Annotated in this window: 55 protein-coding genes and 1 pseudogene (1 of these 56 running past the window's edge); 24 read left to right on the top strand and 32 right to left on the bottom strand. The window is 67.4% G+C overall.

The window, feature by feature from the left end; translation table 11 throughout:
* Both DDE13_RS04910 and DDE13_RS04915 read right to left on the bottom strand, forming a co-directional pair.
* The coding region (locus DDE13_RS04910) for a thiamine pyrophosphate-binding protein (protein ID WP_268951227.1) at positions 1–470 on the bottom strand (470 nt) is incomplete at its 3' end.
* Between the two features lie 137 nt (positions 471–607).
* On the bottom strand, positions 608–1,843 hold the full coding sequence (locus tag DDE13_RS04915; protein WP_111402029.1) for a Zn-dependent hydrolase: 1,236 nt from the start codon (positions 1,841–1,843) through the stop codon (positions 608–610).
* A gap of 152 nt (positions 1,844–1,995) precedes the next feature.
* On the opposite strand from DDE13_RS04915, the gene DDE13_RS04920 reads away from it, so the two are divergent.
* From DDE13_RS04920 to DDE13_RS04940, 5 genes are all read left to right on the top strand, one after another.
* Positions 1,996–3,552, top strand: a complete 1,557-nt coding sequence (locus DDE13_RS04920) for an ABC transporter substrate-binding protein (RefSeq protein ID WP_111402031.1) — start codon at positions 1,996–1,998, stop codon at positions 3,550–3,552.
* Positions 3,553–3,641: 89 nt separating this feature from the next.
* Positions 3,642–4,010 carry a hypothetical protein gene (locus DDE13_RS04925; RefSeq protein ID WP_111402033.1) on the top strand — a complete coding sequence of 123 codons (369 nt, stop codon included), beginning with the start codon at positions 3,642–3,644 and terminating at the stop codon, positions 4,008–4,010.
* 52 nt (positions 4,011–4,062) lie between these two features.
* Positions 4,063–5,007: an ABC transporter permease gene (locus DDE13_RS04930; protein ID WP_111402035.1), complete on the top strand. Its 945-nt coding sequence runs from the start codon at positions 4,063–4,065 to the stop codon at positions 5,005–5,007.
* Complete coding sequence (locus DDE13_RS04935; protein ID WP_111402037.1) at positions 5,007–6,929, top strand: dipeptide/oligopeptide/nickel ABC transporter permease/ATP-binding protein; 1,923 nt, start codon at positions 5,007–5,009, stop codon at positions 6,927–6,929. Before DDE13_RS04930 ends, DDE13_RS04935 begins: the two co-directional genes overlap by 1 nt.
* On the top strand, positions 6,922–7,896 hold the full coding sequence (locus DDE13_RS04940; RefSeq protein WP_111402039.1) for an ABC transporter ATP-binding protein: 975 nt from the start codon (positions 6,922–6,924) through the stop codon (positions 7,894–7,896). The genes DDE13_RS04935 and DDE13_RS04940 overlap by 8 nt, the downstream gene beginning before the upstream one ends.
* 106 nt (positions 7,897–8,002) lie before the next feature.
* Here DDE13_RS04940 and DDE13_RS04945 read toward each other — a convergent pair whose 3' ends face one another.
* Entirely contained in the window at positions 8,003–8,749 is a 747-nt protein-coding gene (locus tag DDE13_RS04945) for a sulfite exporter TauE/SafE family protein (RefSeq protein WP_111402041.1), read from the bottom strand.
* Positions 8,746–9,444 (bottom strand): GntR family transcriptional regulator, encoded by a 699-nt coding sequence (locus DDE13_RS04950; RefSeq protein ID WP_111402043.1) that lies wholly within the window; start codon positions 9,442–9,444, stop codon positions 8,746–8,748. Before DDE13_RS04950 ends, DDE13_RS04945 begins: the two co-directional genes overlap by 4 nt.
* A gap of 103 nt (positions 9,445–9,547) precedes the next feature.
* Here DDE13_RS04950 and DDE13_RS04955 point away from each other — a divergent pair, with 103 nt between their 5' ends.
* The 4 genes from DDE13_RS04955 to DDE13_RS04970 all read left to right on the top strand — a co-directional run bounded on the left by DDE13_RS04955 (position 9,548) and on the right by DDE13_RS04970 (position 14,092).
* Positions 9,548–10,417 (top strand): fumarylacetoacetate hydrolase family protein, encoded by an 870-nt coding sequence (locus DDE13_RS04955; protein ID WP_111402045.1) that lies wholly within the window; start codon positions 9,548–9,550, stop codon positions 10,415–10,417.
* A gap of 42 nt (positions 10,418–10,459) precedes the next feature.
* On the top strand, positions 10,460–11,530 hold the full coding sequence (locus DDE13_RS04960; protein WP_111402047.1) for a hypothetical protein: 1,071 nt from the start codon (positions 10,460–10,462) through the stop codon (positions 11,528–11,530).
* Between the two features lie 85 nt (positions 11,531–11,615).
* A complete protein-coding gene (locus DDE13_RS04965) occupies positions 11,616–13,553 on the top strand; it encodes a tripartite tricarboxylate transporter permease (protein ID WP_111402049.1) in 1,938 nt (645 codons plus the stop codon).
* Positions 13,554–13,564: 11 nt separating this feature from the next.
* Complete coding sequence (locus DDE13_RS04970) at positions 13,565–14,092, top strand: OsmC family protein (protein ID WP_111402051.1); 528 nt, start codon at positions 13,565–13,567, stop codon at positions 14,090–14,092.
* Positions 14,093–14,375: 283 nt separating this feature from the next.
* Here the strand turns inward: DDE13_RS04970 and minE are convergent, their stop codons facing one another.
* The 12 genes from minE to DDE13_RS05030 form a co-directional block, all read right to left on the bottom strand.
* On the bottom strand, positions 14,376–14,651 hold the full coding sequence (minE, locus tag DDE13_RS04975) for a cell division topological specificity factor MinE (RefSeq protein WP_111402053.1): 276 nt from the start codon (positions 14,649–14,651) through the stop codon (positions 14,376–14,378).
* A gap of 2 nt (positions 14,652–14,653) precedes the next feature.
* The gene (gene minD, locus DDE13_RS04980; protein ID WP_111402055.1) at positions 14,654–15,469 is read right to left on the bottom strand and encodes a septum site-determining protein MinD; all 816 of its coding nucleotides are present in this window, start codon (positions 15,467–15,469) and stop codon (positions 14,654–14,656) included.
* 20 nt (positions 15,470–15,489) lie between these two features.
* Entirely contained in the window at positions 15,490–16,266 is a 777-nt protein-coding gene (gene minC / locus DDE13_RS04985; RefSeq protein WP_162630860.1) for a septum site-determining protein MinC, read from the bottom strand.
* Between the two features lie 255 nt (positions 16,267–16,521).
* Positions 16,522–18,150 (bottom strand): FGGY-family carbohydrate kinase, encoded by a 1,629-nt coding sequence (locus DDE13_RS04990; protein WP_111402059.1) that lies wholly within the window; start codon positions 18,148–18,150, stop codon positions 16,522–16,524.
* Positions 18,138–18,866 carry an SDR family oxidoreductase gene (locus DDE13_RS04995; protein ID WP_111402061.1) on the bottom strand — a complete coding sequence of 243 codons (729 nt, stop codon included), beginning with the start codon at positions 18,864–18,866 and terminating at the stop codon, positions 18,138–18,140. Before DDE13_RS04995 ends, DDE13_RS04990 begins: the two co-directional genes overlap by 13 nt.
* 19 nt (positions 18,867–18,885) lie before the next feature.
* Positions 18,886–19,662, bottom strand: coding sequence for an SDR family NAD(P)-dependent oxidoreductase (locus tag DDE13_RS05000; protein WP_111402063.1), 777 nt, complete (start codon positions 19,660–19,662; stop codon positions 18,886–18,888).
* The gene (locus DDE13_RS05005) at positions 19,659–20,219 is read right to left on the bottom strand and encodes an SIS domain-containing protein (RefSeq protein ID WP_111402065.1); all 561 of its coding nucleotides are present in this window, start codon (positions 20,217–20,219) and stop codon (positions 19,659–19,661) included. The genes DDE13_RS05000 and DDE13_RS05005 overlap by 4 nt, the downstream gene beginning before the upstream one ends.
* A 2-nt stretch (positions 20,220–20,221) precedes the next feature.
* On the bottom strand, positions 20,222–21,265 hold the full coding sequence (locus tag DDE13_RS05010) for an NAD(P)-dependent alcohol dehydrogenase (protein WP_111402175.1): 1,044 nt from the start codon (positions 21,263–21,265) through the stop codon (positions 20,222–20,224).
* 105 nt (positions 21,266–21,370) lie between these two features.
* The gene (locus tag DDE13_RS05015; protein ID WP_111402067.1) at positions 21,371–22,357 is read right to left on the bottom strand and encodes a sugar-binding transcriptional regulator; all 987 of its coding nucleotides are present in this window, start codon (positions 22,355–22,357) and stop codon (positions 21,371–21,373) included.
* Between the two features lie 71 nt (positions 22,358–22,428).
* A complete protein-coding gene (locus tag DDE13_RS05020) occupies positions 22,429–23,250 on the bottom strand; it encodes a carbohydrate ABC transporter permease (protein WP_111402069.1) in 822 nt (273 codons plus the stop codon).
* Between the two features lie 4 nt (positions 23,251–23,254).
* Positions 23,255–24,121: a carbohydrate ABC transporter permease gene (locus DDE13_RS05025; protein WP_111402071.1), complete on the bottom strand. Its 867-nt coding sequence runs from the start codon at positions 24,119–24,121 to the stop codon at positions 23,255–23,257.
* Positions 24,122–24,192: 71 nt separating this feature from the next.
* The gene (locus DDE13_RS05030; protein WP_111402073.1) at positions 24,193–25,533 is read right to left on the bottom strand and encodes an ABC transporter substrate-binding protein; all 1,341 of its coding nucleotides are present in this window, start codon (positions 25,531–25,533) and stop codon (positions 24,193–24,195) included.
* Between the two features lie 151 nt (positions 25,534–25,684).
* Here DDE13_RS05030 and DDE13_RS05035 point away from each other — a divergent pair, with 151 nt between their 5' ends.
* Together DDE13_RS05035 and DDE13_RS05040 are read left to right on the top strand one after the other, a co-directional pair.
* Positions 25,685–26,710 (top strand): ABC transporter ATP-binding protein, encoded by a 1,026-nt coding sequence (locus DDE13_RS05035; RefSeq protein WP_111402075.1) that lies wholly within the window; start codon positions 25,685–25,687, stop codon positions 26,708–26,710.
* 10 nt (positions 26,711–26,720) lie between these two features.
* Positions 26,721–27,404: an HAD family hydrolase gene (locus DDE13_RS05040; RefSeq protein WP_162630861.1), complete on the top strand. Its 684-nt coding sequence runs from the start codon at positions 26,721–26,723 to the stop codon at positions 27,402–27,404.
* Positions 27,405–27,420: 16 nt separating this feature from the next.
* Here DDE13_RS05040 and DDE13_RS05045 read toward each other — a convergent pair whose 3' ends face one another.
* The 10 genes from DDE13_RS05045 to DDE13_RS22775 form a co-directional block, all read right to left on the bottom strand.
* Entirely contained in the window at positions 27,421–28,566 is a 1,146-nt protein-coding gene (locus DDE13_RS05045; RefSeq protein WP_111402079.1) for an iron-containing alcohol dehydrogenase, read from the bottom strand.
* Positions 28,567–28,707: 141 nt separating this feature from the next.
* On the bottom strand, positions 28,708–29,841 hold the full coding sequence (locus DDE13_RS05050) for an alpha/beta hydrolase (RefSeq protein WP_162630862.1): 1,134 nt from the start codon (positions 29,839–29,841) through the stop codon (positions 28,708–28,710).
* A gap of 91 nt (positions 29,842–29,932) precedes the next feature.
* Positions 29,933–30,205: a glucose-6-phosphate isomerase gene (locus tag DDE13_RS05055; RefSeq protein ID WP_111402083.1), complete on the bottom strand. Its 273-nt coding sequence runs from the start codon at positions 30,203–30,205 to the stop codon at positions 29,933–29,935.
* Between the two features lie 140 nt (positions 30,206–30,345).
* Complete coding sequence (locus tag DDE13_RS05060; RefSeq protein ID WP_111402085.1) at positions 30,346–31,464, bottom strand: AI-2E family transporter; 1,119 nt, start codon at positions 31,462–31,464, stop codon at positions 30,346–30,348.
* A 28-nt stretch (positions 31,465–31,492) separates the two neighbouring features.
* Complete coding sequence (locus DDE13_RS05065; protein WP_111402087.1) at positions 31,493–32,095, bottom strand: DUF3611 family protein; 603 nt, start codon at positions 32,093–32,095, stop codon at positions 31,493–31,495.
* Between the two features lie 282 nt (positions 32,096–32,377).
* Positions 32,378–35,413, bottom strand: a complete 3,036-nt coding sequence (locus tag DDE13_RS05070; protein WP_111402089.1) for an efflux RND transporter permease subunit — start codon at positions 35,411–35,413, stop codon at positions 32,378–32,380.
* A gap of 1 nt (position 35,414) precedes the next feature.
* The gene (locus tag DDE13_RS05075) at positions 35,415–36,491 is read right to left on the bottom strand and encodes an efflux RND transporter periplasmic adaptor subunit (RefSeq protein ID WP_394340284.1); all 1,077 of its coding nucleotides are present in this window, start codon (positions 36,489–36,491) and stop codon (positions 35,415–35,417) included.
* A 186-nt stretch (positions 36,492–36,677) separates the two neighbouring features.
* Positions 36,678–38,135 carry a GntP family permease gene (locus tag DDE13_RS05080; RefSeq protein ID WP_111402093.1) on the bottom strand — a complete coding sequence of 486 codons (1,458 nt, stop codon included), beginning with the start codon at positions 38,133–38,135 and terminating at the stop codon, positions 36,678–36,680.
* Between the two features lie 4 nt (positions 38,136–38,139).
* The gene (locus DDE13_RS05085) at positions 38,140–39,192 is read right to left on the bottom strand and encodes a patatin-like phospholipase family protein (RefSeq protein ID WP_111402095.1); all 1,053 of its coding nucleotides are present in this window, start codon (positions 39,190–39,192) and stop codon (positions 38,140–38,142) included.
* Complete coding sequence (locus DDE13_RS22775) at positions 39,189–39,386, bottom strand: hypothetical protein (RefSeq protein ID WP_162630863.1); 198 nt, start codon at positions 39,384–39,386, stop codon at positions 39,189–39,191. The genes DDE13_RS05085 and DDE13_RS22775 overlap by 4 nt, the downstream gene beginning before the upstream one ends.
* Positions 39,387–39,617: 231 nt before the next feature.
* Here DDE13_RS22775 and DDE13_RS05090 point away from each other — a divergent pair, with 231 nt between their 5' ends.
* From DDE13_RS05090 to DDE13_RS05125, 8 genes are all read left to right on the top strand, one after another.
* On the top strand, positions 39,618–40,133 hold the full coding sequence (locus DDE13_RS05090) for a Na+/H+ antiporter subunit E (protein ID WP_111402097.1): 516 nt from the start codon (positions 39,618–39,620) through the stop codon (positions 40,131–40,133).
* Positions 40,126–40,386, top strand: coding sequence for a monovalent cation/H+ antiporter complex subunit F (locus tag DDE13_RS05095; RefSeq protein ID WP_111402099.1), 261 nt, complete (start codon positions 40,126–40,128; stop codon positions 40,384–40,386). The genes DDE13_RS05090 and DDE13_RS05095 overlap by 8 nt, the downstream gene beginning before the upstream one ends.
* Positions 40,387–40,635, top strand: a complete 249-nt coding sequence (locus DDE13_RS05100) for a Na(+)/H(+) antiporter subunit B (RefSeq protein WP_111402101.1) — start codon at positions 40,387–40,389, stop codon at positions 40,633–40,635.
* Positions 40,632–40,943 (top strand): monovalent cation/H(+) antiporter subunit G, encoded by a 312-nt coding sequence (gene mnhG, locus DDE13_RS05105; protein ID WP_111402103.1) that lies wholly within the window; start codon positions 40,632–40,634, stop codon positions 40,941–40,943. The genes DDE13_RS05100 and mnhG overlap by 4 nt, the downstream gene beginning before the upstream one ends.
* Positions 40,943–41,629 carry a hydrogen gas-evolving membrane-bound hydrogenase subunit E gene (mbhE, locus tag DDE13_RS05110; protein ID WP_111402105.1) on the top strand — a complete coding sequence of 229 codons (687 nt, stop codon included), beginning with the start codon at positions 40,943–40,945 and terminating at the stop codon, positions 41,627–41,629. Before mnhG ends, mbhE begins: the two co-directional genes overlap by 1 nt.
* 16 nt (positions 41,630–41,645) lie before the next feature.
* A complete protein-coding gene (locus DDE13_RS05115; protein ID WP_111402107.1) occupies positions 41,646–42,017 on the top strand; it encodes a sodium:proton antiporter in 372 nt (123 codons plus the stop codon).
* Positions 42,014–45,100, top strand: a complete 3,087-nt coding sequence (locus DDE13_RS05120) for a proton-conducting transporter transmembrane domain-containing protein (protein WP_222626033.1) — start codon at positions 42,014–42,016, stop codon at positions 45,098–45,100. The genes DDE13_RS05115 and DDE13_RS05120 overlap by 4 nt, the downstream gene beginning before the upstream one ends.
* 102 nt (positions 45,101–45,202) lie before the next feature.
* On the top strand, positions 45,203–45,742 hold the full coding sequence (locus tag DDE13_RS05125) for a GNAT family N-acetyltransferase (RefSeq protein ID WP_111402109.1): 540 nt from the start codon (positions 45,203–45,205) through the stop codon (positions 45,740–45,742).
* 35 nt (positions 45,743–45,777) lie between these two features.
* Here the strand turns inward: DDE13_RS05125 and DDE13_RS05130 are convergent, their stop codons facing one another.
* The 6 genes and pseudogenes from DDE13_RS05130 to DDE13_RS05150 all read right to left on the bottom strand — a co-directional run bounded on the left by DDE13_RS05130 (position 45,778) and on the right by DDE13_RS05150 (position 52,011).
* Complete coding sequence (locus DDE13_RS05130) at positions 45,778–47,034, bottom strand: D-amino acid dehydrogenase (RefSeq protein WP_111402111.1); 1,257 nt, start codon at positions 47,032–47,034, stop codon at positions 45,778–45,780.
* A gap of 19 nt (positions 47,035–47,053) precedes the next feature.
* Positions 47,054–47,392 (bottom strand): RidA family protein, encoded by a 339-nt coding sequence (locus DDE13_RS23370; protein ID WP_235868593.1) that lies wholly within the window; start codon positions 47,390–47,392, stop codon positions 47,054–47,056.
* 291 nt (positions 47,393–47,683) lie between these two features.
* Positions 47,684–48,997: pseudogene (locus DDE13_RS23375) on the bottom strand (amidohydrolase family protein); the annotation flags it as partial.
* A complete protein-coding gene (locus DDE13_RS05140) occupies positions 48,997–50,310 on the bottom strand; it encodes a TRAP transporter large permease (protein WP_111402115.1) in 1,314 nt (437 codons plus the stop codon). The pseudogene DDE13_RS23375 and the gene DDE13_RS05140, both read right to left, overlap by 1 nt.
* Positions 50,307–50,909 carry a TRAP transporter small permease subunit gene (locus DDE13_RS05145; RefSeq protein WP_111402117.1) on the bottom strand — a complete coding sequence of 201 codons (603 nt, stop codon included), beginning with the start codon at positions 50,907–50,909 and terminating at the stop codon, positions 50,307–50,309. The genes DDE13_RS05140 and DDE13_RS05145 overlap by 4 nt, the downstream gene beginning before the upstream one ends.
* Positions 50,910–50,976: 67 nt before the next feature.
* Complete coding sequence (locus DDE13_RS05150; protein WP_111402179.1) at positions 50,977–52,011, bottom strand: TRAP transporter substrate-binding protein; 1,035 nt, start codon at positions 52,009–52,011, stop codon at positions 50,977–50,979.
* A 313-nt stretch (positions 52,012–52,324) separates the two neighbouring features.
* Between DDE13_RS05150 and DDE13_RS05155 the strand changes: the two genes are divergently transcribed.
* The 5 genes from DDE13_RS05155 to DDE13_RS05175 form a co-directional block, all read left to right on the top strand.
* Entirely contained in the window at positions 52,325–53,113 is a 789-nt protein-coding gene (locus DDE13_RS05155) for a maleate cis-trans isomerase family protein (protein ID WP_111402119.1), read from the top strand.
* Positions 53,110–53,817: a GntR family transcriptional regulator gene (locus tag DDE13_RS05160; protein WP_111402121.1), complete on the top strand. Its 708-nt coding sequence runs from the start codon at positions 53,110–53,112 to the stop codon at positions 53,815–53,817. Before DDE13_RS05155 ends, DDE13_RS05160 begins: the two co-directional genes overlap by 4 nt.
* Positions 53,818–54,051: 234 nt before the next feature.
* Complete coding sequence (locus DDE13_RS05165; protein WP_111402123.1) at positions 54,052–55,185, top strand: hypothetical protein; 1,134 nt, start codon at positions 54,052–54,054, stop codon at positions 55,183–55,185.
* Positions 55,182–55,772: a peptidylprolyl isomerase gene (locus tag DDE13_RS05170; protein ID WP_111402125.1), complete on the top strand. Its 591-nt coding sequence runs from the start codon at positions 55,182–55,184 to the stop codon at positions 55,770–55,772. Before DDE13_RS05165 ends, DDE13_RS05170 begins: the two co-directional genes overlap by 4 nt.
* A 48-nt stretch (positions 55,773–55,820) precedes the next feature.
* Positions 55,821–56,642, top strand: the beginning of a protein-coding gene (locus tag DDE13_RS05175) for an OmpA family protein (protein ID WP_111402127.1). 954 nt of this gene lie beyond the right edge of the window; only the first 822 of its 1,776 coding nucleotides appear in the window; the start codon lies at positions 55,821–55,823; the stop codon falls past the right edge of the window.

Consider the following 56,642-nt stretch of genomic DNA (forward strand, 5'->3'; position numbering starts at 1 on the left):
ACCAGCGTCGCGATCCGGCCGTTGCCCGCCCGCGCCGCGCGGATCGCCGCCGCCCCGTCCCCCGCGACGCTGCCCGCATCCGCCGCGATGCGCGTCCAGTGGCTGACCGCGCGGCTGATCCCCGCAAGGTCCCCCTTCAGCGGGCTTTCATAGGCCTGATGCCGGGTCGCGTGATCCCCCACCACGTTCACGACACCCGACCCAGCCTTGCGCGCGTTGTGCAGGTTGGCGAGCGCATTGCCCAAGCCGGGACCAAGGTGCAGCAGCGTCGCCGCCACGTCCTGCTTCATGCGGAAATACCCGTCGGCAGCACCCGAGGCACCGCCCTCGAACAGGCACAGCACACAGCGCATCGCGGGATGGGCATCGAGCGCGCCCACGAAATGCATCTCGGACGTGCCGGGATTGGCGAAAACGGTATCGACGCCATGGGCCAGCAGGGTCTTCACAAGCGTCTCGGCACCGTTCATCGCGTCATCCGGTCTGGGTCAGGTCCGCGCAGACTAGACCGGCGCGCACATCCCTGCCAGCCGCAAACAATGATCCGGCTCGTCGGTGCCAGAATTCAAGATATATCACTTGAAAACATATTATTGGCGCGCGATCCTCATGTCACTGACACAAGCTCTGCAAGCGCCGCCAGCATCACCTCCACCCCCCGCAAGACATCGGGCCAGTCGGTCCATTCGCCGGGCGCGTGGCTGATCCCGCCGCGGCTGGGCACGAACACGAGCGCCGACGGGCAGAGCGTCTGCATGGTTTGCGCATCATGGCCCGCGCCTGACGGCATAGCCATCGCCACGTGCCCGCAACGTGCCGCGGCCCGCGCCAGCACGTCGCGCAGCCCGGCATCCAGCGCCACGGGGGCGATCCAGCTGCGGTCTTCCACCGCCGCCGTCAGCCCGTTCGCGGTGGTCGCCCCCGCGATCGCCGCCTCCAGTTCCGCGCGCAGCCCGCGCATCACCTCTTCGTCGGTGTCGCGCAGCACGACCGAGAACACGGCCCGCCCCGGAACCGTGTGCACCTCGTCCGGGCTCAGCGCGACCTTGCCGATGGTGATGCGCGACTGGTCGGTGCCGTGATCCGCGATCAGGCTCGGGATGCGCGCGCCGACCTGCGCCAGTCCCGCGAAGGCATCGGCGCGCATCTCCATCGGCGTCGTGCCCGAGTGGTTGGCCTGTCCCTCAAGCGTAACCTGCAACACGCTGCAGCCCGACACGGCCGTGACCAGCCCCGCGGGTATCCCGGCGGCTTCCAGCACCGGCCCCTGTTCGATGTGCAGTTCCAGAAACGCAGCGGCATGGCCGGGGGGCAGGGCGGCGCTGTCCGCCGCCGCCGGGTCCAGCCCCTGCGCGCGCATCGCATCCGTCAGCGCGACACCGTCGGCGTCATGCGCCTGTGCCACCCAGTCCGCACCTGCCAGCCCGGCCAGCGCCTGGCTGCCCAGCATCCCGCCGAAGCGGCCTTCCTCCTCGGCGGTGGCGACGACCTCGATGGCGCGGGCGGGCGAGACCTTCGCGTCCCGCAGCGCCCGCACGCATTCCAGCGCGACCGCGACCCCCAGCGCACCGTCGAACGCGCCCCCCTGCGGCACGGTGTCAAGATGCGACCCGACCAGGATCGCGGGCCCGTCCACCGGGCCGAACCGCCCGAAGACGTTACCGACCGCGTCGCGGCGCACCGCCAGCCCGTCGCGCGCCATCTGGTCCGCGAACCAGTCCCGCACGGCCATGTCGGCCTCGGAATAGCCCACCCGGTTGAAGCCGCCGGTCTCAGGATCGCGCCCGAACCCGTTGATCCCTTTGAGAAGCTCTTGCAGGCGGTCGGGGTCGATCCGAGGCACTGGCGTCTGTCCTTTCCTGTGCGGTTGCGCGGCCCGGTTTCCCGTCGCCGCGGTGACACCCCCGATCCGGGGCGCTTTTTTCGCCCCCAAGGGTTGCGCTGCCCCCGGTGACAAGGGGTAGTCTTGGAAAAAGCATAACAGGGAGAAAACCGATGAAACACCTCGTCAGGGGCGTTTTCCTGGGGCTGGCCATCGCGGTCGCCCCCATGGCGCAGGCCCAGACCCCACCCGGCGTGCTGGTGGTCGGCCAGATCGCGGAACCCAAGTCGCTCGACCCGCACGCGGTCACGGCGGTCAACGATTTCCGCATCCTGATGAACGTCTATGACGGGCTGGTGCGCTATGCCCCCGGCACGCTGGAGGTCGAACCGGCGCTGGCTGAAAGCTGGGAGGTGTCCGAGGACGGCACCGTTTATACCTTCACCCTGCGCGACGGCGTGACCTTCCACGACGGATCGGCGCTGACGGCGGACGTGGTGAAGTTCAATTTCGAACGGATGCTGAACGACGATCACCCCTTCGCCGATACCGGGCCGTTCCCGCTCGCCTTCTTCTTCTCGGCTGTCGAAAGCGTCGAGGCGCTGGACGACCTGACCGTGCGCTTCACGCTCAACGAACCCTACGCGCCGTTCCTGTCCAACCTCGCCTATCCCACGGGCCTGATCGTCAGCCAGGCCGCGGTGGAGGAGCACGGGGCCGATTTCGGGCGCAACCCGTCGGGCACCGGTGCCTACCGCGTCGTGGACTGGACCGCGAACCAGCGCGTCGTGGCCGAGGCCAACCCGGACTACTGGGACGGCGCGCCGGACCTTCAGGCCGTGATCTTCCGCCCCATCACCGACGCCAACACCCGCATCGCGGAAATGCTGTCGGGCGGGCTGGATGTCATGGTGGAGGTGCCCCCGGACGCGCTGGCGCAGTTCCGCGACGACGCAAGCTTCGAGGTGCTCGAACAGGCCGGGCCGCACCTGTGGTTCCTGATCCTGAACACCCGCGAAGGGCCGTTTGCGGACCAGCGCGTGCGGCAGGCCGCCAACTACGCCATCGACAAGACAGCCCTTGTGGAGGACATCCTGCAAGGCACCGCCGAGGTCGCGGCAAGTCCGACCCCGCCCGCCTTCGCCTGGGCCTATAACGAGGAGTTGGAACCCTATCCGCATGATCCCGACCGCGCCCGCGCGCTGCTGGCAGAGGCCGGGTATGACGGCGAGACCGTGACCTTCTTCGTGACCGAAGGCGGGTCCGGGATGCTCGACCCCGTGGCCATGGGCACGGCGATCCAGGCGGATCTGGAAGCGGTCGGCATGGACGTGGCCATCGAGACTTATGAATGGAACACCTTCCTCGGGCAGGTGAATCCCGGTCTCGAAGGCAAGGCCGACATGGCCGAGATGGCGTGGATGACCAACGACCCCGACACGCTGCCCTTCCTCGCCCTGCGGACCGAAGCGATGCCGGACAATGGCGGGTTCAACTCGGGCTACTATTCCAACCCGGAGGTGGATGAACTGCTGAACGAAGCCCGCACGGCCACGGACCAGGACCGCCGGGCGGAGCTCTACAAGCGGATGCAGACCATCGTGCAGGAAGAAGCCCCCTGGGTCTTCGTCGCCAACTGGAAACAGAACGCCGTGGTCAGCGACCGGGTCAGCGGGTTGAACCTCGAGCCGTCCTTCTTCCTGCTCCTGCAGGACGTGGCGAAGGATTGAAGACGGCCCGGATCGGTCAGGACCGGTCCGGGATGCATGCGGTTGGCGGTGGCGGGCTTGGCGTGTCCCGCACATAAGGAAACCTGGCCATGTGGTTCGACGACCTGAAGAAAGTGCTTGGCGATCATTATTCCAGCAATCATCCCGCGGATGTCGTCGGCTACTTGCGCGGTTCGAAGCAGCCCGGCGTCTGGCGCGTGATGGAGAATGCGGGGCGCGGGCAGATGATCGTTCTCGGCAACCGCCCGCCGACCGAAAAGGAATGGACGGCCGCCGGCGTGAACCAGCGCAGCGACCAGCACGCGATAGCCGTCACGGATCTCGCGGGCTTCCGGCTTCTCTACGGCGGGTTCATGTACCGGCCCTGGGGCATCATCGTCCCGGATTACGCAGAGGCGGACCGGTACTGGCCGTCGCAGCTGCAAAGCTGGACGCGGAATTTCATGCCGCCGACATGAGCGGGCATGGCACCGCGGCGCTGGCCGATCGAACGAGGAGTGACCGGCAACAATGATGGCCTACATCGCGAGACGGCTTCTTGCCGTGATCCCGGTCCTGTTCGGGCTGACGCTGATCGTGTTCTTCATCATGGCGCTGATCCCGGGCGACCCGGCGACAGCCATCCTCGGCTCCTACGCGACGCCCGAGAATGTCGAACGGCTGAACCGGCAGCTCGGGCTCGACCGGTCGCTGCCCGAGCAATACCTGATCTGGCTCGGGAACCTCATGCAGGGGGATCTCGGGCGGTCCTATTCGCTCAACCGCCCCGTGCTGGACGAGGTGACGGAACGCTTCGGCGCGACCCTGATCCTTGCGGGCACGTCGCTGCTGCTGTGTTCCATACTCGGGCTGCTGGCGGGGGTCGTGTCGGCGGTGCGGCAATACGGGCTCACCGACAAGATCGTGACCTTCGCGGTGCTCATCGGCATCTCCACCCCGTCCTTCTGGCTGGGGCTGCTGCTGATCCTCGTGTTCGCGGTGCAGTGGCGGCTGTTCCCCGCGTCGGGCATGTATGCCATCTACGGCGGGGGCGATCTGCCGGACCTGCTGCGCCACCTTTTCCTGCCCGCGGTCACCCTGTCGGTCGTGGCCACGGGCGTCATCGCGCGGCTGACCCGGACCGCGATGCTGGAGGTGCTGCGCCAAGACTACATCCGAACCGCCCGCGCCAAGGGGCTGCACGAGTCCCGCGTGATCTGGCGCCACGCCTTCAAGGCCGCACTCGTGGGCGTGATCCCCGTCATCGGCATCCAGGCGGGTTTCGTGCTGGGCGGGGCCGTCTATATCGAGACGGTGTTCCAGTGGCCGGGCATCGGGTCGATGCTGGTCACGGCAATCTCCACCCGCGACCTGTTGCTGGTGCAGGGCGGCGTTCTGGTGGTCGCCGCGGCCTATGTCCTGTTCAACCTTCTGGCCGATGTGGCGCAGACACTGCTCGACCCGCGGCTGCGCTGATGGCTGTCGCGTCAGCCCCGCCAAAGGCCCGCCGCACCACCCCGTGGTCGCTGCTCGCGCGCAACCAACTCGCCGTCGCGGGGCTGGCGGTGGTCGTCGCGGTGTGCCTGATCGCCCTCGCGGCCCCGATCCTGCCGCTCGCCGACCCCGACGCGACCGCCCCCGCGAACCGGCTCCTGCCGCCGGGCACGCCGGGCCACCCGCTGGGCACGGACGCGCTGGGGCGGGACCTCATGTCCCGGCTCATATGGGGCGCGCGGGTGTCCATCGCCGTGGGTCTTTCGGCCACGCTGATCGCCGCGTTCTTCGGCTCGCTCATCGGGCTGGTGGCGGGCTACGCGGGCGGGCGCGTGGACAACTGGCTGATGCGCGGCATCGACATGGTCATGGCCTTTCCCTACATCCTGCTCGCCCTCGCCATCGTCGCGGTGCTGGGGCCGGGGCTGCTGAACGCGCTCTACGCCATCGCCATCGTCAATGTGCCGTTCTTCGCCCGCAACATCCGCGGGATCACGCTCGGCCTCGCGCGGCGGGAATTCGTCGATGCCGCGCGCCTGTCGGGCAAGGGCCACGCGCGGATCGTGCTGACCGAGGTGCTGCCGAATGTCCTGCCGGTCATCGTCATCACCATGTCCACCACAGTGGGCTGGATGATCCTGGAAACGGCGGGGCTGTCTTTCCTCGGGCTCGGCGCGCAGCCCCCGCAGGCCGACCTCGGCTCGATGCTGGGGGAAGGGCGGCGCGTGCTCTTCACCGACCCACACGTGTCCATCGTGCCGGGGCTTGCGATCCTCGTGCTGGTCATGGGGATCAACCTGCTGGGCGACGGCATCCGCGACGTGCTGGACCCGCGACTGAAATCCGGCGCGCTCAGCCGCCCCGTGGCGCGCACCGCGGTACTGCGCGGCGCGGCCCCCGAGGCCCCCGCCCATCCCGGCGCCGTGCTGGAACTGCAGGGGCTGGAGACGCAGTTCCACGTGGGCGGGTCGGTCTACCGCGCCGTGGGCGGGGTGGACCTACATCTGCAACCGGGGGAATGCGTGGGGCTGGTGGGCGAAAGCGGGTCGGGCAAGTCGGTCACGGCCATGTCGGTGATGGGGCTCGTGCCCACGCCGCCGGGGCGCATCGCGGGCGGGGCCGCGTGGCTGGAGGGCACCGACATGTTCGCCATGACCGACGAGGACGTGCGTCTGCGCCGGGGCCGCGACGTGGCCCATGTCTTTCAGGACCCGCTGGGCACGCTGCACCCGCTCTACACCGTGGGCGACCAGATCGTGGAGGCGATCCAGGCCCACGCCCCGCTGCCGCGCCGCGACGCGGAGGCCAAGGCGCGCGACCTGCTCGCCCTCGTGCGCATCCCGAACCCCGGCGAGCGGATGGCGGCCTATCCGCACGAACTGTCGGGGGGCATGCGCCAGCGGGTCTGCATCGCCATGGCGCTGGCGAACGATCCCAAGGTGCTGATCGCGGACGAGCCCACGACCGCGCTCGACGTGACGGTGCAGGCGCAGGTGCTCACGCTGATGGACCGGCTGCGGCGCGACCGCGACAGCGCCATCCTGTTCATCACCCACGACTTCGGCGTCGTCTCGGCGATCTGCGACCGGGTGGCGGTGATGTATGCGGGCCGGATCGTGGAAACCGGCCCGACCGAGGCGGTGCTGGCGGCCCCCGCCCATCCCTATACCGACCGGCTGATCGCCTGCGTGCCGGTGCTGGGCGACCCGGACCGGCGGCTCGACGCGATCGAAGGGCGCCCACCCGTCGTCAACGCGCTGCCGAGGGGCTGCGCCTTCGCCGATCGCTGCCCGCGCGTGCGGGACGACTGCCGCGCCGCCGACATCGCGCTGATCGACCGCGGCAACGGGCGCGCGGTGCGCTGTCTCTTCCCGGTGGACGCCCCGGAGACCGGGCATGACTGAGCCTCTCGTGACCATGGACGGCGTGGGCCGCGTCTTCGGCGGCGGCAAGACGCTCTTCGGCAAGCCGCTGCCGGCGGTGCACGCGGTGCAGGACGTGTCGCTGCAGGTGGGGCAAGGCGAGACGCTCGGCATCGTCGGCGAATCCGGCTGCGGCAAGTCCACGCTGGCACGGATGCTCGTGGGGCTCGATACGCCCACGGGCGGGACGATCCGGTTGGGGGACACGGACTTGGTGGCCGAAGGGCGGCGCGACCCCGCGCGGCTGGCGCGGCGCGCGCAATACGTGTTCCAGGATCCCATCGCGTCCCTCAACCCGCGCAAGACGATCCGCACGATCCTCGAGGCCCCGCTGCGCCACCTCGTCGGCCTGTCCGGCGACGCGCGGGAAGCGCGGCTGGAGGCGCTGATGGCGCAGGTCAACCTCGCGCCGGAGTTCCTCGACCGCTACCCGCACGAGTTTTCCGGCGGGCAGGCGCAGCGCATCGGCATCGCCCGCGCGCTGGCCCCGGACCCGGCGCTGCTGGTGCTGGACGAACCGGTCTCGGCGCTCGACGTGTCGGTGCAGGCGCAGGTGCTGAACCTGCTGTCGGACCTGAAGGCGCGGCTGGGGCTGACCTATGTCTTCATCAGCCATGACCTGTCGGTGGTGGAAACGGTCTGCGACCGCGTCGCGGTGATGTATTTCGGCCGGGTGGTGGAAGTCGGGCCCGTCGACGCGATCTTCAACCGCCCGCGCCATCCCTACACGCGGCTGCTGCTGGACAGCGTGCCGGTGCCGGGGCGCAAGCCGAACGTGCCCGAGGACGCGAACACCGAACTGCCCGATCCCTACGACCCGCCGCCCGGCTGCGCCTTCCGCGCGCGCTGCCCCTGGGCCGTCGCCCGCTGCGCGACAGACCGCCCCGCGCTGGACGCAGGCCCCCACGCCGCGGCCTGCTGGGAAGCACCGCCGCCGGAGGCGGCCTGACCGGACGCCCCCAAGACTCCCACAGGATTCCTACAAGACTCCTACGGAACGCCGATACGGGTCCGTCGGGGATTCCGCATGGATCGGACACCTCACGCCCCGCGCCTCAGCGAAACAGGAAGGACAGCGTCAGCACCACACCCAGCACCGCCACGCCGATCCGCAGCGGGCGCTCCGGCAAACGTTTGGTCAGCGCAGCGCCGATATATCCGCCGAACAGCCCGCCCACCAACACACATCCCGCGGCGGTCCAGTCGGTGAAGCCCGACAGCATCATCGGGATCACCGCTGCGGACTGGATCGCGGCGGCAAACAGGTTCTTGGCCCCGTTCACCCGGCCAAGGCCAAGCCCGCTCGACGCCGACAGCACCGCGAGCAGCATAAACCCCATGCCCGCCCCGAAGAACCCGCCATAGAAGCCGATCAGCGCCAGCAGAACGCCCGTCGCGGCACGCAGCCTGTCCCCCGGAAACGCCCACCGCATGAAATCGGTGGTGCGCGGCCCCAGCACGATCGCCACGACTGCCAGGGCCAGCAGGCCCGGCACGACCTTCACGAAGACCTCGTTGCTGGAATTGACCATCACGACCGCGCCAAGCACCGATCCGACCAGCGCGGGGATCATCTGCCGCCCCAGCGCCCGCGCATCGGCCAGCAATTCCCGCCGGTAGAGCCAGACAGCGGGCAGTTGCGCGGGCCAGAGCGCCACGCCCTGCGTGACGTTCGCCGCGATGGGCGGCAACCCGGTGGCCAGCAGCATCGGGAACACGAACAGCTTCGCCCCGCCCGCCGCCGCGTTGACGGCACCGCCCACGACACCGGCGGCGATCAGGATCGCGATATCGAGGCTCATGGCGCGGGCCGATCTTCCCCGGCATCCTCTTCAAGGATCGCCGCCGTCAGGGCGAAATGTCGCTCAACAAGATCGCAGACGCGCTCCGCATCGCGGTCGAGCGCGGCGCGCGAGATCGCCGCGTGCTCCGCCCCGAGATCCCGCGAACCGAGCCGCTGGTAGACCGACGCGCGGCGGAAGCGTGCGCAATGGTCGTGCAGCCCCGCGCGCACCCGCAACAGCCAGCGCGACCCGCAGGCGGCCACGAGTGCGGCGTGAAATTCCGTGTTCGCCCGTTCCCAACTGTCCGGCACGGCCCCCGATGCGGCCGACAGCGCCGCGTCCTCCTTGGCCATGATGTAACTCGCGGCGACGACCCGCGCTTCCCAGTCGTTACCGCCATGGGCGATGGACAGGCGCAGGGCTTCCTTCTCGATGGCGGTGCGGGCGGTGTTGAGATCCGCGAATTCCGCGGGATCGAGCGGCGCGACGCGGAAACCCCGATTGCCTTCGGTCACGACAAGCCCGTCCTGCGCCAGTTTCTGCAGCGCCTCGCGCAGGGGCGTCGGACCGATCCCGTACAATGCCTTGAGCCGCTCGATCCGCAGCCGTTCCCGCGGCGGGCGTATTCCCGCGATGATGTCGTGGCGCAGCCCGCGATAGGCGGTGTCCACCAGCGTCTCGCCCTCGGCGGGGTGCAGCGTGTGCGTATCCATCTGTTCCGGATGTCCTACCCGAGAAAATCCTGCAACTGCATTTGACAGGCGCGCTTTCATATGTTTTGTATTTTTATCGATAAAAACTCGGAGTGTCGAGACAATGAAGCTGATTACCTTCGAGACCGGACAGGAAACCGCCGCCGGATATGTCGATGGCAGCGATGCGGTGATCTGCGTCACCGGTCCGGAGGCATTGCACGCCGTGCTGGCCTTCATCGAAGGCGACGCACGCACGCGGGCCGCTTGGCAGGACGCGGGCGCGCGGCGCGTGCCACTCACGGATATCCGTCTGCTGGCCCCGATGCCCGAACCGCGCCGGGACGTTTTCTGCGTCGGCAAGAACTACTACGCTCACGCGGCCGAATTCTTCGGCAGCGGCTTCGATTCCAGCGCGAAGGAAGAGGTCCCGTCGCACCCGGTGATCTTCACCAAGGCCACGACCAGCGTCTGCGGGCCGGGCACGGTGGTGAAAGGGTCGCTCGACCACACGGGGTCTGTGGATTACGAGGGCGAACTGGGCGTCGTGATCGGCAAGCGGTGCTTCAACGTATCGAAGGACTCGGCGCTCGATCACGTGTTCGGCTATGTGACCATCAACGACGTGACATCGCGCGAATTGCAGAAGCGGCACAACCAGTGGGTCATCGGCAAGGGGATCGACACGTTCTGCCCGATAGGCCCGTGGATCGCCACCGCGGACGAGGTGGGCGACGTGACCGCACTTGAGCTTGTGACCGAGATCAACGGGGAGGAGCGCCAACGCGCGAAGGTGGCCGACCTGATCTTCGACGTGCCCACGTTGATCGAAACCATGTCGCGCACGATGACGCTCTTGCCCGGTGACATCATCGCCACGGGCACGCCGGTGGGCGTGGGGATCGGGTTCACGCCGCCAAAATACCTGCAGGCGGGCGACCGGATGCGCGTTACCATCACGGGGCTTGGCACGCTGGAAAACGAGATCGGCTGAAGCCGGCAAGACGCACCCGCAACGACATCAAGGGAGGAAGACATGCGCAAACTGCTGACGACAACCGTGACCGCGCTCATGGGGCTGGCCGCGACGGCGCAGGCCCAGGACGGGTATTTCGCGGGCAAGACGATCGACGTGATCGTGCCCTTCGGGACCGGCGGGGCCACGTTCGTGTCCGCCAAGTTTCTGGAGCCGTATTTCGAGAAACACCTGCCCGGCAATCCGCAGATCAACGTGATCGACCGGCCCGGCGGCGGATCGATCCTCGGGGCCAACTGGTTCGAAGAAAACGCGCGGGCCGACGGCACAACGGTGCTGTTCACGACGTCTTCCACCGCCAATCCGTTCGTTCTGGGGCAGGAGGGTGTCGAATACCGGCTGTCCGAGTATCGCGTCGCCTACAGCCACCCGTTCAGTTCGGTCGCCTATGTGGCGCCCTCGACCGGCGTGACCGGCGCCGACGACATCCGCGAGTCCTCCGAACCGCTGCTTTATGGCGGCATCGCCGCGGCCGCGTCGGACCTGCCGGCACTTTTGTCCTTCGAGGTTCTGGGTCTCGACGTGCGGTCGGTGCTGGGCTTCAACGGGCGCGGGCCGGTGCGGCTGGCGTTCGAGCAGGGCGAGGTGAATATCGACTACCAGTTCACCCCGGTCTGGCTGACGCAGGTCGTCCCCTCGGTGGAAGAGGGGCGCGCGGTGCCGCTCTGGACCGGTGGCGCGATGGAAAACGGCGTGCTCAGCGCGCGCGACCCCATCGCCCCCGACCTCCCCTCGGTCTACGAGGTCTACGAGCGCATGAACGGCGAAGCCCCGTCCGGCATAGAATGGGACGCTTTCCAGGGCATCGCGTCGGTGACATACGCCTACGGGCTGACCGGTTACCTGCATCCCGATGCCCCGCAGGAGGCGCTCGATGCCTATGCGGAAGCCGTCGCCGCCATCAACGCCGACCCCGAATTCCAGGCCGAAAGCCAGGAAGTCACGGGCGGGGCGCGGCTCAGCGCGGGTCCGGACACGGAAGCCGCAGTTAAGGCCGCGCTGTCTCCGTCGGACGAGGTACGTGCTTATCTCCGCAACCTCCTGAGCGAGAAATACGGCGTGAATTTCTGAGTGAGGGTTCCGCCGTTCTGGACGCGGACCGCCCCCCGGTCCGCGTCCTGTCCTTTTGTTCCGTCCCCAGTTTCCGGATCACACCATGATCGATACCGCGCTTGTCGCGCTCGACTCCCTGTTCGACCCGATGCGCCTTGCGGCGCTCTTTGCGGGCATGCTCGTAGGCGGCGTCTTCGGCATGCTGCCGGGCTTGGGCGGGGTCGCCGCCGTGTCGATCCTGCTGCCCTTCATCTATTATCTCGACGACTATTCGGGCCTGGCGATGCTGCTGGGTGCGGTGTCCATCGTCTACACCTCTGACACGATCACGTCGGTTCTGCTGGGCGCGCCCGGCTCTCCGGCCTCCGCGCCCACGGCCATCGAGGGGCACGCTCTGGCCAAGCAGGGGCAGGCGGCGCGCGCGCTGGGTGTCGGGTTTCTTGCATCCATGGTGGGGGGGCTCGTCGGGTCGCTGGTGCTGTTCTTCGCCATCCCCATCGCCGGGCCCATCGTGTTGATGCTGTCCACGCCAGAGCTGTTCATGCTGGCGCTGGTCGGCCTGTTCTTTGCTTCGTCCATGATCGGCAAGGATCTCGCCAAGGGGCTGGCCGCGGCCGCGCTTGGCGTGCTCTTGGGCGTGGTCGGCCCGGCGCAGGCGGCGGCGGATTTCCGGTTCACCTTCGGGCAGGTCTATCTGCTCGACGGGTTCTCGCTGACCATCGTGGCGCTGGGGCTGTTCGGCGTGGCCGAGGTGATCTCAATGCTCGCCGCCGGGGGCGGGATCAGCCACCAGCGCATGGAGGTCAGCCACTGGGGCGCGGGCTTCCGCGACTTCTGGGCCAACAAATGGCTCGTGCTGCGGGCATCGCTGATCGGCGTTCTGGGCGGCTTCGTCCCTGCGGTGGGGGCGTCCGCGTCCACCTGGGTCGCTTACGGGCATGCGATCCGGTCCACCAAGGACAAGTCGAAATTCGGCAAGGGCGAGATCCGCGGCGTCGCCGCCTCCGAAGGCGCGAACAACGCCACCGTGATCTCGGACCTTGTCCCGACCTTGCTGTTCAGCGTGCCGGGCGGACCGGCGGCGGCGATCTTCCTCGGCGCGCTGTTTTCCTTCGGCTACTATCCCGGGCCCCGGATGATCACGCAGAACCCGGACCTGATGTTTCTCATCGTGTGGTCCGTGGCGCTGAGTTCCATCGTGGGCGCCGCACTGTGCTTCGCGGTCACGCCGATGCTGGCGCGGCTGACGCGCATCCCGTTTGCCATAATCGCGGCGCCGCTCGTGCTCATCATGGTCATCGGGGCATACCAAGCGACGTCCACCATGGGCGATATCTTCATGCTCTTCACGCTGGGTGCGCTCGGCTGGCTGATGAAGCATGGCGGCTGGCCCCGTGCGCCTGCGCTGGTCGGCTTCGTGCTGTCCGGACCGATGGAGCAGTATTTCTGGCTGACCAACCAGATTCACGGCTGGACATGGCTGACCCGTCCCGGCGTGCTCGTGATCGCGTCGATTATCGTGATCCCGCTGCTGATGCAGGGCTGGCGGTGGCTGCGGCAGCGTCGCGTGGCGGAAATAGCAGAACCCGACGACGCCGCCGAAGTGCCCGGAGCCGACGCCAATCGCAGCATCGCGCTGGTTCTGGCGACGGTCGGTGCCGTGATGTTCGCCTATGCGCTTTGGGAGACATTCACCTTCAACCCGGCCTCGCGGCTGATGCCGTTGCTGGCCATCGTGCCAGGCCTGCCGCTCACCCTGTGGCTGGCGTGGCGCGGCGTGCGCGAATACCGCGACGATTTCGCCCGCGACGGGGGCGAGCTTGTCATTCTTGCCGTGCTGCTGGCCTACGCCGTCGCGGTCTGGGCCGTCGGCCTGACCGTGCCGACCCTCGCGCTGATCGCGTGGATGCTTCTCGTGCGCGCGCAGATGCGGGTCCGGAGTGCGGCGGTCTACGGCGCGGCGGTCTTCGCGGTCGTCTGGCTTCTGTTCGACATCATGCGCGGCGACCCGCCTGTCGGCGCCCTCATTCCCCTCAGCTGAAAGGCTTTCCCATGTCCGACATGATCGACCCCGACATCATCGAACCGAGCATCGACCCGAAGACCAGGAAAATCGGCGTGCGCCATGTGAAGGCCACGAACGCAAGCGGCACACGCACGAAGATCCAGGTGCGGGACTTCGCGCCGGTCTACACGGACGAACCGGCCTCGCTTGGCGGGTCCAACACGGCACCAAGCCCGCTGGAAACCGTGCTTGTGGCGCTGGTCGGCTGCGACGGGGTCATCATCCACGGCGTGGCGACCGCCATGGGCTTCGACTATGCCGGCGTGGATTTCGCCTGCGAAAGCCAGATCGACGTGCGCGGGCCGAAGGGTGTGCCAGGCATCCGACCGTATTTCGAAAGCGGCAAGCTGGACATCACGGTCTATACCGACGAATCCGAGGCGCGGTTCGCGCAACTTTGCCGCAACGTGGAGTTCCGCTGCCCGGTGATGAACCTTCTGGCGGCGGCGCAGGTGGACATGGACGTGACATGGACCCGCAAGCCTGCCGCAGCGTACACGGGATCGGTGGACTGACGCGCCCTGCATCGGTGTGGCCGGGGTCGCCTTTGCCCGGCCATCCGGACAGGTAACGTGCGCGCAACAGGCATCATCGTTCAGAAATTACCATAATGTGCGTTCTGACGGATGGCGCCGAGCCATGCGTATCGCGCGGAACGTCATTTACGTCAGCGTCTCCGCCCTGATTGGCGCCGGGCGTGCCATCGGTCCGCTGCTGCGCGTCCGAACGGGCACAAAAGCGCCCGGCCAGCCGGTCGGGACCCTGCCGCTCCGTTGCTGCAGGCCGGTGCGGCGCTTGTCAGCCGGGCACGGTCGCGCGTGGCGCCGACGTTCCCGGCAGTTCGATGTTGATTTCCAGCGTCGAGAAATCGTCGCCCGGTTCGATCCGGATATCGACATTGTCATCGCCGATGCGCATGTGGCGCTTGATGCTTTCCAGGATGTCGCGCTGGATGAGCGGCAGCACATCCGGACCCGCCCGGCCGGAACGTTCATGGGCGAGCAGGATCTGAAGCCGGTCGCGCGCGGCCCCGGCGGAGGTATCGGGACGCGCCTTGCGGAAGAAGCCGAACATGTTCACGCCTCCCGGCCCATGAGACGCTGGAACAGGCCCGGGCGTTCGGGCTTCTGGATACGCATCTCGATCTGCTCACCCATGAGCCGCGACACTGCATCCTCGTAAGCCTTGGCTGCCGTCGACTTGCCGTCCAGGACGACCGGCGACCCGACGTTCGACGCACGCAGCACCGCCGTGCTTTCCGGGATGATGCCCAGAAGCGGGATCGCCAGGATTTCGAGGATGTCGTCAAGCGGCAGCATCTCGCCCTTGGCCACGCGGTTGGCGTCGTACCGGGTCAGCAGCAGGTGCGGCTTGACCGGGTCCGCCCCGGTTTCGGCCCGGCGGGTCTTGCTGCTCAGCAGACCCAGCACCCGGTCGCTGTCGCGCACCGACGACACTTCGGGGTTGGTCACCACAACGGCCTCGTCCGCGAAATACATCGCCATCTGCGCGCCGCGCTCGATCCCCGCCGGGCTGTCGCACACGACATAGTCGAACTGCTCGCGCAATTCGTCGAGGATCTTCTCGACACCGTCCTGCGTCAGCGCATCCTTGTCCCGTGTCTGGGACGCGGGCAGGATCGACAGGTTGTCGAGCCGCCTGTCCTTGATCAGCGCCTGGTTCAGCTTCGCCTCGCCCTGGATGACGTTGATGAAGTCGAACACCACGCGCCGCTCGCAGCCCATGATCATGTCGAGATTGCGCAGGCCCACGTCGAAATCGATGACGCAGGTGCTCTTGCCGCGCAGGGCGAGGCCCGCGCCGATAGCGGCGGTGGACGTGGTCTTGCCCACGCCGCCCTTGCCGGAGGTCACAACGATGATCTTGCCCAAGGTCCGTCCACTCCTGATGATTACTTGAAAGGTTCCACGCAGAGCGTGTCATCCCGCAGGAAGGCCTGCGTCCGCAGTTTCAGAACCGCGGGATCGAAATTGTCGCTGGTCTGATAAAGTCCGGCGATGGCAATGAGTTCCGCTTCGAAGCTCTGGCAGAACACGCGCGCGTCAAGGTTGCCATTCACGCCCGCCAGGGCCCGGCCGCGCAAGGGGCCGTAGACATGGATGTTGCCATGGGCGACCAGTTCCGCGCCGGGGCTGACCGAGCCCACGACGATCAGGTCGCCCCGGTCCGCAAAGACCCGCTGGCCCGACCGCACGGGTTCGGTCACGATCAGCGCTTCTCCCGGGCCGTCGGCATCCGTCGCCGCGGCCGGCTCCTCTGCCGCGGCAGTTTCGCCCGCGCGGGGCCGCGCCGAGGTGTCGAACGCCGCATCGCGCCCGCCCTGAAGGGCCAGAAGCCCGGCATGGGATGCCGCGACCGATTGCTGTTCGGTGCCGTTCTGGATGCCGATGGCGAACAGGCGGCGGTTGCGCATCTCGCGCGCGAGCCGCAGGAAATCCGCCTTGTCCAGCAGGGACGGTGCCAGTTGCACGTCGATGACCAGCGGTGCCCCGACGAAGAAATGGGGCGCCTGCCGGATCATCAGGTCGAGCGCGTCGTAGAACGCCGGACCCAGCGGCCCGGCCAGCTTCACGACCACGGCGGTCAGGAAACGGCTACGTAGGTGAAACGCCGCCGGAACGGGTTCGTAGACCTCAACAGGGCCAGCCTGTGGACTGGGTGACGACACGGGTTTTCCTTGCTGCTCGCTGAGGCGGATTCGGACCGCTCTTGACCTGCGGTGTATCAAACTCGGGACGAAGCGCAACGGATCCCGGCGCGAAAGGCCGCATCTGAGCGCCCGATGGCCGAAAAGCGGCGCCAGACGCCCGAGGACGGCGCAAAATCGCCAGCCCGCCGCAAGGACCGGCTGCATCCCCTGCCGCTTGCCCCGGTAGCAGCGGCCGCACGCCCCGATCGAGTGCCGCCCGTGCCCGAAACGGGATCAGCGATCGCCCGTCCGGGCGGCTTCCCGTGCGAGGGCCTGAAACCGGGTGAACAACTCATGGCGCTGTGCATGCCATGCCGCGGTATCGCCGGTGGCGGGGTCGTGAACGCGCACGCAGCGCGACATGGCCGCCATCGCCGTAACGCAGTCGGGATATCGCCCGGCGGCCATCGCGCCCAGCATGGCAGACCCGAGCAACACCGGTTCGTCGGTCTCAGGGGCGGCGACAGGCAGGCCGGTCGTATCCGCGAGCGTCTGGCGCACCAGGTCGCTGCGCCCCGCGCCCCCGCTGATGACCATGGACCGGACCTGCGCGCCCGCACTGGCCTGCGCCTCCACGATCTGGCGCAACCCGTAGGCCAGGCCCATGAGGCTCGCGAGATACAGGTCCACGAGACTTTCGACACTGTCTTCCATCCCCAGCCCCGCCACCACGGCACGGGTGCGGGGATCGGCGAAGGGTGCGCGATTGCCAAGGAATTCCGGCACCACGTGCAGCCGGGCCGCCCGGCGCAGGATCTGCGCGGGCGTCTCGCCGCCGGCTTCGGCCAGCTGTGCCAGCCAGTCGGGCAGCGACAGGCCCTCGGCCGCCGCCGTGGCGGATGCGGCGGCGCTGGCGGGGTGGTGACGCAGCAATTGCGCGATGGCGGCCCCGGCGGCGGATTGCCCGCCTTCGTTCAGCCACATGCCCGGCACCATCGCGGAATGATAAGGTCCCCAGACACCCGGCACGAACACCGGATCCCGCGTCGTCGTCATGGTGCAGGACGACGTGCCGAAGACATAGGCCATCCGGTCCTCTGGCCGCGCGCCGGGGGCGCCCACGGTGCCGATCCCGCCTGCATGGGCATCGATCAGCCCCGCGCCGACCGGCGTGCCCGCCGGCAGGCCCATGTCCGCGGCGGCGTCCGGCGTAAGCCCCTGCCCCAGCGGCGTGCCTGCATCGACGACATCGGTGCCGATCCGCGCGAAGCCGTCGTCGGCAAGGGCACCGAGCCCGATGTCCCGGAAATACGCGGCGTCCCAGCCGCCCGCGTTGCGCACATAGGTCCATTTGCACGTCACCGTGCAGATCGACCGTGCCAGCGATCCGGTCGCGCGCCATGTCAGAAAATCGGTGAGATCGAAAAACTGCCAAGCGGCGTCGAAGGTGTCCGGGTTGTTTTCCTTCAGCCACAGAAGTTTCGGCGTCTGCATCTCGGGCGAGATTACGCCACCCACGTAGCGCAGCACGTCGTACCCGCCCGCATTGATCCGTGCCGCCTGATCCAGCGCGCGGTGGTCCATCCACACGATGATATCGCGGTCCGCATCCCCGCCGGGGCTGACCGTCAGGGGCGTGCCGCCCTGCCCCAGGACCACCAGCGAACAGGTTGCGTCGAACCCGATGCCGCCCACGGTCGCAGGGTCGATCCCCGCCGCCGCCACGCTGTCGCGGGTGGCCCCTGCCACCGCCGCCCAGATATCGGCAGAGGACTGTTCGATCCGGTTCCCCGCACCGTGATACAGGACGATGTCGCGCTTCGCGGTGCCCAACAGGTGCCCGGCATCATCGAACACGCCGGCCCGCGCACTGCCGGTGCCCACGTCGATCCCGATGAAATGCGCCCCGGTCACAGGTCGCACCCATGGGGCAGGATCGTCATGTCGCGGATCACCACACCCGCGGGCCGCGTGACCATGAACAGTACCGCCTCGGCCACCTCGGTCGGCTCCATCAGGCTTTGGCTTGCGAGTGCTTCCTCCATCTTGGCCTTGGGCCAATCGTCCAGCAGCGCGGTGATGACCGGGCCCGGCAGAACGGCGCCCATGCGCACGTTGTGCGGGATCAACTGCCGCCGGGTGGTGTGAACGAAGGCCTGCACGGCGAATTTCGACGCGGTGTAGATCGGTTCCCACACCACGGGCACGACGCCCGCCACCGACGAGGTGAAGACCACGTCGCCCGATTTGCGGTCCACCATGTGCGGCAGTACCGCGTGGACCGACCGGAAGGCGGCATTTACGTTCAGGTTCAGCACCCGGTCCCAGTGATCCGGGTCGCCGTCCAGCACGGCACCGCCCACATAGGCCCCCGCATTGGCGTGGAAGATGTCGAGCTGCCCGGTCGGTTCCAGCAGCCGCGGCAGCATGGCCGATACCGCCGCCCCGTCCATCAGGTCCAGCGTCACTGCATGGGCGCGTGTGCCCATCTCGGCCACCAGCGTCTCCAGCCGCGCCGCGTCGCGGTCGATCAGGATCACGTCAGCCCCCGCGCCGTGCAGCGCCCCCGCGCATGCCAGGCCAATGCCCGACGCGGCGCCCGTGATCGCGGCGGTCTTGCCGTCCAGTCGGTTGGTCATGGGGTCCCTCCCTTGGGCGTCAGATGCTAGAATACCCGCCCTCGATCATCACGATCTCGCCGTTCACCAGGTCCGACGCGGGCGATGCGAGATAAAGCGCCAGATCCGCGATCTCCACCGGTTGGCCGAACCGCCCCAGCGGTGTGCGGGCGATGAACGGGTCGCGCTTTTTCGGCGCAGACCAGAGCCGTTCGCCCATCTCGGTCAGCACGACCGTGGGACAGATGGCGTTGACCTGCACGTTATGGGGCGCGGCTTCGACCATCAGCGATTTCGTCAGCGCGTTCAGCCCGCCCTTGGACGTCGCATAGGCCGCGTGATCCGCCAGCGCGATCACCCCGGTCTGGGACGAGATGTTGACGATCTTGCCCATGCACCGCGCCATCATGCCGGGCAGCAGCGCCTGTGCCAGCAGGAAGGGCGCGGTCAGGTTCACCGCGAGCGTTCGGTCCCAGTCGGCGGGGTCAAAGCCCAGCACCGGCCCGGTCAGCGCGATCCCCGCGGAATTCACGAGGATGTCGATGCGCGGATGGGCGGCAAGCGCCTGCGCCGCCACCTCCGCCGTCTCGGACGCCGACGCGAGATCGCCCGTGACGGCCGTGAACCGCCGCCCGCAGGCTGTCACCCGTTCGCCAAGCGCCGCCAGCCGGTCGGCATCGCGCCCGTGGCCGATGATGTCGGCGCCCGCATCGGCGAAAACCTCAGCGATGGCGGTGCCGATGCCAGACGACGCGCCGGTAACCAGCGCGGTGCGGCCTTCAAGGCTGAAACGGCGGGTCCAGTCGCGCACAGTCATTCGAGGTTCGTATGCCGTGCGCGCATATCCTCGGGCGCAACGCCAAGCCGGTCGCGCAGGTCCAGTACCAGCAACTCGAACACGAGGAACATCAGCGCCTCGAAAAGCGACCCCATGGGCAGGATCGACGTTGAAGCAGCACCCTGATCCGCCGCCATTGTCTGCGCGGGGATGTGCAGCACAAGGTCAGCCGCGCGCGGTACGGCGCCTTCCGGCTCGGCTGTGACACAGACCACGCGCGCGCCAGCGGTGGTCGCCACCCCGCACAAGGCGGCTACAGTCGAAAAATGCCCCGGCCCCGCGCTGACCAACAGCACGTCCCCCGGCCCCAGCGGCGGCGCGGTCATGTCGCCCACCACATGCGCGTCAAGCCCGAGGTGATGAAGCCGCATCGCCAGAGCCTTCATCATCAGCCCTTCGCGCCCGACCCCGTAACAGGCGATCCGCCCGGCCCCTGCCAGCGCCTGCGACACCGGCCCAAACTGATCCAGCACCGCAGGCGCAAGACCGGGGCGCAATTCCTCCAGCAGCCGGTCCGCAAATGTCGCCGCGTCCATCGTCACGCACGCCCCATGTCGATCTGGATCTTCACGTCCGTCGGTCTCGCCTCCACCGCGCGGTCAAAGGCGGCGATGCTGTCGTCGAACGGATAGGTCTCGGAAATCAGCGGCTTCACGTCGATCTTGCCGGACGCCATCAGGGCAATCGCCCGGTCGTACATGTTGGCGTAGCGGAACACGGTTTCCATCCGGATTTCCTTGGACTGCGCGAGCACGATATCCATGGGCACGGGATCGACCGGCATGCCCACCCAGACAACGCAGCCGGCGGGGGCCACGGCCTCAAGTGCCGTCTGCACGGCGGGGGCGGCGCCGGCGCATTCGAACACCACGTCCGCACCCCAATTGCCGGTATCGGCACGGATGCGCGCCGCCGGGTCGTCGTCGCGCAGGTCGATGGGGATGACATTGTCGAACTGCCCGGCCACGTCCAGCTTGTCGGCCACCAAGTCGCTGACATAGACCCGCGCGCAGCCGCCCGCGAGCGCCGACAGCGCCGTGACGACGCCGATGGGTCCGGCCCCCGTGACCAGCGCCACGTCGCCGGGCCGGATGCGCGCGCGGGTCGCGGCCTGCAACCCGATGGCGAGCGGTTCGATCATCGCGCCCTCGGCAAAGCTCACATTGTCGGGCAGCCGGTAGGTGAACGCGGCGGGGTGCACCACCTCGGGCGTCAGGCAGCCGTGGATGGGCGGCGTGGCCCAGAACCGCACCGCAGGATCGACGTTGTAAACTCCAAGCTTCGCCGCGCGCGAGGTCATGTCGGGGATGCCCGGCTCCATGCAGACCCGGTCGCCCACCGACAGGCCCGTGACGCCCGGCCCGGTTTCCACCACCACGCCCGAAGCCTCGTGACCCAGCACCATGGGCGCTGTCACGACGAACGGGCCGATCCGGCCATGGGTGTAGTAGTGCACGTCGCTGCCGCAGATGCCTACGGTGTCCACCGCGATGCGCACCTCGCCCGGTCCGGGCACACCGGGCAAGTCGATGTCGCGCAGGGCCAGCTTCCGTGTTTCTTCGAGAACGAGCGCGCGTGCCATGGGAAGCCCTGCCTTGTCATGCCGCGCGCCGCCAGCCTCGATGTGCCGGACAGCCCGCCATTGATCCATTCGTATCGAAATGATTACAAATGTAAAATGCCGCCGTCAAGCACCACGCCCGCCCGACCCCGCGGCATCGAGAACCGCCTGCGCCGTCGCCTCGTCGGTCACCAGAGTATCGACGAAGCCCGCCCGCAGCGCCGCCAGGATCACGGGCACCTTGTGGGCGCCACCGGCCGCGAGGATCACGTTCGGGATGGCCATCAGGTCATCGAGCGTCAGGCCCACGAGCCGCCTGTTGATCTCGTGCTCCACCAGCTGCCCCTGGGCGTCGAGCACATGGCCGATGATGTCGCCCACCCCGCCCAGCCGCAAAAGGTCCGCCACCAGCACATCGCGCGGCAGCGCATCGCGCACCAGAAGCGACGAATGCAGGTCGCCCGTAGCGATGGCCGCCGCATCGCAGCCGCGCAGCTTGTCCAGACCCTCGACGATGACATCCTGTTCCATCAGGACCCTGCGGCTTTCCGGGCTGCCCGCATAGACGGGGGCGAGGAAGAAGCTGTGCTGCGCGTTGCACAGGTCCGCCAGCCGCGTGGTGATTTCATACCCGTTCAGGTCCGATCCGCGCATGATCCCGCCCATCACGGATACGATCTCCAGATCGGGCCGGTCGATGGGTTGCATGTGCCGCGTCGCAAGGTTCAGCGTGTTGCCCCATGACATGCCGAACCGGCGCACCGCCGGATCCTGAAGGACCATGCCCAGGTGACCGCCCAACCCCGCGCTGACCAGCGGCGTCACCGATGTCGGCTTTTCCGGGCTCGGCACCACCACCGCCCGGCGCAGCCCGAACCGGTCCGCCACGTCGAATTCCAGTTCTGCCGCGGCGGCATAGATGCTGTCGATGGACACCCGCAGGATGCCGCGCTGTCGCAGCTCGCTCAGTCCCTTGTTCACCTTCAGCCGGGTGAGCCCGAACCGCTTGGCAGCCTCGGCCTGGGTCAGGCCCTCGATCTCGCAGGCATAGGCGATGCGGACCAGAAGCTGTTCCTCGGCATCTATCTGTTCGGTCTTTATACGGCGTGACATGGCTTTTCCGACAATAGGTTCACACCGTCATGCCGCCTGCGGACCGGCCTGCCAACCCATCACCGGCGCGCCTATTTCACCGCCCCCATGGTCAGCCCGCGCACAAGCTGTTTCGACGCGATCAGCGCGAAGATCAGGACCGGGATCACGATCAGGGTCGAGGTGGCCATGATCTTGCCATAGGGCAGGTTGTAGCCTTCCATGAAGGACACGGCCATCGCGGGTGCGGTGCGCGCGTCGCTGCGGGTCAGCACCAGCCCGAACATCAATTCATTCCACGAGAAGATGAAGGAAAAGATCGCCGACACGGCAACGCCCGGCATCGCAAGCGGCAGGCAGATCTTCCGCATGATGGTGAACTGCGTGGCCCCTTCCATTCGGGCGGCTTCGTCCAGCTCATACGGGATTCCACGAAACTGGTCCGTCACGATCCAGATCACGATGGGCAGGTTGAAGGTCAGGTAGATCAGGATCAGCGTGATGTGCTTGTCGAGCATCCCGAAATTGCGCGCAATGAGGAAGAACGGCAGCGCCAGCACGATGGGCGACACCATGCGATTGGTGATGAACCAGAACCACAGGTCCTTCTTGCCGCGAAAATCGAACCGCGCGAGCGCGAATGCGGCAGGCACTCCCAGCACCAGCGCCAGCGCCGTCGTGCAGACCGCGATGACCAGTGAATTGATCAGCGTGCGCAGCACCCCGTCCTCGAACAGCGCCACGCGGTAATTGTCGAGCGTGGGCTGAAACGTCCACACGGGCGGCGATTGCAGCGCCACGACCTGCGTCTTCAGCGATGTCGTCACCATCCAGTAGAACGGGAAGACGCAGACGAGGATGATGACCGCAAGCAGGGCGATCTGGATCGCATAGGACCGGTTTGCCGGGGTCATCGGATCAGACCTCCTTGTAGAAGACGCGGATATAGATCTGCGCCAGCACGATCGTGATCGCCAGAAGGATGATCGCCTGCGCGGACGCCAACCCCTGGTCGAAGGCGCGGAAGCCGACCCGCTGGATCATCAGCGATATGAACTCGGTCGAGGCCCCCGGCCCGCCGCGCGTCAGCGTGAACACCATGTCGAACAGTTTCAACGTGTCGGCCGTGCGCAGGATCAGCACGGCGACCAGCCCTGGCACGAGGAACGGCAACTGGACGTGGCGCAGGATGACCCACCAGCTTTTTGTTTCCAGCCGCGCGGCTTCTTCGACCTCGTTCGGAACCATGGTCAGACCGGCCAACAGCACCAGCGCGACGAAGGGCGTCCATTGCCACACGTCCCAGAAGATGATCATGACGAACGCGTTCGTGGGATCGCCGATCCAGTTGATATCGGCACCGCCCAGAAGCTGGTTCACGACGCCGAAATTCTGGTTGAACATCACCTGCCCGAGCAGCCCCACCACCGCATAGGTCGTGGCCATCGGCAGCACGAGACTGAGCCGGCACAGTGTCTTGACCACCGTCAGCCCCGGCTGGTGCAGCACCAGCGCGATCCCGAGACCCAGTGCAAGCTGCAAGGGCAGCGATGTTCCCAGCAGGAAGAACGTGCGCCCCATCGCCTGCCAGAACGCCGTGTCGGTGAGGACGGTCTGGTAGTTCTCCAGCCCGACGAACCGCAACTGGCGCAGGCGCGTCAGGTTGAAGAAATGCAGCGACGTCCACGCCGCATAGAGAAGTGGCGCGATGCCGATCAGCGCGAGCGCGATCACCGACGGGCCGATGAAGGCGAAGATCGTTCTGCCCGAGGTTTTGTCCCGCATGGCGCTCACTTTTCAGGATCTGGACGGAGGAAGCGGGGCGGCACAGTCGCCGCCCCGCAGGATCATGTGGGTTATTGCACCAGAGGCCGGTCGCCGTCGTAGTAACCCGACGCCTCGAGGATCGCTTCCATGCGCGTGCCGATCTCGCGTGCGCCTTCCTCGACGCTGACCTCGCCCAGCATCATCCGCGTGCCCCATTCCTGCACGACTTCCGAGATCTCGGGCCATTCGGCAAAGCGCGGACGGAATTCCGGCACGCCTTCCGCCCAGCTTTCCAGAAGCGCGGGAATGAAGGTATAGGTCTCGGCCAGCGCCGGATCGTCATAGGCCGACTGGCGCGCAGGGACACCGCCCCGTTCCAGATACTCGACCGCGTTATCGGCCGAGGTCGCCCACTGGATGAACAGCCATGCCGCCGCCTGCTCGGCCTCGTCCGCCTGCGATGCGACCGCGAGCGAGAAACCGCCAAGCGCCGGGCGGCGGCCTGCAGGACCGGCCGGTTCGGGGGCGATGCCCACGCAGTCGGTCACGCGCGACGTGTCGGGATCGACGACGGACGAATAAAACGACGACCATTCGGTGATCATCGCCACGTCGCCCTGCGCGAAGCCGTTCACGGTTTCCGCGTGATCCCATGCGACGATCCCGTCGGGCATGTACTGCATCAGGTCCTGCCGGAAGTTCAGGCCCGCCTGGCTTTCCTCGCTCAAGAGGTTCGACCGGAAGTTCTCGTCGAGGAACGATCCGCCGAAGGGCCAGAGCATCCGCGCGAAGCTGTCCGCGCTTTGCGTTTCGTTGCGCTTGGACTGGAGCGCGAAGGCATACTTTCCGTCGCCGGTCAGCGCGGGGCCGTAGACGTCCTTCAGTTCCGCCCATGTCTCGGGCGGGCCGTCGAACCCGGCCTCTTCCAGCATGCAGCGGTTATAGAACATCAGGCCCGAATAGTTGTCGAACGGCAGCCCGTAGATCGTGTCGTTCCACCCGCCGAACGCGTTCAGCACCAGCGGAAAGAAATCGTCCATATTCAGATCCGGATCCACCAGTTCCGGAAACTTCGCCATGATGTCATCGACGGGCACGATCCATTCGTTTTCCGCGAAGTTGCCGATCCACACGAGATCGATCAACGCGATGTCCAGATCGCCGCCTGCCACGAAATCCCGCACCTGTTCACCAAGTGCGTTTTCATAGGGATGGTCGATGATGTTCACGTTGATGCCGGTCGCCTCGGTGAATTCCGGCAGCATCTCCTTGATCGCCTCGTATCCCGGGCGCAGCAGGAAGACGACGTCGATTGTCGTTCCTGCATAGGGTGCGGCGGCTTCGCTCAGGCTCCAGTCGCTCTGGGCGTTGGCGGCGGTCGCGGCGGCAGCCACAAGCGCCGTGGTGCACAGCATGGATTTCAGGTTCATTGGTTTCCTCCCTGTCGTGACGGCTGGTCAAATCATTTGTCTCGACTTACATACAAATGTATGAAATGAGACCGAAGTCAACACAAGTCTCGCCGACGATACATTTGTTTGTGCCCGACGGCACGCGGCACGGCACCGGGAGGATACGCGGGTGGCAACGGTTAAACTCAATCAGATCAACAAGTTCTACGGCACAACGCAGGCCCTGTTCGACGTGTCGCTGGACATCGAGGACGGGGCCTTCGTTGTCTTCGTCGGGCCGTCGGGTTGCGGGAAATCCACGCTGCTGCGCGCCATCGCGGGGTTGGAAGGGATCGACTCGGGGTCCGTCGTGATCGGCGGAGACGACGTGACCGATGCCGACCCGGCGGATCGCAGCGTGGCGATGGTCTTCCAGTCCTACGCGCTGTTCCCGCACATGACGGTGCGCCAGAACATGGAGTTCGGGATGAAGGTCAACAAGGTGGACCCCGCCGAACGCAACAGCCGCATCATGGAAGCCGCGCGCATCCTGCAACTGACCGACTATCTCGATCGCAAGCCCGCGCATCTTTCGGGCGGACAGCGCCAGCGCGTCGCCATCGGGCGCGCCATCGTGAAAAGCCCGAAGGCGTTCCTGTTCGACGAACCGTTGTCGAACCTCGACGCCAAGCTGCGCGTGCAGATGCGGGTGGAACTGGAGGCGCTGCACAAGCAGCTTGACGCCACGATGATCTACGTCACCCACGATCAGGTGGAGGCGATGACCATGGCCGACAAGATCGTCGTGCTGAACGCCGGGCGCGTGGAACAGGTGGGCGCGCCGATGGACCTGTATCATCGCCCCGCCAGCCGGTTCGTGGCGGAATTCATCGGCTCGCCCGCGATGAACGTGTTCGACCCCAACGACGTGGCCGGGCTGCGCGGGCTGGCCTTGCCGAACGGCACGCGCTTCATCGGCTGCCGGCCCGAGCATTTCGCGCTCCATCCCGAAGGCGGCGGCCATTTCGATGCCACGATCCTCGTGCGTGAACAACTGGGCGGCGAAACCCTGCTCTATGCAAAGGTCAGCGACGCGCTGACCGTGGTGCTGCGCACCGATGGCGACGACGACACCATGCCCGGCGCCCGGATCGGCATCGAGATCCCCGCCCACCGGCTGCATCGGTTCGATGCCGACGGCCGGGCGATTGCCTGAGGCCACGCCGGTGACCCTGCGAAACCGCACCGACCTCGTCATCTTCGATTTCGACGGCGTACTGGTAGACAGCGAAGTGATCTCGCTGTCCACCCTGCGCGACACGCTTCGGGACTACGGCGCGGACCTGACCGCGGCGGAGGTGCGGTCGCGGTTTCTCGGCGGCGCGTTCCACGGAATTCTCGAGTATCTTGACGGTCTGCCCGCCCCGTCCCGCCCCATAGATACCTTCGAGACGAACTGGTACGACACGCTCTTCGCCCGCTTCCGCACGGAACTGGAACCCATGCCCGGTGCGATCGCCCTTCTCGATCATCTGGACGATGCCGGAACCGCATATTGCATTGCGTCAAGCGGGTCCGTGAAGCGGCTCGGGGTGGCGCTGGAGGCGACGGGGCTGGGGGCGCGGTTCGGCGACCGGGTGTTCAGCGCCGACATGGTGGCACGCGGCAAGCCCGCCCCGGATGTTTTCCTGCACGCCGCGCGGCAGATGAACCACGCGCCCGGCGCCTGTCTTGTAATCGAGGATTCGCCAGCCGGGGCACAGGCGGCCCATGCCGCGGGGATGCGTGCGGTCGGGTTCGTCGGCGGATCGCACCTGCGTGGCATCGCGCGCGACCATGGCGACCGGCTGCGCGCACAACACGCGGAAAATGTGATCGACGACCTTCAGTCCGTGCGCGCCTTTCTCTGAACCTCGCGCGGCGCGATCAGAAAGCCCGCTCGAGAACCGCCTCAAGCATGTCGGCCCCAAGCGGCACCGGGTTCGCCTTCATGGAGGACGACCCGGCCGCGGCAGCAGCCACCCCCGCCAGATCGACCCGGTCCAGCCCCATGGCACCCAGCCCCGGCAAGCCTTGCGCGGCGGACCACGTCGCAAGTGTATCGGGCGCGTCATCCGGCACCCCGCCAAGCGTGTCGGCGATCCAGCCCCGCACCTCGGCGATGCGCGCGGCGGCCTGCCCCGTGGCCACGGCCCCGTTCGCCGCGACCACATGGGGCAGAAGCACCCCGCACACGGCCCCGTGCGGGGCGTTCGACACGCCGCCCACCGGACCGGCCAGACCGTGAACCGCGCCAAGCCCCGCATTGGCCAGCGCCAGCCCGCCGCACAGGCTGACCCAGGCCATGTCGTCCCGCGCGCGCGGATCCTCTCCCGTCATCAGGCGCACTAGCGCGGACAACCCGAGCGGAATCGCATCCCGGCACAGCGCATCGGTAAGCCGGTTCGCACGGTTGCAGACATAGGGTTCGATCACCTGCGTGACGGCATCTAGCCCGCTGGCCAGCGTCACCGCGCGGGGGGCGCCATCGGTCAGGGCGGGGTCCACGACCGCCAGCACGGGCAGCATCCGGTCGTCGCGCAGCGATACCTTGCGCCGGGCGTCAGGGACACTGATCACGGCGTTCTTCGTCACCTCCGCCCCGGTGCCCGACGTGGTCGGCACGGCGACGAAGGGCAGCGGCGGATGGTCGAGCGGCGCACCCTGCCCCACGACCTCCAGATGGTCCAGCATGGGCCGGGTCGCGGGCACGAGCGCCGCCACGGCCTTGCCAAGGTCGATCACCGCCCCGCCGCCCAGCGACACCACGACGGAAGCCCCGGCGTTTCGGGCGGCGGCGACCCCGGCCTCCACCAGTGCCACGTCGGGTTCGCGCGGGCAGGCGAACGCCGTGACCGAACAGCCCGCCGTTTCAAGGTCGCGACGGAGCCATGCGGACCGGGCGGCCTGTGCGCCGTGCACCAGCAGAACCCGCGTCCCGTGCCTTGCGACCGCCGGTGCCACGCCTGCGCCCGTTCCGCGTCCAAAGCGGATCGCGCCCGCGGTGAGAAAAGCGAAACTGTCGTCGGTCATGGTCGGTCTCCAGGATTGGCGGCCTTGCGGATCTGGTATGGCAGCGGCGGTGCCACGGTTCGCAGGCGAGTGCCGCGGGCACAAGGCAGTATTCCATCCCCGGTTCGGACGGAACACCGCATGCCGAGGCCGGTGAAGGTCTCAGCGCCCGGTCACGGCAACGGAGATTTCCTGCGTGGCGCGCTGGACGTTTTCGATAAGCCCACCGGGATTCTGCGCATCGCGGAACATCTCCAACCCGCTTGCCCCCAGCCCGTCGAACAACGCGATCATCGACGGCGACGACACCGCCTTGTTGTGCTGAAGCGGATCGTCATTGGCGTCGAACTCGGTCACGTCGATCACGCGGATCGGGACCTGATCGACCAGATCGCCCAACGCGGACGCATCCACCATCGACCCGAGCCGCGTGCTTTGACCGCGCAGCAGGGCGGACAGGCGCAAGGCACGGTCCTGCCCCGAAACGAAGATGTAGATCGGGATGTCCAGACCAGCGAGCGCCGCCGCCTGCGTCCGGAACACGTCGATATCGAGATCGGGCGCCAGCAGCACCACGGAAGACAGTTGCCCGAACATCTCGGGTGCGCCGCGGATGGCCATCTGGCGCAGCGTGTCCATCAGGACCTGCGCCCCCATGGAATGGGCGACGGCGACGATCCGGCGCGTGTCGCTGCGGGCCAGAGCGTCCAGCAGGTCCTCCAGCCCGTCACGGGCAAAAAGCGCGCTTTCCCTGTCAAAGGCATAAGCCCTGAAATCGCCCGCCGAGGACCAAGCATAATTCACCGATACGCCCTGCGACGAGAAATCGTGGCTGATCTGCGCCTGCCGATAAAGGCCCTCGGCGAAATTGGTGTTGTATCCGTGCACGAACACCAGCGCCTCGCGCTTGTCCGGCGGCAACGTGGCCGCCCGGGCACTCACGGCGGCCCGGAAGGCGGCGATGCCGTTCAGTCGATGGGCGGACACCGTGACGAAATCGCGGGCCGGATCGACGGCCCCGTCTTCGGGAAAGCGCACGGTGCCCGGCAACCGGTCGGGTGGCACGGACACCGCCATGTCGAGAAACCCGAGATCGTAGGACCGGTCGCGCGACAGGACGGCGGACCCCGGGTCCGGGGCGCGTGTTGTGGCGACCAGAACCTGTTGCACGCTGCCGACGCCGGCCGCGGCGGGATCGACCGTGATGCTGCCCCGCGGGGCGCACCCCGCGACAACAAGGCCTGCGCACAGGAGGACAGCCCTGATCGGCGCCGTGATGCGGTGGACGCGGCCCATGGTTCGTTTTCGCCTGCTTGCTCGGTTGCCCGTCAGGCCGCCGCGGTGACCGACAGATGCGCGCCCGCAGCGTTGGCGCGCGCCGATGACATCACTGGCAGGTGCCGACCCGCACGGTTTCCCCATCGCCCGTGTGATAGGCGCATTGCTGCGTCTGGCGGTTGCGGGCATAAAGCGACCCGGCGGCCGCGCCGGCACCCGCCGCGGCGACGGTCCATGCGTCGTTCGCCCCAAGCGCGGTCGCGGCGATCGCACCGATCGCACCGCCCGCGACACCCGCGCCCACCTGGTCGCGCGTGTTCGGGTCGCTGCATCCGGCAAGCGCAAGCGCGGCAATGATAGAGACGGGGACAAGTCTGCTCATGGTGTTCTCCTCTTCATTCGATGTTCTGACTGCCAAGGCGCCGCGACCCTGACCCGTTGGACGCACGGTGCGCATCGGACGATTGCAGGACAAGCCGCTGCGTTGTCGCACGGGTCGCGGCGCGCGCGTGGAACGGGGCCCTATCGGCCATGGGCCACCGGACCTGCCGGATCTGGCATGTCGTGGTACCGCGGCAGTATCCCCTTGTGGGACAGGAACACAGCCGCCGCGCGGGTCGTATCGAATTCCGACATGATGACCACGGCGACCGCCATGATCGGCACCGAGAACAGGGCCCCCGCCACACCCCAGATGCTCGCCCAGAAGGTCAGCGCCACGAGGATGACCCAGGGGCTGAGGTTCAGCGAATTGCCCATGACGCGCGGCGCGAGGATGTTGCCGATCCCGAACTGCACCAGCCCCAGCGCGATGCCGAGCCAGATCGTCGTGCCGGGTTGCGCGAATTCCACCAGTCCGGCGGCGACAGGAAAGGCCACCCCGACGAAAGATCCGATATAGGGGATGTAGTTCAGCACCGCGATGATGATGGCGAAGACCACCGCGAAATTCAGCCCGAACAGTTTCATGATGGCCCAGGACACCAGCCCGAGCGCGATGTTCAGCATGGTCTGGACGGCAAGGTACTGGCCGATCCGCGCGTTGACATCCGCGAGAATGACCTGAAGCCGGGAAAACTGCGGCCCCGGCAGGCCCAGCATGGACAGTTTGGCGGTGAAATCCTTCCGCTCCAGCATCAGGAAGGCGATGTTGAGCAGCACGAAGATCAGGACCGCCAGAGCCCCCAGCGCCGAACCAGCCGCCGCGCGCAGCAGGCCGCCAAGATCGAGCACCCCGGCCAGTTCCGCCTGGATGGCCCGCAGGGTCTGTTCGCCGTCAAGGTCGAACATCGCGGCGAAGAACCGGACGAAGTCGCCCGCCGCGGTCTGATAGGCCGGGGCCTCGGCGATCATCTGGCCGATGCTGCCCAGCATCAGGAATGTCAACTCGACCAGCGCCACGCAGATCAGCCCGGCAGCGATCAGGTCGCGCGCCCATCCCGGGATGCGCCGCAGCGGCGTTACGCGGGCCAGCACCGAAGACAGCCCCGAGATGGCGAAGACGCACAGCACGGCTGCCACGATCGGCACCAGCAGATCGCGGCCGACATGCAGGATCCAGCCGCTGACAGCCACGGTCACGAACACCGCGGCCACCCCGACGAGCCGCCCGTTCACCGGTGCCACGGGCGGTGCTGTCATCGCGGGCGGCCTCGGGCCGGGCGCGGCGTCACGTCTGCCCCTCGCCCTTCAGGAACAGCACCCGCGACAGCAGCCAGAGCCCGCCGACCATCACGACGATCTCCGCCGTGAGCGTCAGAACGACGGTCATCAGCCCGAGGATGTCCACGGCGGAAATCCACGACGACTCGCCCTGAACGGTCTGGATCACTGGCACGCCGCCTTGCGGCGCCTCGAGAAAGCGGATCAGCAGATACGTCATTTCCACGAACAGCACGGCCATCGACAGCACGATCCCGACACAGCTCAGCACCAGCCCGATCCACAGGCGGCGCTCCAGCCGGGGGCGGGTGGTGGTTCCGCTTCCGTCCGACAGGGCGCGGCCGATCTTGCGGTAGGTCCAGAACCACCAGGTGGTGAAGAGCAGGATCACGAAGCTGGCCAGCGTGGTCGCCCCCATTATCCCCGCGCTGCGGATCGGCGCCTGCACGCCATAAACGGACGAGAAGACGATGGTGATGACGATCACCGGGATCACGGCCACGAAGAGCTGGGTCCAGAAGGCGACGCTGCCCCAAAGCCGGAGCGCACGGCCAATGCTTTCGGCAGCGGTCCTGGAAAGCGGCGAAGTCGCTGCGGATGTGTCGGCCATGGTCTTTCCCCCGGACTGTCTTGTTTCAGGTGGAGTAGCCCGCGCCACCCGACGCGCAAAGCGTTTTCTGCCGCAGCCCCGATACTTGCCCCGTAAGCGGCGCGGCCCGTCCACGGCCTGCGCCTGGGCGCGGGGCGGACCCGGCCACCGGACTCCTTGCCGCTGCGGCGGGGGCAGCGCCGGGACGCCGCGCGGGCGAGGCGAGGGACATGGCGGGGCTCCTGCACGCCGGTCCCGGCCAGCCGAACGCCGCGCAGCCGGTCGGTACGGGCCCCGCCGTGGTCATGCGGCACCGCGATTGTTGTAGACAAGATCGTAGATCACCGGCAGCACGATGAGCGTCAGCACCGACGCCAGTGCGAGCCCGCCCATGATGGCGAAGGCCATCGCGCTCCAGAACACCGTGAAGGCGATAGGGATCAGGCCGAGCACCGTGGACAAGGCGGTCAGCGCGATGGGGCGCACCCGGCTTGCCGAGGCGTCGACCACCGCATCGCGGACCGACTTGCCCGACCTGCGCTCGTCCTCGATCTGTTCGATCAGGATCACCGCGTTCTTGGCGATCATGCCCACCAGCGCAAGAATGCCGAGGATCGCCACGAAACCCAGCGGCTGCCCCGACGCCAGCAGCGCCGCGACCACCCCGATGATGCCGAGCGGCGCCATGAACAGCACCATCCCCAGCAGCTTGAAGCTGCGCAGCTGGAACATCAGCAACACCAGCACAAGCACCAGCATCAGCGGCACGACGGCAAACACCGACGCCTGCGAGATCTCGCTTTCCTCCACCAGCCCGCCGGTGTCGATGGCGTAGCCCGCAGGCAGGCCTGCCCGCAGATCGGCAAGCGCGGGTTCGATGCGTTCGACAACGGTCGCGGCTTCCAGCCCGGGTGTCACGTCCGCCTGCACGGTCAGCGCGGCCACACGGTCGCGGCGATGCACCAGTGGGTCGGTCAGGGTATATTCCAGCCGCGCGATCTGCGACAGCGGCACGGTCCGCCCGCCCGGCACGGCGATCTGGAGATTGGCCATGCGTTCCGGCGACAGGGTCTGCCCGCCTTTCGCCCGCGCCACCACTGGCACGAGGTAGATGTCGTCGCGGATCTGCGTCAGGGGCGTACCCGAAAGGTACAGGTTCAGCGTGTCCGACACCGCCGCGGCACTCAGGCCAAGCCGCCGCGCCTCGTCCTGGTCCAGCACCACGCGGATTTCCCGTGACGGTTCCATCCAGTTGAAGCCGATGGAGCGCGTGTCGCCCACATCGGCGATCACCGCGGCGACCGCGCGCGCGATGCCGCGCACCCGGTCGAGATCGGGGCCGGTCACGCGATACTGGACCGGCCAGCCCACGGGCGGACCCAGTTCCAGCGCATAGACACGGCCCGTGGCTTCCGGAAATTGGTCGATGAGGATACGTTCAAGCGCGGGCTGAAGCCGCAGGCGATCCTCGATGCTGTCGGTGACCAGCACGAGTTGTGCGAAGAACGGGTTGGGCAGCTGCGCGTCGAGCGGCAGGTAGAACCGGATCGCACCGCGCCCGATATAGGTGCTCCAGTGCGCAAGCCCCTCCTGCTCGGCGAGAATATCCTCGAACCGGTCCACGGCGGCCTGTGTGCCGTGGATCGATGCGCCCTGCGGAAGGGTGATGTCCACCAGCAATTCGACCCGGTCCGACGGCGGGAAGAACTGACGCTGCACCTGCGACAGGCCCAGCACCGCCACGACCAAGGCGGCCACGGTCAGCGCGACCACCGGCAGCCGCAGCCGCAGCGCGGCGTTCAGTACGGCGCGGTAGCCGCGCAGAAGCACGCCTTCGCGCCCGTCCGCATCCGCCTTGGGCGCGCGCAGCAGCGCCACTCCGATCACCGGCACGAACAGCACGGCCACAAGCCAGGACGCCAGCAGCGCGATCCCCACGACGGCGAAGATCGAGAACGTGTATTCCCCGGCCGAACTTTGGGCGAAGCCGATGGGCACGAAGCCCGCGATGGTCACCAGCGCGCCGGTCAGCATGGCGAAGGCCAGCTTTTCATAGGCGTAGGACCCGGCTTGCAATTCGTCGTCCCCCGCGGCGAGCCGCCGGCTCATGCTGTCCACCGTCGTCATCGCGTCATCGACCAACAGCCCCAGCGCGATGATGAGCGCCCCGAGCGAGATCCGCTGAAGGTTGATGTCAGCGATATGCATGATCACGAAGACCGCCGCCATGGTCAGGGGGATGGCGATGGCGACCACAAGGCCCGCCCTCACCCCCAGCGCCACGAAACTTATAACCAGCACGATCGCGATCGCCTGATAAAGCGATTCCGTGAATTCCGCGATGGCCACGTCCACGATCTCGGACTGGTTGGCCACAAGAAACGGCTCGATGCCGATGGGAAGGTCCGCCGTCAGGTCCGCCACGCGGGTTCGCAACCGGTCGCCAAGTGCGATCACGTCGCCGCCTTCGGCCATGGACACGGCCAGCCCCAGTGCCTCCTGCCCGTTGACTCGGAACATGGGCTGCGGCGGGTCGGCATATCCGCGCCGGATGCTGGCGATATCCCCAAGCCGCACCCGCCGGTCGCCCAAGGTCAGAACGATCTCGCGCAGGTCGTTTTCATCCGTGAAGGCACCCGACACGGCGACGGAAATCGCATCCGTGCCACTGCGCATTGTGCCGCCGGGCCGCACGAGGTTCTGCGCGCGCAGCGCGTCGCGCACGGCCCCGGGTGGCAACCCGAGCGACGCAAGCTCGGCGGGATCGAACTCCACGAAGACGGTTTCGTCCTGCGCACCCAGCACCTCGATCTTGGCGACATCGGGCACGCGCAGCAGCTCGGACCGGATATCTTCGACGTAGTCGCGCAACTCGCGGCGCGAGAACCCGTCCGCCGTGAACCCGTAGATCACGCCGAACGTGTCGCCGAACTCGTCGTTGAAGCCGGGTCCGATCACGCCTTGCGGCAGCGTGTGGGCCATGTCGCCGACACGGTTGCGGACGTTCTGCCAGGTTTCCAGCACCGCGTCGCCGGGCGTGGCCCCGTCGAGATGGACGAACAGCGTCACCACGCCGGGCCGGGTCTGGCTGTCGATCCGGTCGAGAAACGGGGTTTCCTGAAGCGTCTGCTCCAGCCGCTCGGTCACCTGGAGCAGCGTTTCCTCGGCCGTGGCGCCGGGCCATGCGGCCTGCACGACCATGGTGCGGATGGTGAAAGGCGGGTCTTCGTCGCGGCCCAGCCCCAGGAAGGCCAGCGTTCCGGCGACAAGAACCAGCGTCATGAGGAACAGGGTCAGCGCCTTGTTCCGAAGCCCCCAGGCCGAGATATTGGCCGACATGTCAGCCGTCCTCGCCGATACGGACCTGCTGTCCCGGCCGCAGCGCCTGAACCCCAGCCGTCACGACGATCTCGCCGTCGCGCAAGCCGTCCGTCACGGTCGCCCGCGCGATGTCGAAGCTGCCGATTGTCACGCGGCGCAGATCCACCGTTTCGGTCGCAGGATCGACGACGAACACCGCCGGTTCCCCGTCGAGGGTGGTCAGCGCCGTGGCCGGCAGCGGCGTCGCCTCGGTACCCGCAAGAACCACGCTGCCCGTCAACGCGGAGCCGAGCCGGAACGCCGCGGGCACATCCGAAAGGCCCACCCGGACACGAAAGGTGCGCGTGACCGGATCGGCCTCGGGGGCGATTTCGCGCACCCGCCCGGTCGTCACGACCGACGGATCGCTGACCAGCGCCACATCGATCACCGATGTGGGGGTGGCCGTGGCGATCAGCCGTTCCGGCACGTCGAACACTGCATCGCGGCCATTGTCCCGCGCCAGCCGCACGACCATGGACCCGGCCGCCACGACCTCGCCCGGTTCGGCACCGATGGCGGTCACGACGCCCGTGGCGTCGGCATAGAGCACCGTGAAGGACAGCGCCTCTTCGGCATTGGCAAGCTGGGCGCGCGCGGCGTCGGCGCGCGCTTCCGCCTGCCGGAAGGCCTGGAGCGCCACATCATAGCGTTGCTGGGTCGTGAAGCCCCGTTCCAGAAGCTCGGTCTGCCGCCCGAAATCGGTTTCGGTCCGGTCCACGTCGCCCTCGGCCGCGGTCAGTTCGGCCTGCGCGGCCACCACGGTGTTGCGCTGGGTCGTGTCCTCGAGCCGTGCGAGGATCTGGCCCGGCGCGACCGTGTCACCGACATTCACGCTGCGGCTGACCACCCGGCCACCGGTGCGAAAGCCCAGCACGGCGGTATCCTGCGCCTGCAGTTCACCGGTCAGTGTGACGGTCTGCCCGCCGGTGGCGCTTTCCGCGATGGCGACACGCACGGGGCGGATGGGTTCGCTCTGGGGCTCGCCCTCGTCGTCGCAGGCCGCAAGAAGCACGAGAAGCCCAAGGCCCATCGCGGCGCGCTTCAACGCCCGCACCCCGCGCAAGACCCCGGCGCCGCCGGGAACATGGGACTCCGCATGAGCAACCTCGCATTTTTGAAGAAGGCCGCCGCGAAAAGGCACGGCAGTTCGGTGTGTCCAATGTGCCCAAGCGCGTCGCGCTGTCAAAAGGCAAAACGCCGCCCCGTCGGGTTTCTTCCCCGAGTGGCAGCCGCGACAGGCTCAGAACGACCCGAAGACCGCGCCCAGCCCGATGACGACCGCCAGCGCCAGAAGCGCACCCAGAACCGCGACCATCACGATGTCGAAGTAACTTTCCCGGTGCGTGCATCCGCACACCGCCAGCATCGTGACCACCGCGCCGTTATGGGGCAGGCTGTCGAGCGTGCCCGAGGATATCACCGCCACGCGGTGCAGCAGCGACGGATCGATCCCAGCCCCGTTGGCGAGGTCCAGATATGTCGGCCCCAGCGCCTGCAACGCGATGGTCATGCCGCCCGAGGCCGATCCGGTCAGCGCGGCAAGGATGTTCGTGGCCAGCGCCAGCGACACCAGAAGCCCGCCCTGGATGCCCAGCACCCAGTCCTGCACGAGCGCGAAGGCAGGCATCGCCGCGACGACCGCGCCGAAACCCACAAGGCTCGCCACGCTCAGGATCGGCAGCACGGACGCCGTGGCGCCCGCATCGATGCTGTTGCGCAGCGCCGGGAAGCGGCGGAAATTGAGCGCCACGAGCACGAGGATCGCCGCCAGCAGCGCCACGGCCACCGACCAGATGCCGCCCACCGCGGCCAGCGAACTGCCGCCCCATTCGGGCAGCGCCAGAAAATCGGTGTCGAGGCGCGGCAGCACGCCCTGCGACACGACCAGGTTCACCGTCACCACCGTGATCAGCGGCAGGATCGCGACCGCGAAGGGCGGCCGGGATGCCGCCTTCTCGCCGCTGTCGATCTCGGCCGGGTCGAATTCCCGCGCCGTCGTCGCCACTTCGCGCAGCATCACGGGATCGGTCGCATCCAGCCCCGCCGCCGGACCGCCCGCCCGTGCGAAGCCTTCGCCCGCCCGGCGCGCCCGGTTCTCACGCAAGTTCAGCCACCATAGCCCGAATCCGAACATCACCAGCGCCGCGATGATGCCCAGCCCGGGCGCCGCGAAGGGCGTGGTGCCGAAAAACGGCGTCGGGATGGCGTTCTGGATGGCGGGCGTGCCGGGCAGGGCCGACATGGTGAATGTCGACGTGCCAAGCGCCACCGCCGCGGGCAGCAGCCGCCGGGGCACGGCGCCCGCGCGGAACAGCGCCACGCCCATCGGCGCCAGCACGAAGAACGCCACGAACAGGCTCACGCCGCCATAGGTGACCATCGCGCCGGCCAGCACCACGGCAAGGATCGCGCGGCTCGGCCCCAGCTTCAGCGTCATGTAGTCGGCGATGGCCCCGACCGACCCGGAATCGTCCATCAGCTTGCCGAACAGCGCACCAAGCAGGAACAGCGGAAAGAACTGCGCCACGAACCCGGCCGCGGCGGGCATGAATGTCTGTGTCCAGTGCGCCAGCAGCGGTTCGGCCGAGAATGCCGCCGCCACCATGGCCGCCAGCGGCGCCAGCAGAAGGATGGTCCAGCCCCGGAAAGCCAGCGCCATCAGAATCGTCAGACCGGCAAGGATACCCAGAAGCCCCATGGCGTCAGATCTCCTCGAGCAAGGTGTTGATGTCGAAGGTCTCGCGCACACCGACATCTGGCAGATGCGCCCGCCCGAAATCGATGGCGGCACGGCGGCCTTCCTCGAACAGCATTTCAAGGAACGGCCATTCGGCGTTGAGCTTCGACGAATGCCCCAGGTCCACCATCAGGTCGGATGTGATCCGGTGCAGCCGCATTTCCCGCCACAGCCGCGCCGTGCCGTTGCCCGGATCGATGACCTGCCGCAGCAGGGCCATCATCTGCAATTCCTTCAGAAGCTGTCCGTTGAACGAGATCTCGTTCAGGCGGCTGGCGATGTCGCGCGCGCTGCGCGGGGTCTCGGCCCGCAGAACCGGGTTGATCTGCACGAGGAACGTGTCGTTGCTGTCGCATTCCTGCACCAGCGGCGTCATCATCGGGTTGCCCGCGTAGCCGCCGTCCCAATAGGGCACGCCGTCGATTTCCACCGCCTGGAACAGCGAGGGCAGGCACGCCGAGGCGAGCAGCACATCGGCGGTGATCTCGTGCTTGCGGAACACGCGCCCATGCCCGGTATGCACGTTGGTCGCCGTGATGAAGAGCTTCACCGGACCTTCCGCCAGCGCAGGAAAATCGATCAGGTCTTCAAGGATGCCATGCAGCGGATTGCCCGCCATGCCGCCCATGTCATAGGGCGACACCAGCCGCGCCATAAGGTCCATCGCCACGAAGGCAGGCGAATTGTCGAGACTCCAACTGCCGGTAAGCATTTCCCATGGGCCGCGCCGGAACGGGCTGAAGCGCGCCGCGTCGGATGTCTTGCGCCAGAAGGCATGCAGCATCTCGCGCGCGGTCTGCCGCCCGCCGCTGGCCATGCCCGCCGCAAGGATCGCGGCATTCATTGCTCCGGCCGAGGTGCCGGAGATGCCTTCGATCGTCATCCACTCCTCTTCAAGCAGACGGTCGAGCACGCCCCAGGTGAACGCGCCATGCGCGCCGCCGCCCTGCAGGGCGAGATCGATCAGCAGCGGCGGGCCATCGCGGCGTTTCGCGAGTTCAGGAGAAACGTCAGTCATGGCTGAATATCCTTGTGGGCGTGGCGCCGCGCACCGGAGTCGGGATGCGGGCCTTCACGGAAGATGTGGGAATTGTCAGGCAGGATGCGGCGAATGCCGACGCGCGCCCGGATCGCGCCGGGGGCATGCGCACATGATGCGAACGGCCCGTATGGCGGCAATCCCGTCACGACAGCTTGCTCGCGCATTTTCATCACAGGACCTGCACCATGCGGCGGCGCGCGGCAATGCCGCGCCGCAGCGACACGTTTCTCTTAGGGAGCGGCCGCAGGGAAAGCAAACGCAACGTAAGGACAAATCGGCGCAGCGCAGGTCAACCGGGGTGCGGCGGGACCGCTGCGGCATTGCGGTCCATTCGCCACGTTGCCCCGGCCCGCGGCATTTGCCAACAAGGGGTCGACACAACGGATCAAGGGGAACGGCCAATGCACCCGGACGGACGTGGCACGTATTGGCGCGGTGCAATCGGGCTTTGGGCCGTGCTCCTTGTCATCTGGGCCGCGGTGAACGGGAGCCTTGCACCGGTTGTCATGGTCGCCGGACTGGCGGTGACGGGCGCCATCGCCCTGCCCCTGTGCCGCACGGCGACCCCGTGGACCGACCTTCGCCTGGGACCGCGTGCCATCCTCGGTTTCCTGCGTTACACCGCGATCTTCCTGCGCGAGATGGTCCGGGCCAATCTTGGCGTGATGCGCGTCGTCTATGCCCCGCGCATCGACATCCGGCCCGGCATCGTGCCGACCCGCGTGGAACTGACCGCGCCCATGGCGCGCTTCGTGCTGGCGAACACCGTGTCGCTGACACCAGGTTCGCTCGTGCTGGAGCTGAAGGACGAATCGCTGTCTGTCCATCTGCTCGACCGCACGACCACGGATGTCGACATCAACACCGCCGCCGTGTCCGGCGCGTTCCAGCCTGCCCTTGCGAGGACCTTTGGCTGATCTCTTCCTCAGGATCGCCATGGTGCTGGTCTTCTTCAGCATCGTGTTCGCCGTGATCCGGCTGGCGATCGGGCGCACGCTGCTTGACCGCGTGGTGGCGATGGACGTGCTGACGATCACCACGATCTCGCTGATCGCGGTTTATGCCCATGTCGCGGACCGGTTCGTCTATCTGGACGTGGCGCTGGTCTATGGGCTGCTGAGCTTCCTGTCGGTGCTTGCGGTCGCGCGCTTCATGCATCGGGGATTGTGAATGCTCGAAGCGATGATCCTGCTCGTCTGTGCCTGCATCCTCGTCAGCGGCGTGCTGGCGATGGTGCTGGAAAACCTACTGGCGGCCATCGTCAGCGGCGGGCTTGCCAGCCTGTTCGCCGCGTTGTCCTTCCTGCTACTGGCCGCACCGGACGTGGCCATGGCCGAAGCGGCCATCGGATCGGGGCTGGCGACGTTCATCTTTCTCTACGCCCTGCGCAAGACCGGCTATGGGAAGGACGGCGGATGACCGAACTTGCCGGAAGCCTGTTCATCCTGCTCGGGTCGGTGTTCCTGTTCTCGGCGGGACTGGGGCTTCTGCGGATGCCGGACGCCTTCACCCGCATCCAGGCGGGCACCAAGGCCACGACGCTGGGCGCGACGCTGATCATGGTCGGGCTGGCAATCCATCACCCCGGCTGGACCTTCAAGCTGTTGCTGATCGTGTATTTCGTCTTCGTCGGAAACCCCGTGTCATCCCACGCACTGGCGCGGTCGGGCCACAAGACCGGCACGCCGATGTGGCGCGGACGCGGCAGGCCGGAGACGCGGGATTGATGCGCGCCCTGGCCGCCTGTGCCATCCTCGCAGGACTGGCGGGTGTCTTTGGACTGGTCGTCGCGTCCCATGCCGAACCGGCGGCGCTGCGCCCGCTTGCGGCTGCCTATGTCCGCGCCAGCGTCGAGGAACTCACCACGCCGAATGTCATCACCGGCATCCTGATGGCCTATCGCAGCTTCGACACGCTGGGCGAGGTGGCGGTGCTCTACATGGTCGCGGCAAGTCTTGGCCTGCTGTTGCAGCCCATCGGCGACCATGGCGGCGGGCCGACCGAACCGCGGCTTCATCCCGGCGAGATCGTGGAAAGCGGCAAACAGGTCCTGTTCCCGATGATACTGACCTTCGGCGCTTATGTCATTGCCAATGGGCACCTGTCGGCGGGCGGGGGGTTTCAGGGCGGGGCGATCCTGGCATCCGGCGTGATGCTGCTGATGATCGCCAATCCGGACGCCGCCATAAATGTCGCCGCCCTCGGCCTGCTGGAATCCGCCGTGGGCGTGCTGTTCGTCGCCATCGGCATTCTCGGGATGATCCATGCGGGCGGGTTTCTCGACCCGCGCATCCTGCCCGCGGGCACGCTTGGCGATTTCGTCAGCGCGGGCGCGATCCCGCTGACCTCGGCGCTTCTGGGCATCAAGGTCGGCGCGGAACTCTCTGTGATTCTTCAGAAATTCCGAAGCTGAGCAGGGCGGGACGCGCATGACGGTCTTCCCCGTGTCCACAGTGCTGATGGCGACCGGGTTCGGGCTGATCCTGATCGGGCTTGCCGGGGTACTGCTGCACCGCAACGTCCTGCGCATGATCATCGGCTTCGGGCTGATGGACAGCGGCGTCGCCATCGTGCTGGTGGCAACCGGCTATGTCACCGGCGGCACCGCACCGATCATCGATGCGGACCTGTCGGCCGGGGATGCGACCGCCCGCGTGGTCGATCCGGTGCCCTCTGCCCTGACCGTCACGGCCATCGTGATCGGCTTGGCAGTGACGGCGGTCATGCTGGCCTATGCGATCCGGCTCTATCGCACGCACGGGACGCTAGACATACGCGCCTTGCGGGATTCGCGGGGATGATGGCGCTGCTGAGCGGGTTGTTCCAGCCGATGGGCATCTTCCTGTTCGGGATCGGTGGCGGGTTCCTGATCCCGATCCTCCATCGACTGGGCAAACCGTGGCTCCATGGCGGTTTCGCGCTGTTTCTGCTGGGACTGACGCTTTCGAGCCTCGTGCCGCTGCTCGTCGTGCTGCGCGACGGCGTGCCGCTGGAAATCCTGACCGCGGGGGCCACCCCCCCGCTGGCGATCAACCTGCGCTTCGGGCTGGCGGAAGGCGCCGTCGCTGCCAGCGTCAATGTCGTGGCGTGCCTGCTGGCGATGGCACTTTGGGACCGGCTGCGTGGCAACCACGTGGCGCTCCTGCTGTTCCTGATCCTGACCATGGGCATCAACGGGATGATCCTGACCCGCGACGCGTTCAACCTGTTCGTATTCCTCGAAATCGTGTCCATCGGTACCTACGGATTGCTCGGGCTGGGCACATCGCGCGCAGCGGTGCAGGCGGCGATGAAATACGTCATGGCCACGGTCATCGCGTCCATGGTCTTCCTGCTGGGGACGGGGTTGATTTACCAGGCGACCGGGCATCTCAACATCGACCTTCTGCTCGCCGGGCGCGACGCCTTGGGCGCGCCCATCGCCGCGGTCGGAGTCGCGTTGATGCTCGGCTGCCTGCTGCTGGAGCTGAAGCCCTTCCCGGCCAATGGCTGGGCACTTGACGTCTACGAAACCGCGCCGCCCGCGCTGGCCGCATTCCTGTCGGTCTGCGCCTCGGCCGGGATGATCTTCGCCTTCGCAAAGCTGCTGCCGCTCTTCCCGGACTATCTGGGCTTCATCACGGCGTCGGCGGCCCTGACCTTCCTGCTGTCCAACCTGATCGGGCTGCGCCAGGACAGTCCCGGGCGGCTGCTTGGCTATTCGTCCATCGGACAGATGGCGCTTCTGGTGCTGGCGCTGGCCGTGCTGACCGGTATGGGGGCTGAGGACGCGCTGCCCTTCGTCGTCTTCGGGCTGTTCGTCAATCACCTTCTTTCCAAGGCGGGGCTGTTCGTGCTGGCCGGGGCGCTGGGTCCGGGGGGCGTGGGTATCGCCCGCGGGCTGGGACGCCGACCCGGGCTTGCGGTGCTGCTGGCCCTGTTCGTGATCGCCATTTGCGGCCTGCCGCCATTTCCGGGGTTCTGGGCCAAGTGGGATCTGGTGATGCACCTGGCGATGGATGGGCGGACCGGGCTGATCGCGGTGGTTCTGGCGGGTTCGCTGCTGGAGGCCGCGTATCTCTTCCGCTGGTTTCTCCGGGCCCTTGCCCCGAACGACGATCACGCGTTCCCCCCGACCCCGGCACATGTGATGGTCCCGCTCGTGGCGCTTGCGGCCCTGCTCATGATATCGGGGCTTGCCTGTGCCATACTGACGGGGACCGCGACCCCCGTCACGCTTGCGCCACTCGCGGTCGGGGCCGCGCTTGCAACTCTCGGGCAGGTCGTGCGCGGCCGTGTGCTTGGCGCGGTGACCCTTGCGACCATCGCGGCGACCGGGTGGTGGCTGCCGATGCCGGACGGCATCCCCGGCCTTTTCGCGCCGCTGCTGCTGGCGGGCGGTCTTGTGATCGCCCTGTCAGGGCTGGCGCAGGACGCCCCCGGCAGGTTGCAGTACCCCATGCTTGCGGTGCTGCTTCTGGCGTTGCAGGCCGTGCTGCGGGTGGAAACGGGGCTCGAATTCTACCTCGCGTGGGAATTCGTCGCGCTGGCCGCGTTCTTCCTGATCACGCAGCGCCCGCAGGCCCTGAATCCGGCACTGATGTTCCTGATGTTCTCGCTGGTTGCGGCTTTCCTGTTGCTGGCCGGGTTCGCGCAACTCGCGGCCCTGTCGGGAACGCAAGTGCTTGCGGGGCTCGACATTGCACATCCCGCGGCGCTGCCCGGCCTCGTACTGATGGCCGCCGGGTTGCTGGTGAAGGGCGCGGCGCTCGGGCCGCATGTCTGGCTCCCCGAGGCGCATGCCGAAGCGCCGGGCGAGGTGTCGGCGCAATTGTCTGCCGTGGTCACCAAGGGCGCAATGTTCGGGCTGCTGGCAGGCGGCTACGCGGTGATCCGCGCCGGAGGCGTCGATGTCTCCCACGCGCTGGCGTGGATCGGCATGGCAACCACCCTTGGCGGCGCGCTCATGGCGCTGGCGCAGACCGACGCGAAACGGCTTCTCGCGTATTCCAGCATGAGCCAGCTTGGCTACATCGTTCTGGCAATCGCGCTGATGGGGCATCTCGGTTGGGTCACGGCGCTTTACGTCGTCGCCAACCACATGCTGGTGAAGGGCATCCTGTTCCTTGCGGTCGCCGGTGTCGTGCTGCGCACCGGGACGCGGCGGCTTGACGGATGGGGCGGGCTGGCAGGGGCAATGCCGCTGACCTGCGCGACCGTGACGATTGCATTGCTGGCGATGGCCGGTCTGCCGCCGCTCATGGGCTTCGGCGGCAAGTGGCTGCTTCTGTCCGCTTTGGTGGACAAGGGCTGGACAGGGCTTGCCATCGCCGGGGCAATCGCGACGTTCCTCGGGCTGTGGTACATGCTCCGTCTCTTTGCGGCGATGGTGATGGGCCCGCCGGACTCCTCGCCCGCGCGGCTGGGCGAAGCGCCCGCGCTGTTGCTTGTCCCGCAGCTGCTGCTGGTCATCGGGATCGGGGTCATGACCTTTCTTCCCAAGACGCTGATGGGGCCGGTTTCCGCCGCCATCGACCCGGACTTCGCCACGACCCTTGTCTGGGAAGGCCGGTCGCTAGAGGCGATCTATGCCGCGTGGTGGCCCATGCCCACGATGCTTGCCGCCCTGGGGGCATCCATGGTGCTGGCCGTCCTCTGGCTTGCGGTCGGGCTGACGGGGCGCACGGCGACCGGGCTGCGAGCGGTGCTCGTGACGGCGCGTCCGCTGCCCGCATGGGCGATGCCGCCACTGGCCATGCGCGGATGGGCCGGGATGTGGCGGGCGGCCCATGATGCCGCCGACGGGGCGCGGCGCGTCTATTCCGGCGACGGGCAGGTCTACCTGATGCTGGTGCTGGGGTATATTCTTGCCGTATTTGCGGCTGGACAGATCGCGCCATCCTGAAATGCGACCCGATGGCTTGACCTGATTTCGGGGGGCGGGCCAACCAGTGCAATCGAACGCGGGACCATAGCGTAAGCGGCCCGAAAACCTGTGGGAGATGACATGAAATTCTCGAACGTCATCGACGGAACGGAACGGCTCGTCGTTGATCTTTTCACGGCGACCTTCGCCGCGTCCGAGGGCGCGGCCGAAGGCGCGATGATCGGCGGCCTCGTGGCGCGGCAGTTGGCGGAAACGCCGCCTGACGATATCAGGGTATTCACGGCATGGGATGGCGCCACGCCGGTCGGCGGGGCCGTGTTCACCCGGCTTGCCTGTCCCGATGACCCGCGTGCCGTGGTCCTGCTGTCGCCCATGGCCGTGGCGACTGATCGGCAGGGTCAGGGCATCGGGCAGACACTGTTGCGGCACGCGCTGGCGGCATTGCGTGCGGAGCGTGTGGATGTGGCGATGACCTACGGCGACCCGGCCTTTTACGGCAAGGTCGGTTTCATGCCGGTCTCCGTCTCGACGGTGCCCCCGCCGCACCCACTCAGCCAGCCCGAAGGCTGGGTCGGTCAATCCCTGACCGGAAAGGCCCTGCCACCGCTTAAAGGCCCCTGCACCTGCGTCGCCGCGCTGGACGACCCGGCCTTCTGGTAGAACAGCCCCGGAGCACTGGTGAACGTGCGGGCCCGCTAACCGGTATACCGCGCCGCCGTCAGACCATCCATGTCGATCTCGGGCGTCCGGCCCATCACGATGTCTGCAACGGCCCGGGACGACCCGCAGGCCATGGTCCAGCCCAGCGTGCCGTGCCCCGTGTTCAGGAACAGGTTCGCATGGCGCGTCGGCCCGAGGATCGGCGTGCCGTCCGGGGTCATCGGGCGCAGGCCGGTCCAGCCCTCGGCCTTGCTGACGTCGCCGCCCCGCGGGAACAGGTCCTGCACCACGTGGCGCACGGTATCGGTCGCGTGCGCCCCAAGCTTCTTGTTGTAGCCGATGATCTCGGCCTGCCCAGCCACGCGGATGCGATCGCCCAGCCGGGTGATCCCGACCTTGTGGGTCTCGTCCATGATCGTGGAGACGGGCGCCCCATCGGGATCGGTCACCGGAAGGGTTATCGAATAGCCCTTGATCGGGTAGATCGGCACGCGAATTCCCACCTGCCGCAGCAGCACGGGCGCGTAAGGGCCCATGCAGCAGACAAAGGCATCGGCCGCCCAGGTGCCCTGTTCGGTCCGCACCGAAGCGATGCGGTCGCCTTCGGTGACCAGCCCCTCGATGGTTTCGCTGTATCGGAACGTGACGCCCATCCCTTCGGCCACCTTGGCAAGTGCGCGCGTGAAGGTCCGGCAATCGCCTGTACGATCCGCGGTCAGTTGCAGACCGCCCACGAATTTTTCCGCCACGTGGGCAAGCCCGGGCTCGGCGTCGATGCAACCCGCACGGTCGAGCACCCGATAGGGCGAGTCGAATTCGGCCAGCACCTCCTGATCCGCCGCCGACCCGTCGAGCTGCTTCTGGGTGCGGAACAGTTGCAGCGTGCCCTTTTCGCGCAGGTCGAAATCGAACGGCACCTCGGCCATCAACTCGGGCAGCGCGTCGCGGCTGTAGTTCGACACGCGCACCATCCGGCCCTTGTTGATCCGGTAGGCCTTGTCGTTGCAATTCATGAGCATCTTCAGCCCCCAGGCCCACATGGTCGGGCTGATGAGCGGCCAGATGAACAGCGGGCGGTGGCGCATGAACAGCCACTTGATCGCCTTTTTCGGCACGCCGGGTGCGGCCCAGGGCGAGGTCATGCCATAGCTCAGCTCGCCCGCATTGGCATAGCTCGTCTCCATGCCCGGTTCGCGCTGGCGGTCGATGACCGTGACCTCGGCCCCCTGTTTCGCAAGGTAATAGGCCGTCGTGACGCCGATCACACCGGCGCCGAGCACGATGACTTTCATGGGGTTTCTCCGATCCGGGTCAACAGGCGGCGGTCACGATGATCTCGACACGCAGTTCGGGCCGGGCCAGCTTCGCCTCGCCGCAGGCGCGGGCGGGGGCGTGGCCCTCGGGCACCCAGGCATCCCAGACCGCGTTCATCTCGGCGAAATCGGCCATGTCCGCGAGCCAGATCACCGCCTGCAACATGCGGTCGCGCGACGATCCGGCCTTCGTCAACAACGCGTCGACACGCGACAGGCAATCGCGGGTCTGCTCGGCCACGGTGGCGCCTTCGCCCACCTGCCCGCAAAGATACGCGACCCCGCCATGCTTGACGATCTTGCTCATGCGCTGGCCAGTGTCGATCCGTTCGATCATGTCGTGCTCCTGTTCCGCGGTTGCGCGCGACGTGTCATCCATCGCGGCCCGTTCGCCCAGTGATACCGGTTTCGGCAGCGAAGGCATGTGAAAATATCCCCCCGCGTCACGCAGGGCCGCGACAGGGTGCCTGCCCGCGTGAACTGCGTAATGGGTTGAAAGGGCGGTCTGCAGCTCCGCCACGGCAGCGGCGGGCGCACGTGCCGCCCGGGCGGCGACCGATGCCGACGCCAGCGCCTGCCAGTGCGCGAGGCGCGCGCGGTCCTCTGGCCGGGCGGCGTAGCGGATCGCACCCGCCACCACGGTCAGGACACAATCGCGCCCCGATCCCTGCGCGAGCAGCCGTTCGACCAGCCGCGCGGGATCGGTCTGCGTGTCGATGCCGATCCGGTCGGTGGCGAAAGCGGCAAGGTCAGCGGGCGCCCCCGGCGCGATCACCCCGTGATCTTCGGGCAAAAAGGCCGCCGCCGCACCGCCCGCGGTGGCCATGTGCAGCAGTGACGCCGCCTCGTCCCCCGCCGGGATCGCGCCATCCGCGCGCCCGAGCAGCGCCGCCAGCCGCATTTCGCGCAGGAGGTCCTCGTCATCGGCCAGCGCGCAATTGTCGGTGCCGACGGCAAGCCGGACCCCTGCCCTGCGCAGGTCTGCGACCGGCGGCGGACCGTTGAAGAGCCGCATGTTGGACCCGGGATTGAGCACCACGGCGAGCCCCTCGGCCAAGGCGATGTCCATGTCGGCAGGCGTCATGTGCACCCCGTGGGCGCAACTCGTGCGCGCGGCGAACACCCCGCAGGTGCGCAGGCGGGCAAGCGTGCCTTCCGGATAGAGCCGCCGCGCCGCCGCGGCCTGTGCCGGGGATTCCAGCAGATGGAAGTGCACGCCGACGCCGCGTCGCGCCGCATCCGCCGCGACCTGCGCCCAGAGCGTATCGCTGACCCATTGCGGCCCCGCCGGACCCCAGGCGAGCGTCTGGGCGGGATCGTCCGCGGTCTCCGCGTGCAACGCATCCATCAGCGCGACGCTGGCATCCCAGTCCGCCATGTAGGGCGCGGGTGCAGGCCCTGTCACCAGCGCACGCGCGTCATCGGGCAATCCGGCGATGAAGGCCGCCGCATCGGCATCCGGATAGACCGGCACGCCGCGATCCTGCACCCCCACGCAGACGGTCGCCCGCAACCCCGCCGCGCGATAGGCGGCGATCTGTGCGCGCAACTCGGCGGCGTAGTCCCCCGACCCGTAGCTGTAATTCGCGTGCAGCGTGGCCGTGACACCGTTGGCCAGCATCGCCTCGGCGGCCAGCCGCGTGACCGCATGGATATCGGGCGGCCCATGCTGGAGGCGCGCAGCGATCCACGGCTCGAGCGGACGGTCGGGATAGCCCATTGCAAGCTGGCTGATCCCGCGCCCGTGCTGATGCGCGTTCACCAGCCCCGGCATCAGCACCGCAGCCCCGAGGTCGATGACATCGGCCCCTTCGGGCGCAGGCAGGTTCGGGCCTACCGCCGCTATCCGTCCATTCGTGATCAGCACCGCAGCGTCTCGCAGGGGCGGCACCCCCGCTTGCGGCACGACCCATGCGGCGCGCAGCAGCAGCGGACCCTGCATCAGGCCGGCGCGCCGAACATCCGCTCCGGCAACCACAGCGCGATGCCTGGGAACAGGATCAACAGCGCCACCATCGCCAGCATGATCGCCACGAAGGGCAGCGCCCCGATCATCACGTCGAGGATCGAACCCGAACTGCGAACCCCTTGTACGATATAGAGGTTCATCCCCAGCGGCGGCGTGATCAGCGCGACCTCCATCATCACGACAAGGAACACGCCAAACCATACCGGATCGATCCCGAAACTGACCACGACCGGCACCACGATGGGGATCGTGGCGATCATCATGGACAGCGTTTCAAGGAAACACCCTAGGATAAGGTAGAACACCACGAGGATCAGCATCAGCTGCAACTGGTTGACCCCGTATTCCGTGATCGTGCGCGCCAGCACCTGCGGGATGCCGAGAATGCCGATGATGAAATTGAGATACTTGGCCGCGATGATGATGAGCAGGATCATCGCCGTCAGCTTCACCGTGGACAGAAGCGCCGCGTGCAGCATCGGGATGGAAAAGCGCCGCTTGGCGATGGTCACCGCAAGCGCGCCCATCACGCCCAACGCCGCGGATTCCGACGGCGTGGCCCAGCCCGCGTAGATCGACCCCATGACGAGCACGAAGATCATCATGGGCGGCAGAATGTCGAGCAGGTTGCGCAGCTTGACCGACAGGGGCGAGGACGGGATCGGTTCGCCGGCGATGGACGGCTTCAGCACCGCCGCGACGAAGATATAGGCCATGAACATGCCCGCGAGCATCAGCCCCGGCACGATCCCCGCGACGAACAACTGCCCGATGGAGGTGTTCGACATCGATCCGTAGATGATCATGTTGATCGATGGCGGGATCAGGATGCCGATGGTCGCGCCCGCGGCGATGGACCCCAACGTGATCCGGTCGTCATAGCCGCGTTCCTTCATGATCGGCACGGCGACCGTGCCCATGGTCGCGGCGGTGGCGACCGACGATCCGCTGACCGCGGCGAACAGCGTGCAGGATGCCACGTTGGAATGCAGCAAGCCCCCCGGCAGCCGCCGCAACCAGTCCGACAGGGACCGGTACATCCCGTCGGTGACGCCCGACCGCACCAGCAATTCGCCGAGCAGGATGAAAAGCGGGATCGCCGTCAGCACGAAATCGTTGAGCGACCCCCAGGCCTGCCCGCCGAACACCATCAGCGTCGGCATCCCGAGGTAAAGGCTCGCCCCCAGCACGCCGATCACGAACAGCGAGACCGCCACGGGCAACCCCGCGAACATCAGCGTCAGCATGGTCAGGAAGCCGCCGAACGCGCCTGCAACCCCGATCATGGCGCCGTTCCCCGACGGGCGGCGCGTTCCGCCACGCTGCGCTTTTCCTCGAGGATTTCGTCTTCCAGCGACTTGGCGCCGTACCAGTCCTGCAAGGCCGGGTTGGCCGTCACTGCAAGCCACAGCGCATGCAGCGCCGAGACCAGCGCATAGATCGCGAACATCACCAGCCCCGCGACCCAGACCGCCTGCGGCATCCACAGGGGCGTCTGACTGGGTGTGCCCGACAGGGTCTGGAATTCGATGCTTTCCTGCACCACCGTCCAGCCGCGCCACGCAAGGAACACCGCCATGCCCGCGATGGCAAGCATCGCCACAACATCGAGGATGCCCGCCGCCCGCCGCGGCAGGCGTTCCAGAACAAGCTCGATCCGGGTGTGCCCGCGCAGCAGCAGCGTATAGGCGAATCCGAACGACGCGGCGGCCGCCAGTGCATAGCCCCCGTATTCGTCCGCGCCCTGCAACGAGACCCCGACCGTCCGGCGCAACACGACCTCGAGACTGACGAACACCGCTACGCCGAGGATCGCGTAGCCCCCGAGCAACGCGAAGAACCGCACCACCGGCCCGAGAAGGCGTTCAACCGGGTTCTCGTTCATCCGCGTTCTCCTTGGGCCGGGCCGGCACGTGAAAAAGCCCCGCAAGGTGTCGCGGGACCGGAAAGCGTCACTCGATGGTCAGGCCGCGCGCGGCGCCCACGGTCTCGTTCCAGATCGTGGTGCAGTTCGGATCGACCGCGTTGCAGGTGTCGCGCCAGATCGGCAGAACCACGGTTTCCGCGACCTCGGCGATGGCGGCCTGGTCCTCGGCCGTGATCTCGACCAGTTCCATGGAAAACGGCTTGTGTTCGGTACATTCACCGCCCGTGCTGCACGAGATCGCGTCGCCCGTGGCGTTGATCGCCAGACCCCACATCTGATCCTCCATCGCCGCGAAGGTTTCGGTCAGCGCCGCCTGTTCCTCGGGCGAGAACCGGTTCCACGCGTCGAGGTTCATCAGGTGCCCCTGCACCGACCCTGACACCGCCAGCGGCAGCAGGTGGGTCGTCACCTCGGGCCAGTTGCCGGTGTTGGCGGAGGTCGGCGAGGTCACGCCGCAGGACACCACGCCCCGCTGCAACGCCGGATACACCTCGGAGAATTGCAGCGTCACCGGCGTCGCGCCGAAATGTTCGATCATCGCGGACATGGACGGGGTGAAGGACCGGATGCGCAGCCCTTCGAGATCGGCGAGCGTCTCGATCGGCGCGTTGCAGAAGAACACCTGCGGACCGAAGGGCCACAGCGTCAGCACCTTGGCGTTGAACTTTTCCTGCAACCGCGCATCGAACGCTGCGCGATAGGCATCCACCGCCTCGCGCAGGTCTTCCATGTTCGTGGACACCCCGATCAGGTCGATGCCCTCGAAGAACGGATCGTCGCGTGATGCCATCCCGATCTGCACGGACATCACGTCGAAGATGCCCGACCGCAGCATCCGGAACGCATCCTGCGCCTGCACGCCCACGACGTCCATCGGGTTGTAGTTCACGGCAAGATCGACACCGGACAGCGCCCCGAGTTCCGCGAAGAACGCGCTTTCGATGCCGACATGCTTCTGGTTCTGCGAAAAGTTTCCGGCCACCCGAAGCGGCGCCTGCGCCACCGCGGCCGACGCCACGACCAAGGCCGCCGTTCCGGCGAGCACGACATTTTTCAACATGACATCCATCCCTGCTTTGTATTCATTTTTGGACTGTGCTTCAGAACGGCGGGCCACGGAAGCCTGTTGATGTGGCATGGGTCGCGTTTCCGAAGCGTGAGCCATGCATCGGTCCCAAATCAAGGCGAACATGCCAAAAACGCTCATTAATGCATCAATAATTGAAAGATGAGTGCAAGAATGCGGTCCACCAGCGCAAACTGGCACTGTTCGGGACACGCGCGGAAGGGTATCAGGATATGGAAGACCGCGCAGGCACATGCCGCGTAACGGTTTGTCCAATATGGAGGTCACGCAAGGTATGCATGCAAAAATGCCAGAAGCTGCGTTCGATGCGCCCGAGGCCGTGCCGCACGGGTCGCCGGTACGGCTCGGCATGCTCACGCCGTCGTCGAACACGGTGCTCGAACCCGAGACGCAGGCGTTGATGGCACCGCTCGGCGCGACGGCCACGGCCCATTTCGGACGTTTCAGGGTGACGCAGATCGGGCTCGATGGCGCGGCGGACAGCCAGTTTCAGCTCGACCCGATCCTGGACGCGGCGGATCTTCTGGCCGATGCGAAGCCCGACCTGATCGCGTGGAACGGCACATCGGCCGCGTGGCGCGGCTTTGACACCGATCACAGACTGTGCGCGGCCATCGCGGATCGATCCGGGGTGCCTGCCACGTCGTGCATCCTGGCGCTCAACGCGGCGATATCGGCGCTTGACGTCAGGCGGCTGGGGCTTGTCACCCCGTATACCGCGGATGTCCAGCAGGCCATCGCGCGCAATTACGCGGCCCACGGTATCGACATCGTGGCAGAGGAACATGCCGGGCGGCGCGACAATTTCTCGTTCAGCGAACTGTCCGAAGACGACATCGCCGGGATGTGCCGCAAGGTCGCCGCCGCGCGCCCCGATGCCATCGCGGTCGTCTGCACGAACATGCGCGGGGCACGCAATGCCGCGGTCCTGGAGGCGGAACTGGATATCCCGATCCTCGACTCCGTGGCAGTCACGTTGTGGGGCAGCCTGCAGCGCACCGGCGTGTCCACCTTGCCCCTTGGCCGTTTCGGCCGCCTGTTTTCGCTGACACCAGACTGGCAGACTGCGCCATGACCGACGCGCCCGTCACCGGCCCGCGCACCGCGGATAGGGCCGACAGCCTGCACGCTCGGCTGGTGGCGGGCATCCGCGACATCATCGTCCGCGGCGAACTGCCGGATGGAACGCGCATTCCCGAGGCGGCCCTGTGCCAGCGGTTCGCCGTGTCCCGCACGCCGCTGCGCGAGGCGCTGAAATCGCTCGCCAGCGAAGGGCTGGTCACATTGCGCCCCAACCGCGGCGCGGTGGTCGCGCCGCTCGACCCCCCCGTGCTGGCCGAGGTTTTCGAAGCGAAGGGGGCGCTGGAGCGGTTCATCGGGCTGGCCGCCGCGGACCGCGCGGACAGGACCGACATGCAGGCTCTGGAGTCGCTCCATGCGGACCTGTGCGCGGCGGCGGCGATCCGCGATGCCGATCTCTACAGCGATGTGAACGCGGCTTTTCACGAGCGCATGGCGGATGCGGCCGGGAACAGGCAGGTCCGCCAGATCTATGCCACGTTGCAGGCGCAGGTGCGGCGGGCCCGGCACGCGGTGAACCACGATCCCGCGCGCATCGCGGCATCGCTCGCGGAACACGAGGCAATCATGGCCGCACTGCGCGTGCGCGCGCGGCTTGATTTGTCCGAACGCCTTGCACAGCACAACGCCGCAACCGCGCATGCGATCCTCGCACAATTCGGGACCGCGCAAGACGGGGACGGCGCGCGCAAGGGGTGACCACTGTCACCACGTGCAACGCCGGGTCGGAGCCTGCGCACATGCCCGCCGCGCGGGCGGCATGCCGCGCGCAGGACCCTGGCGTCCCGCTCCGGCCCCGGACCGGGACGGCACGCTTTGGCACAAGTCGGGTATAAATGACTTTCCGTAAGGTCATGATTCGCCTTAGCGTTGCATCAACGAAGCCGGTGCACGCCGACCCGCGCAGCATCGGCGGATGACGGGGGGACATCCATGGCACGGGCCATCGCATCGGCTGACCTCGCAACGCGGGACGATGGCTTCCGGATAGTCTTTCACTCCATCGGCGGCGCGGCGCCCGGCAATGCCGCGGCCATCGCAATCGGGCTCGGCGTGCCGGTCACCCCGGTGATGGAGGCGCTCTATCGCGCGCCATCGGTTCTTGTGGACGGGCTGAACGCCGAGATCGGCGAACGCATGCGCGCGCTGCTGACCGACATGGGCTGCCGCGTCACGCTCGACCCGATGACCGCGCCGCTGCCCGCACCCGCCCCTCTGCAGGACGCGGCACTGCACATCACGGACACGGCGCGCTATGGCGCGATTACGTCGGCGCTGGCCGAATTCCTGGGCACGCCCGGGGAAGACGCGGCCCGGCTGATCGCCACACCGCCGGGGATCGTGCTGGGCGGGGTCAGCCCGGCGACGATCGCGGCGCTGGCCGAACGGATCGGACCGGGCGCGGACCTTGTGGCCTCCGACCCGGCGCACGCCCTTTACGACCTGTTTCTCGGCCCCTGCGACGGGATCACCCGGTCGCGGCTTTTCAGCGATCTGCGCCGCGCGGGGTTCAAGCCGCTGGCCGATGCAGGCTGTATCCTGACCGGGCTGACCAAGACACAGGCCGATGCAGTCTGGGCGGCCCATGGGCGGGTGCGCGACCTGCGCGTGGTGAACCGCGATTTCCTGCGTTTCGACCTGGTGCTGACCGGCGGCGCACCGTCGCCCGCCGCGACCCGCGCGCTGATCGAAACGGCGGGCATCCCGGCCCATGTGGTGCCGCGGCTGTTCGACGAAGGCGAGATCACCGTGATGGAGGCCCTGCTCCATGCGGACATGGCGCCGGCGATGGAACGGTTGACCGCAGCGGGGCTGGAGATCCGCGCGGATCTTGTGACCTTTCTCCATCTCGGCGTCGATATCGTCGCGGCGCAACATCCGCGCGCCTTGCGCGACACGCTGAAGGCCATCGGAATCGAAACGACGGAAAGCGACCTGCGCCGCCTGCCCTACCGCCTTCCGTGGCGGTTGCCGGAACTCCAAGCGCGGCTGCTGAGGGACACGCTGGAGGCGGCAGGTGCGCGAACCGAACTGGTGGACGTGACGGACACGGAGGCGCATCCATGACCGGGCAGACCCCCACCCGGCCCGCGGCACGCGGGCACGGGCTGCATGTCGGCATCGCCGAGGCAGGCAAGCTTCGCGCCCTTGCGGGCGACCATGCCGACGCCCTGCGCCATTACCGCGAGGCGCTGCGGCTTGCACAGGCCGCCCGTGCGCCCGAGGTGTTCTTTCGCCACTACACCCAGTGCGTGCTGGAAAGCCTTGAACAGACCGGTGCGCATGACGAGGTGATCGCGTTCTGCGAACAGGCGCTGGACCATTACGCGGCGCAAGGCGCGACACTGACCGTACATCGCCGCGACCGCGCGGCGTTGCTGGAACGGCTTGCGCTCAACCGCATCAAGGCCGGCCGGGACGAAGACGCCCTCGCCCCGCTCGACGCTGCGGTGGATCTCGTTGCGGCGGGCGACCTGCCGGTGGCGCGCACGGTGCGCGACTGGCTGCGCCGCGGCATGCGCCCCGACCCGCGCCGCATCACCGAATTGCAGGCGAAGCACGGCTATTACGCCGTCACCGCCGACCGGGTGGAACCCAACCGCGCCATCGCCCTGCCCGACCGCATGAAGGGACATGCCTCCGCCACGATCTGACACGCGACCCGCCACCCAGCTCCGCGCTGCCGACCAGAGGAAAAGCCGATGCCAGATATCGAAGACATGACACCGGGCCAGGTGCTGGCCGAAGCGAGCGTCGCGGATTTCATCAAGGCGCTCGGCCTGTCCATCGCCGAAGCGCAGAAGGCGCTGGACGAGAACTCGGTCAACCAGATGGGCGAATTCATCACGCCGCGCGAAGGGCTGGGTGGCAAGTCGCTGCTGGATATCGGGCTGATGCCCGCCTTCTACCACTACCAGCACGCCGACATCACTTGTTCCATGCAACTGTCCCTGCGTGTTGAAAAAAACATCGGAGTGGGCGTCAATATCGGCGGGTCGTTCAGCGATACGACGACGTCGAGCGACAGTTCGACGACGTCGGAGACCAGCACGACAAGCGGCAGCACGACCGCCACCAGCACCCGCAGCGCCGAGGTGCGCATCAACGTCGCGAGCACCGGGGCGCTGACCGTGGGCGGGGACAGTTTCAGCCTGGCCGGCGACAGCCCGCGCGCGCGGATCGAGGCGCTGTCCGACGCGATCCGCGGGCGAGACGATATCACCCGCGCCATCCCGATCCAGGAATGCACGCCCATCGACCCGGTGCCGACGACATCCGCACCCGCCGAACAGGTGGTCTGCTCGCCCAATGCCGTGGCCTTCGTCGGCGGCGGGTTCGAGAACGGGCTGATCCGGATCGACCGCAACCCGACCGTGGCGGGGTCGCCGGAAAACTTCCGGCTGAACGGATCGCTGACCGTCCCGGTCAGCCGGGTGACGGGCACCGACGCGGCGGCCAAGCTGCAGTATGCCACCGACGTGGCCGCGGCGATCGAAGCCACGCCCTTCACCGCGCGGCTGCTG

This window comes from Meridianimarinicoccus zhengii (genome assembly GCF_003254465.1).
Classification (GTDB): Bacteria; Pseudomonadota; Alphaproteobacteria; order Rhodobacterales; family Rhodobacteraceae; genus Meridianimarinicoccus; species Meridianimarinicoccus zhengii.

Bases quoted from the DNA above. Each gene is read 5' to 3' on its own strand.
- DDE13_RS05145 (WP_111402117.1), bottom strand. From the start codon at position 50,909: ATGAACGAGAACCCGGTTGAACGCCTTCTCGGGCCGGTGGTGCGGTTC.
- DDE13_RS05160 (WP_111402121.1), top strand. From the start codon at position 53,110: ATGACCGACGCGCCCGTCACCGGCCCGCGCACCGCGGATAGGGCCGAC.
- DDE13_RS04970 (WP_111402051.1), top strand. From the start codon at position 13,565: ATGTCCGACATGATCGACCCCGACATCATCGAACCGAGCATCGACCCG.
- DDE13_RS04950 (WP_111402043.1), bottom strand. From the start codon at position 9,444: ATGGATACGCACACGCTGCACCCCGCCGAGGGCGAGACGCTGGTGGAC.
- DDE13_RS05080 (WP_111402093.1), bottom strand. From the start codon at position 38,135: ATGGGGCTTCTGGGTATCCTTGCCGGTCTGACGATTCTGATGGCGCTG.
- DDE13_RS05065 (WP_111402087.1), bottom strand. From the start codon at position 32,095: ATGGCCGACACATCCGCAGCGACTTCGCCGCTTTCCAGGACCGCTGCC.
- DDE13_RS04920 (WP_111402031.1), top strand. From the start codon at position 1,996: ATGAAACACCTCGTCAGGGGCGTTTTCCTGGGGCTGGCCATCGCGGTC.
- DDE13_RS05150 (WP_111402179.1), bottom strand. From the start codon at position 52,011: ATGTTGAAAAATGTCGTGCTCGCCGGAACGGCGGCCTTGGTCGTGGCG.
- DDE13_RS05120 (WP_222626033.1), top strand. From the start codon at position 42,014: ATGATGGCGCTGCTGAGCGGGTTGTTCCAGCCGATGGGCATCTTCCTG.
- DDE13_RS23370 (WP_235868593.1), bottom strand. From the start codon at position 47,392: ATGATCGAACGGATCGACACTGGCCAGCGCATGAGCAAGATCGTCAAG.
- DDE13_RS04945 (WP_111402041.1), bottom strand. From the start codon at position 8,749: ATGAGCCTCGATATCGCGATCCTGATCGCCGCCGGTGTCGTGGGCGGT.
- DDE13_RS05020 (WP_111402069.1), bottom strand. From the start codon at position 23,250: ATGACCCCGGCAAACCGGTCCTATGCGATCCAGATCGCCCTGCTTGCG.
- DDE13_RS05170 (WP_111402125.1), top strand. From the start codon at position 55,182: ATGACCGGGCAGACCCCCACCCGGCCCGCGGCACGCGGGCACGGGCTG.
- DDE13_RS04965 (WP_111402049.1), top strand. From the start codon at position 11,616: ATGATCGATACCGCGCTTGTCGCGCTCGACTCCCTGTTCGACCCGATG.
- DDE13_RS05165 (WP_111402123.1), top strand. From the start codon at position 54,052: ATGGCACGGGCCATCGCATCGGCTGACCTCGCAACGCGGGACGATGGC.
- DDE13_RS04960 (WP_111402047.1), top strand. From the start codon at position 10,460: ATGCGCAAACTGCTGACGACAACCGTGACCGCGCTCATGGGGCTGGCC.
- DDE13_RS05000 (WP_111402063.1), bottom strand. From the start codon at position 19,662: ATGACTGTGCGCGACTGGACCCGCCGTTTCAGCCTTGAAGGCCGCACC.
- DDE13_RS05090 (WP_111402097.1), top strand. From the start codon at position 39,618: ATGCACCCGGACGGACGTGGCACGTATTGGCGCGGTGCAATCGGGCTT.
- DDE13_RS05070 (WP_111402089.1), bottom strand. From the start codon at position 35,413: ATGTCGGCCAATATCTCGGCCTGGGGGCTTCGGAACAAGGCGCTGACC.
- minE (WP_111402053.1), bottom strand. From the start codon at position 14,651: ATGTTCGGCTTCTTCCGCAAGGCGCGTCCCGATACCTCCGCCGGGGCC.
- DDE13_RS05060 (WP_111402085.1), bottom strand. From the start codon at position 31,464: ATGACAGCACCGCCCGTGGCACCGGTGAACGGGCGGCTCGTCGGGGTG.
- DDE13_RS04940 (WP_111402039.1), top strand. From the start codon at position 6,922: ATGACTGAGCCTCTCGTGACCATGGACGGCGTGGGCCGCGTCTTCGGC.
- DDE13_RS05015 (WP_111402067.1), bottom strand. From the start codon at position 22,357: ATGTCACGCCGTATAAAGACCGAACAGATAGATGCCGAGGAACAGCTT.
- DDE13_RS05010 (WP_111402175.1), bottom strand. From the start codon at position 21,265: ATGGCACGCGCGCTCGTTCTCGAAGAAACACGGAAGCTGGCCCTGCGC.
- DDE13_RS04955 (WP_111402045.1), top strand. From the start codon at position 9,548: ATGAAGCTGATTACCTTCGAGACCGGACAGGAAACCGCCGCCGGATAT.
- DDE13_RS05030 (WP_111402073.1), bottom strand. From the start codon at position 25,533: ATGAACCTGAAATCCATGCTGTGCACCACGGCGCTTGTGGCTGCCGCC.
- DDE13_RS05130 (WP_111402111.1), bottom strand. From the start codon at position 47,034: ATGAAAGTCATCGTGCTCGGCGCCGGTGTGATCGGCGTCACGACGGCC.
- mnhG (WP_111402103.1), top strand. From the start codon at position 40,632: ATGACCGAACTTGCCGGAAGCCTGTTCATCCTGCTCGGGTCGGTGTTC.
- DDE13_RS05085 (WP_111402095.1), bottom strand. From the start codon at position 39,192: ATGACTGACGTTTCTCCTGAACTCGCGAAACGCCGCGATGGCCCGCCG.
- DDE13_RS05155 (WP_111402119.1), top strand. From the start codon at position 52,325: ATGCCAGAAGCTGCGTTCGATGCGCCCGAGGCCGTGCCGCACGGGTCG.
- DDE13_RS04935 (WP_111402037.1), top strand. From the start codon at position 5,007: ATGGCTGTCGCGTCAGCCCCGCCAAAGGCCCGCCGCACCACCCCGTGG.
- DDE13_RS05005 (WP_111402065.1), bottom strand. From the start codon at position 20,219: ATGGACGCGGCGACATTTGCGGACCGGCTGCTGGAGGAATTGCGCCCC.
- DDE13_RS05140 (WP_111402115.1), bottom strand. From the start codon at position 50,310: ATGATCGGGGTTGCAGGCGCGTTCGGCGGCTTCCTGACCATGCTGACG.
- DDE13_RS05045 (WP_111402079.1), bottom strand. From the start codon at position 28,566: ATGACCGACGACAGTTTCGCTTTTCTCACCGCGGGCGCGATCCGCTTT.
- mbhE (WP_111402105.1), top strand. From the start codon at position 40,943: ATGCGCGCCCTGGCCGCCTGTGCCATCCTCGCAGGACTGGCGGGTGTC.
- DDE13_RS05050 (WP_162630862.1), bottom strand. From the start codon at position 29,841: ATGGGCCGCGTCCACCGCATCACGGCGCCGATCAGGGCTGTCCTCCTG.
- DDE13_RS05025 (WP_111402071.1), bottom strand. From the start codon at position 24,121: ATGCGGGACAAAACCTCGGGCAGAACGATCTTCGCCTTCATCGGCCCG.
- DDE13_RS22775 (WP_162630863.1), bottom strand. From the start codon at position 39,386: ATGAAAATGCGCGAGCAAGCTGTCGTGACGGGATTGCCGCCATACGGG.
- DDE13_RS04995 (WP_111402061.1), bottom strand. From the start codon at position 18,866: ATGACCAACCGACTGGACGGCAAGACCGCCGCGATCACGGGCGCCGCG.
- DDE13_RS05115 (WP_111402107.1), top strand. From the start codon at position 41,646: ATGACGGTCTTCCCCGTGTCCACAGTGCTGATGGCGACCGGGTTCGGG.
- DDE13_RS04925 (WP_111402033.1), top strand. From the start codon at position 3,642: ATGTGGTTCGACGACCTGAAGAAAGTGCTTGGCGATCATTATTCCAGC.
- DDE13_RS05100 (WP_111402101.1), top strand. From the start codon at position 40,387: ATGCTCGAAGCGATGATCCTGCTCGTCTGTGCCTGCATCCTCGTCAGC.
- DDE13_RS05055 (WP_111402083.1), bottom strand. From the start codon at position 30,205: ATGAGCAGACTTGTCCCCGTCTCTATCATTGCCGCGCTTGCGCTTGCC.
- DDE13_RS04930 (WP_111402035.1), top strand. From the start codon at position 4,063: ATGATGGCCTACATCGCGAGACGGCTTCTTGCCGTGATCCCGGTCCTG.
- DDE13_RS05125 (WP_111402109.1), top strand. From the start codon at position 45,203: ATGAAATTCTCGAACGTCATCGACGGAACGGAACGGCTCGTCGTTGAT.